Annotated in this window: 48 protein-coding genes, 1 tRNA gene, 4 pseudogenes and 1 riboswitch (1 of these 54 cut by a window edge); of the genes and pseudogenes, 29 read left to right on the plus strand and 24 right to left on the minus strand. The window is 67.7% G+C overall.

The genetic code is table 11. The annotated features are described in order from the left end of the window. Positions 1-21: 21 nt before the first annotated feature. Together GBO37_RS05630 and GBO37_RS05635 are read right to left on the minus strand one after the other, a co-directional pair. Positions 22-249, minus strand: a pseudogene (locus tag GBO37_RS05630) (TOBE domain-containing protein); the annotation flags it as partial. 217 nt (positions 250-466) lie between these two features. Then, positions 467-1207, minus strand: a complete 741-nt coding sequence (locus tag GBO37_RS05635; RefSeq protein ID WP_252927737.1) for a hypothetical protein — start codon at positions 1205-1207, stop codon at positions 467-469. 147 nt (positions 1208-1354) lie between these two features. After that, positions 1355-1444, plus strand: a riboswitch (glycine riboswitch). Positions 1445-1602: 158 nt separating this feature from the next. Between GBO37_RS05635 and gcvT the strand changes: the two genes are divergently transcribed. The 6 genes from gcvT (at position 1603) to GBO37_RS05665 (ending at position 8533) form a co-directional block, all read left to right on the plus strand. Further along, entirely contained in the window at positions 1603-2718 is a 1116-nt protein-coding gene (gcvT, locus tag GBO37_RS05640; protein WP_252927739.1) for a glycine cleavage system aminomethyltransferase GcvT, read from the plus strand. A gap of 11 nt (positions 2719-2729) precedes the next feature. Continuing rightward, positions 2730-3089 carry a glycine cleavage system protein GcvH gene (gene gcvH / locus GBO37_RS05645; RefSeq protein ID WP_084693814.1) on the plus strand — a complete coding sequence of 120 codons (360 nt, stop codon included), beginning with the start codon at positions 2730-2732 and terminating at the stop codon, positions 3087-3089. 97 nt (positions 3090-3186) lie between these two features. Beyond that, positions 3187-6021: an aminomethyl-transferring glycine dehydrogenase gene (gene gcvP / locus GBO37_RS05650; protein ID WP_252927740.1), complete on the plus strand. Its 2835-nt coding sequence runs from the start codon at positions 3187-3189 to the stop codon at positions 6019-6021. A 133-nt stretch (positions 6022-6154) separates the two neighbouring features. Further along, positions 6155-6514 (plus strand): hypothetical protein, encoded by a 360-nt coding sequence (locus tag GBO37_RS05655; protein ID WP_139599172.1) that lies wholly within the window; start codon positions 6155-6157, stop codon positions 6512-6514. Between the two features lie 5 nt (positions 6515-6519). Continuing rightward, positions 6520-8397, plus strand: a complete 1878-nt coding sequence (locus tag GBO37_RS05660; RefSeq protein WP_252927743.1) for a pyrroloquinoline quinone-dependent dehydrogenase — start codon at positions 6520-6522, stop codon at positions 8395-8397. Between the two features lie 60 nt (positions 8398-8457). After that, positions 8458-8533 (plus strand) — tRNA-Ala (locus GBO37_RS05665). A gap of 16 nt (positions 8534-8549) precedes the next feature. On the opposite strand, the gene GBO37_RS05670 is transcribed toward GBO37_RS05665, so the two are convergent. The 12 genes and pseudogenes from GBO37_RS05670 to GBO37_RS05725 all read right to left on the minus strand — a co-directional run bounded on the left by GBO37_RS05670 (position 8550) and on the right by GBO37_RS05725 (position 22440). Continuing rightward, entirely contained in the window at positions 8550-9779 is a 1230-nt protein-coding gene (locus GBO37_RS05670) for a calcium-binding protein (RefSeq protein ID WP_252927745.1), read from the minus strand. Between the two features lie 148 nt (positions 9780-9927). Continuing rightward, positions 9928-10845: an N-acetyl-gamma-glutamyl-phosphate reductase gene (argC, locus tag GBO37_RS05675; protein ID WP_252927746.1), complete on the minus strand. Its 918-nt coding sequence runs from the start codon at positions 10843-10845 to the stop codon at positions 9928-9930. 69 nt (positions 10846-10914) lie between these two features. Next, positions 10915-11244: a DUF779 domain-containing protein gene (locus tag GBO37_RS05680; protein ID WP_045982321.1), complete on the minus strand. Its 330-nt coding sequence runs from the start codon at positions 11242-11244 to the stop codon at positions 10915-10917. After that, positions 11241-12296 (minus strand): DNA topoisomerase IB, encoded by a 1056-nt coding sequence (locus GBO37_RS05685; RefSeq protein WP_252927747.1) that lies wholly within the window; start codon positions 12294-12296, stop codon positions 11241-11243. Before GBO37_RS05685 ends, GBO37_RS05680 begins: the two co-directional genes overlap by 4 nt. 82 nt (positions 12297-12378) lie before the next feature. Further along, positions 12379-13905 (minus strand): aldehyde dehydrogenase, encoded by a 1527-nt coding sequence (adh, locus tag GBO37_RS05690; protein WP_046000587.1) that lies wholly within the window; start codon positions 13903-13905, stop codon positions 12379-12381. A gap of 117 nt (positions 13906-14022) precedes the next feature. Beyond that, positions 14023-14893 (minus strand): annotated as a pseudogene (locus GBO37_RS05695) (GAF domain-containing protein). A 77-nt stretch (positions 14894-14970) separates the two neighbouring features. Further along, a complete protein-coding gene (locus GBO37_RS05700; protein WP_252927748.1) occupies positions 14971-16194 on the minus strand; it encodes an ABC transporter ATP-binding protein in 1224 nt (407 codons plus the stop codon). Positions 16195-16210: 16 nt separating this feature from the next. Beyond that, the gene (locus GBO37_RS05705; protein WP_052715245.1) at positions 16211-17752 is read right to left on the minus strand and encodes an alpha-amylase family glycosyl hydrolase; all 1542 of its coding nucleotides are present in this window, start codon (positions 17750-17752) and stop codon (positions 16211-16213) included. Further along, on the minus strand, positions 17749-18882 hold the full coding sequence (locus tag GBO37_RS05710; protein ID WP_045982319.1) for a carbohydrate ABC transporter permease: 1134 nt from the start codon (positions 18880-18882) through the stop codon (positions 17749-17751). Before GBO37_RS05710 ends, GBO37_RS05705 begins: the two co-directional genes overlap by 4 nt. Continuing rightward, the gene (locus GBO37_RS05715) at positions 18882-19877 is read right to left on the minus strand and encodes a carbohydrate ABC transporter permease (RefSeq protein WP_252927749.1); all 996 of its coding nucleotides are present in this window, start codon (positions 19875-19877) and stop codon (positions 18882-18884) included. The genes GBO37_RS05710 and GBO37_RS05715 overlap by 1 nt, the downstream gene beginning before the upstream one ends. 61 nt (positions 19878-19938) lie before the next feature. Continuing rightward, complete coding sequence (locus GBO37_RS05720; protein ID WP_046000584.1) at positions 19939-21294, minus strand: ABC transporter substrate-binding protein; 1356 nt, start codon at positions 21292-21294, stop codon at positions 19939-19941. An 87-nt stretch (positions 21295-21381) separates the two neighbouring features. Further along, entirely contained in the window at positions 21382-22440 is a 1059-nt protein-coding gene (locus GBO37_RS05725; RefSeq protein WP_252927750.1) for a quinoprotein relay system zinc metallohydrolase 2, read from the minus strand. Positions 22441-22587: 147 nt separating this feature from the next. Between GBO37_RS05725 and pqqA the strand changes: the two genes are divergently transcribed. From pqqA to GBO37_RS05780, 11 genes and pseudogenes are all read left to right on the plus strand, one after another. Continuing rightward, entirely contained in the window at positions 22588-22680 is a 93-nt protein-coding gene (pqqA, locus tag GBO37_RS05730; RefSeq protein WP_042250260.1) for a pyrroloquinoline quinone precursor peptide PqqA, read from the plus strand. 78 nt (positions 22681-22758) lie between these two features. Then, positions 22759-23634, plus strand: a pseudogene (gene pqqB / locus GBO37_RS05735) (pyrroloquinoline quinone biosynthesis protein PqqB); the annotation flags it as partial. Positions 23635-23687: 53 nt separating this feature from the next. Further along, positions 23688-24389 (plus strand): pyrroloquinoline-quinone synthase PqqC, encoded by a 702-nt coding sequence (gene pqqC, locus GBO37_RS05740; protein ID WP_252927796.1) that lies wholly within the window; start codon positions 23688-23690, stop codon positions 24387-24389. Then, positions 24386-24679, plus strand: a complete 294-nt coding sequence (gene pqqD / locus GBO37_RS05745) for a pyrroloquinoline quinone biosynthesis peptide chaperone PqqD (protein WP_045982313.1) — start codon at positions 24386-24388, stop codon at positions 24677-24679. The genes pqqC and pqqD overlap by 4 nt, the downstream gene beginning before the upstream one ends. Next, a complete protein-coding gene (pqqE, locus tag GBO37_RS05750; protein ID WP_252927751.1) occupies positions 24676-25812 on the plus strand; it encodes a pyrroloquinoline quinone biosynthesis protein PqqE in 1137 nt (378 codons plus the stop codon). The genes pqqD and pqqE overlap by 4 nt, the downstream gene beginning before the upstream one ends. A 4-nt stretch (positions 25813-25816) precedes the next feature. Next, on the plus strand, positions 25817-26611 hold the full coding sequence (locus tag GBO37_RS05755; RefSeq protein WP_252927752.1) for a quinoprotein dehydrogenase-associated SoxYZ-like carrier: 795 nt from the start codon (positions 25817-25819) through the stop codon (positions 26609-26611). A gap of 120 nt (positions 26612-26731) precedes the next feature. Beyond that, the gene (locus GBO37_RS05760) at positions 26732-27439 is read left to right on the plus strand and encodes a response regulator transcription factor (protein WP_046000578.1); all 708 of its coding nucleotides are present in this window, start codon (positions 26732-26734) and stop codon (positions 27437-27439) included. Continuing rightward, on the plus strand, positions 27439-28590 hold the full coding sequence (locus GBO37_RS05765; RefSeq protein WP_139599181.1) for an FIST N-terminal domain-containing protein: 1152 nt from the start codon (positions 27439-27441) through the stop codon (positions 28588-28590). Before GBO37_RS05760 ends, GBO37_RS05765 begins: the two co-directional genes overlap by 1 nt. Next, positions 28577-29899 (plus strand): hybrid sensor histidine kinase/response regulator, encoded by a 1323-nt coding sequence (locus GBO37_RS05770; RefSeq protein ID WP_252927753.1) that lies wholly within the window; start codon positions 28577-28579, stop codon positions 29897-29899. The genes GBO37_RS05765 and GBO37_RS05770 overlap by 14 nt, the downstream gene beginning before the upstream one ends. Before the next feature lie 85 nt (positions 29900-29984). Further along, positions 29985-30590 carry a hypothetical protein gene (locus tag GBO37_RS05775; RefSeq protein ID WP_252927755.1) on the plus strand — a complete coding sequence of 202 codons (606 nt, stop codon included), beginning with the start codon at positions 29985-29987 and terminating at the stop codon, positions 30588-30590. Further along, positions 30587-30928, plus strand: a complete 342-nt coding sequence (locus GBO37_RS05780) for a hypothetical protein (RefSeq protein ID WP_127897576.1) — start codon at positions 30587-30589, stop codon at positions 30926-30928. The genes GBO37_RS05775 and GBO37_RS05780 overlap by 4 nt, the downstream gene beginning before the upstream one ends. A gap of 10 nt (positions 30929-30938) precedes the next feature. Here GBO37_RS05780 and ubiB read toward each other — a convergent pair whose 3' ends face one another. Both ubiB and ubiE read right to left on the minus strand, forming a co-directional pair. After that, positions 30939-32471 (minus strand): 2-polyprenylphenol 6-hydroxylase, encoded by a 1533-nt coding sequence (gene ubiB, locus GBO37_RS05785; protein ID WP_217845143.1) that lies wholly within the window; start codon positions 32469-32471, stop codon positions 30939-30941. Between the two features lie 4 nt (positions 32472-32475). Next, positions 32476-33222 carry a bifunctional demethylmenaquinone methyltransferase/2-methoxy-6-polyprenyl-1,4-benzoquinol methylase UbiE gene (gene ubiE / locus GBO37_RS05790; RefSeq protein WP_252927756.1) on the minus strand — a complete coding sequence of 249 codons (747 nt, stop codon included), beginning with the start codon at positions 33220-33222 and terminating at the stop codon, positions 32476-32478. 75 nt (positions 33223-33297) lie between these two features. Between ubiE and mutM the strand changes: the two genes are divergently transcribed. The 9 genes and pseudogenes from mutM to GBO37_RS05835 all read left to right on the plus strand — a co-directional run bounded on the left by mutM (position 33298) and on the right by GBO37_RS05835 (position 43674). Beyond that, on the plus strand, positions 33298-34143 hold the full coding sequence (gene mutM / locus GBO37_RS05795) for a bifunctional DNA-formamidopyrimidine glycosylase/DNA-(apurinic or apyrimidinic site) lyase (RefSeq protein ID WP_252927758.1): 846 nt from the start codon (positions 33298-33300) through the stop codon (positions 34141-34143). Positions 34144-34212: 69 nt separating this feature from the next. After that, positions 34213-34989, plus strand: a complete 777-nt coding sequence (locus GBO37_RS05800; RefSeq protein ID WP_046000574.1) for an enoyl-CoA hydratase — start codon at positions 34213-34215, stop codon at positions 34987-34989. Between the two features lie 157 nt (positions 34990-35146). After that, positions 35147-35416 carry a 30S ribosomal protein S20 gene (gene rpsT / locus GBO37_RS05805; RefSeq protein WP_045982305.1) on the plus strand — a complete coding sequence of 90 codons (270 nt, stop codon included), beginning with the start codon at positions 35147-35149 and terminating at the stop codon, positions 35414-35416. Positions 35417-35959: 543 nt separating this feature from the next. Then, a pseudogene (gene dnaA, locus GBO37_RS05810) lies at positions 35960-37320 on the plus strand (chromosomal replication initiator protein DnaA). 84 nt (positions 37321-37404) lie between these two features. After that, the gene (gene dnaN / locus GBO37_RS05815) at positions 37405-38523 is read left to right on the plus strand and encodes a DNA polymerase III subunit beta (protein ID WP_127897571.1); all 1119 of its coding nucleotides are present in this window, start codon (positions 37405-37407) and stop codon (positions 38521-38523) included. Continuing rightward, positions 38520-39596 (plus strand): DNA replication/repair protein RecF, encoded by a 1077-nt coding sequence (gene recF, locus GBO37_RS05820; RefSeq protein ID WP_252927761.1) that lies wholly within the window; start codon positions 38520-38522, stop codon positions 39594-39596. The genes dnaN and recF overlap by 4 nt, the downstream gene beginning before the upstream one ends. Then, the gene (locus GBO37_RS05825) at positions 39593-40234 is read left to right on the plus strand and encodes a LysE family translocator (RefSeq protein ID WP_045982301.1); all 642 of its coding nucleotides are present in this window, start codon (positions 39593-39595) and stop codon (positions 40232-40234) included. The genes recF and GBO37_RS05825 overlap by 4 nt, the downstream gene beginning before the upstream one ends. 93 nt (positions 40235-40327) lie before the next feature. After that, on the plus strand, positions 40328-42763 hold the full coding sequence (gene gyrB, locus GBO37_RS05830) for a DNA topoisomerase (ATP-hydrolyzing) subunit B (protein ID WP_045982300.1): 2436 nt from the start codon (positions 40328-40330) through the stop codon (positions 42761-42763). 173 nt (positions 42764-42936) lie between these two features. After that, entirely contained in the window at positions 42937-43674 is a 738-nt protein-coding gene (locus GBO37_RS05835; protein ID WP_217845148.1) for an outer membrane protein, read from the plus strand. Between the two features lie 51 nt (positions 43675-43725). Here GBO37_RS05835 and pdeM read toward each other — a convergent pair whose 3' ends face one another. The 7 genes from pdeM to GBO37_RS05870 form a co-directional block, all read right to left on the minus strand. Continuing rightward, positions 43726-44382, minus strand: a complete 657-nt coding sequence (gene pdeM, locus GBO37_RS05840) for a ligase-associated DNA damage response endonuclease PdeM (protein ID WP_252927763.1) — start codon at positions 44380-44382, stop codon at positions 43726-43728. Further along, positions 44379-46754: a ligase-associated DNA damage response DEXH box helicase gene (locus tag GBO37_RS05845; RefSeq protein ID WP_252927765.1), complete on the minus strand. Its 2376-nt coding sequence runs from the start codon at positions 46752-46754 to the stop codon at positions 44379-44381. Before GBO37_RS05845 ends, pdeM begins: the two co-directional genes overlap by 4 nt. Continuing rightward, positions 46751-48301: a cisplatin damage response ATP-dependent DNA ligase gene (locus tag GBO37_RS05850; RefSeq protein WP_252927768.1), complete on the minus strand. Its 1551-nt coding sequence runs from the start codon at positions 48299-48301 to the stop codon at positions 46751-46753. Before GBO37_RS05850 ends, GBO37_RS05845 begins: the two co-directional genes overlap by 4 nt. Next, a complete protein-coding gene (locus GBO37_RS05855; protein ID WP_252927769.1) occupies positions 48298-49290 on the minus strand; it encodes a ligase-associated DNA damage response exonuclease in 993 nt (330 codons plus the stop codon). The genes GBO37_RS05850 and GBO37_RS05855 overlap by 4 nt, the downstream gene beginning before the upstream one ends. Before the next feature lie 59 nt (positions 49291-49349). Then, positions 49350-50240: a DMT family transporter gene (locus GBO37_RS05860; RefSeq protein WP_127897563.1), complete on the minus strand. Its 891-nt coding sequence runs from the start codon at positions 50238-50240 to the stop codon at positions 49350-49352. Between the two features lie 124 nt (positions 50241-50364). Continuing rightward, complete coding sequence (locus GBO37_RS05865; RefSeq protein ID WP_042246023.1) at positions 50365-50664, minus strand: HU family DNA-binding protein; 300 nt, start codon at positions 50662-50664, stop codon at positions 50365-50367. A gap of 147 nt (positions 50665-50811) precedes the next feature. Further along, on the minus strand, positions 50812-52296 hold the full coding sequence (locus GBO37_RS05870; RefSeq protein WP_045982293.1) for an AMP nucleosidase: 1485 nt from the start codon (positions 52294-52296) through the stop codon (positions 50812-50814). A gap of 94 nt (positions 52297-52390) precedes the next feature. On the opposite strand from GBO37_RS05870, the gene GBO37_RS05875 reads away from it, so the two are divergent. The 3 genes from GBO37_RS05875 to GBO37_RS05885 are packed head-to-tail and all read left to right on the plus strand — an operon-like array spanning position 52391 to position 55482. Beyond that, the gene (locus GBO37_RS05875) at positions 52391-53242 is read left to right on the plus strand and encodes an SDR family oxidoreductase (RefSeq protein ID WP_252927772.1); all 852 of its coding nucleotides are present in this window, start codon (positions 52391-52393) and stop codon (positions 53240-53242) included. 49 nt (positions 53243-53291) lie between these two features. After that, a complete protein-coding gene (locus tag GBO37_RS05880; RefSeq protein WP_252927773.1) occupies positions 53292-54515 on the plus strand; it encodes a UbiH/UbiF/VisC/COQ6 family ubiquinone biosynthesis hydroxylase in 1224 nt (407 codons plus the stop codon). A 55-nt stretch (positions 54516-54570) separates the two neighbouring features. After that, positions 54571-55482, plus strand: coding sequence for a glutaminase (locus GBO37_RS05885; RefSeq protein WP_045982290.1), 912 nt, complete (start codon positions 54571-54573; stop codon positions 55480-55482). A gap of 4 nt (positions 55483-55486) precedes the next feature. On the opposite strand, the gene GBO37_RS05890 is transcribed toward GBO37_RS05885, so the two are convergent. Then, positions 55487-56644, minus strand: partial view of a UdgX family uracil-DNA binding protein gene (locus GBO37_RS05890; protein ID WP_252927775.1) — the 3' portion only. 264 nt of this gene lie beyond the right edge of the window; only the last 1158 of its 1422 coding nucleotides appear in the window; its start codon lies off the right edge, out of view; the stop codon is at positions 55487-55489.

Here is a 56644-nt window from a genome sequence, read left to right on the forward strand (position 1 = left end):
CCGCCGCGCCACGGGCCAGGACTAGCGGCGCGGAAAGACGAAGACCCGGTCGCGGCGCAGCATCAGCCACATCGGCGTCCCCGCAGGCGGCAGGAACACCCCCGGCACCGTCGCGTTCAGCGCGATGCCGCCCGCATCGGTCGCGAACTCGACCAGCGATTCACGACCCAGATAGCGGGCCCGCGTGACCCGCGCCAGCGCGGCGCTGCCGTTTTCGGCGGTGGGGGCGGGGCCCTGTCCGGCGCGGTCCTGCCATGCGGGGTCGTCGACCGCGGGTGCGCCTGGAAAGCCGTCATTGCCGATGCGGTGCAGCCAGGGCGCGGGCCACAGGAACACGTTGCGCGCCCCCGTGCGGCGCAGGCTGGCGATCAGCGGTCCGTCGGCGGGATCGTCCGGTCCGCTGCCCGCGAAGGTCGCGGGGCGCATGTCCAGCCAGTACCGCCCCCGATCGCTCAGCGCGGCGATGTCATTGGCCACCGCCGCCGCGCGCAGAAGGCCGGGGCGCTGTGCGGCCAGATAGAACCGCCCGTCCGGCCCGCGATGCAGCGGCAGGTCGGCCCCGTCGGCCGTGCGCAGGCGGCCCTGATCCATGTCCAGGCACAGCGCCTGCGCATGGGGCGGGCGGTCGACCGTACCCTTTTGCCGCACCCGGCAGGGCGGGCAAATGCGGCAGGTCGTACCAGGGCGACAGGGCGCGGCGGTAATCCTCGGGGGCGGCCTGGTCGATGTCGATGTCGATGAAGGTGGGACGGCCCGCGAAATGCGCCCGCACGGCGGACAGGTGGTCAGCCCAGTCCCGCGCCCAGATGTCGCCCAGATCGCCCAGGGAAACGCCCAGATTGGCCGCGATGCTGCGGGCATAGGCGCCGCCCCGGTGCAGATAGCGGCTGGCGATCCAGTCCTCGACCCGGCGGGTGTTCAGCAGGAAGATCGAACCGGGATAGTGACGATCCACCAGGGCGAAGTCGCGGAATCCCTCGATCACCGGCATGTTCAGGAAGCGCACCGATTCCATGTCGGTGAAGGCCGTGACGCTGTCCGCCCATCGCGCCAGCGGCCGGGTACCGGTCAGCCTGGCATAAGCGATGTCATCGGCCAGCGCGCCTTCCAGCCAGTGTGCAGCCGGGATGCGGTTCAGGTCGAACAGACGCGCGATGAAGGTCGTGCCGCATTTGTTGAAGCCGATCTGGAAGAACTTGGGCGGCATGGGCGACCTGTCCGGGGGCAAGCCGCGACGATGCGCATGGGGGCGGGGCCTGTCAACGTCTGCCCGGCCCTTGGGCGGAAAGCGCCGCTTTGACGCACGGCTGCGACAAAGGTCTTGCCTTGCCGCAAGGGGGCGGCTAGCACCGAGGGCAGGAATTCGGGAGACACCGGCGCTGCGCCGGGGCCGAAGGAGAAGCCGCCCCGGCAAGCTCTCAGGCAAAAGGACCGTCTTCCCCAAGAACTCTGGAGAGTGGCCGAGAGGCCCGCCGAAGGGATAACGATCTCAGGCGCCCAAGTCCCGACAGGGGCACCGGCACGGACAGAGGGGGCATCGACGCACGGGGGCATTCCCCGTCCAACCGATGCCGGCTGCCCGGCAGACACGCAGGAGGCCAGATGGCCGAGACGAGCCGCCGGACCGGTCTTTACGACCTTCATGTCGAACAGGGTGCCCGCATGGTGCCCTTTGCGGGCTGGGACATGCCCGTGCAGTACCCGATGGGGGTGATGGCCGAACATCTGCACACGCGCGCGCAGGCCGGGCTGTTCGACGTCAGCCACATGGGACAGGTGCTGGTCACCCCTGATGATGGCGACATGGCCACCGCCGCCGCGGCGCTGGAGACGCTGGTCCCCGCAGATGTCGCGGGCCTGGCGCCCGGGCGGCAGCGTTACGGCCTGTTCACCAACGATGCGGGCGGGGTCCTGGATGACCTGATGTTCGCCAACCGGGGCGATCATTACCTGCTGGTCGTGAATGCGGCCTGTGCGGAACAGGACATCGCGCATCTGCGCGGTCTGGCGGGCGTGACGGTGACGCCGGTGACGGATCGCGGGCTGGTGGCGCTGCAGGGGCCGCAGGCGGAGGCGGCGCTGGCCCGGCTGGTGCCGGGGGTCGCGGCGATGCGGTTCATGGACAGCACCGCGCTGGACTGGGATGGGGCGACGCTTTGGGTGTCGCGGTCGGGCTATACCGGAGAGGACGGGTTCGAGATCTCGGTGCCCGAGGCCCGGCTGGAGGATTTCGCGCGGGCGCTGCTGGCAGAGCCCGAGGTGGCGCCCATCGGTCTGGGGGCGCGCGACAGCCTGCGGCTGGAGGCGGGAATGCCGCTTTACGGGCATGACATGGATCAGGGCGTGACGCCGGCGCAGGCGGCGCTTGGCTGGTCGATCCCCAAGGTGCGTCGCAGCGGTGGCGCGCGGGCGGGCGGGTTTCCCGGCGCCGACGCGGTGCTGGCCGAACTGGGATCGCCCGCCGTCACCCGCCGCGGGCTGCGCCCCGAGGGCCGCGCACCGATCCGCGAGGGGGTCGCGCTGTTCGCCGATGACGGGACGCCCATCGGGACGGTCGGTTCGGGCGGCTTCGGGCCGTCTGTGGGCGGCCCGATCGCCATGGCCCGCATTCCCGCCGACATCCCCGAGGGCGCCACGATCCAGGCGGAGCTGCGCGGCAAGCGCGTGCCCCTGACGGTCTGCGCCCTGCCCTTCGTCACCCCATCCTATAAACGTTGAAGGACCTGATCATGCTGAAATACACCGAAGACCACGAATGGCTGCGCGCCGAGGGCGACGAGATCGTCGTGGGCATCACCAAGCATGCCAGCGAACAGCTGGGCGACGTGGTGTTCATCGAGCTGCCCGAGGAGGGGCGCGAGGTGTCCGCCGGCGACGAGATCGTGGTGATCGAGAGCGTCAAGGCCGCGTCCGACATCACGGCCCCGGTGGCGGGCACGATCACCGCGGTGAACGAGGCGCTGTCGGACAGCCCCGGCGACGTGAACGGCGATCCGATGGCCGCCTGGTTCTTCCGGATCAAGCCCACGGATGCTGGTGCGTTGGACGGGTTCATGGACGAGGCCGCCTACAAGGCGCTGGTCGACTGAAGATCGACCGCCGGCCGGGGGTTTCACCCCCGGACCCCCAGGGTATTTGAACAAAGAAGAAGGGCCGCCGCCGCGCGTGCCCGGCAAGGAGGCCAGGATGAGCCGCTGGACGCCCACCGACTATAACCCCGACGATTTCGCGAACCGCCGGCATATCGGCCCGTCCCCGGTCGAGATGGCCGAGATGCTGAAGGCGGTCGGGGCCGACAGCCTGGACCAGCTGATCGAACAGACCGTGCCCGCGGCGATCCGCCAGTCGGATGCGCTGGACTGGCCGGCGCTGTCCGAGGCCGGGCTGCTGGCACGCATGCGTGAGGTGGCGGACAAGAACCGGGTGATGACCAGCCTGATCGGCCAAGGTTATTACGGCACCGTCACGCCCCCCGCGATCCAGCGCAACATCCTGGAGAACCCGGCCTGGTACACGGCCTATACCCCCTATCAGCCCGAGATCGCGCAGGGGCGGCTGGAGGCGCTGCTGAACTTCCAGACCATGGTCGCGGATCTGACCGGGCTGCCGGTGGCGAACGCATCGCTGCTGGACGAGGCGACCGCGGCGGCCGAGGCGATGGCCATGGCGCGGCGGCAGTCGAAGTCCAAGGCCGACGCGTTCTTTGTCGCCCATGACCTGCACCCGCAGACCATTGCAGTGATCGAGACGCGGGCGGCGCCTTTGGGCATTCGCATCATCAAGGGCTCGGTTGACGATCTGGTGGCGGATCAGGTCTTTGCCGCGGTGTTCCAGTATCCCGGCACCTATGGCCATGTCCGCGACCTGACCCCCGAGATCGAGGCGCTGCATGCCGCGAGCGCGCTTGCCATCGTCGCGACCGACCTTCTGGCGCTGTGCGTGCTGAAGGAGCCGGGCGCGATGGGCGCCGACATCGCCGTCGGATCGTCGCAGCGCTTTGGCGTGCCGATGGGCTATGGCGGGCCGCATGCGGCCTTCATGTCCTGCCGCGACGCGCTGAAGCGGGCGATGCCGGGGCGCATCGTCGGCGTCAGCATCGACAGTTCGGGCAACCAGGCGCTGCGCCTGTCGCTGCAGACGCGCGAGCAGCATATCCGCCGCGAGAAGGCCACCAGCAACGTCTGCACCGCGCAGGCGCTGCTGGCGGTGATGGCGGGATTCTATGCGGTGTTCCACGGGCCGGTGGGCCTGCGTGCCATCGCGCAGCGGGTGCATCTGCACGCGGTTACGGTGGCCGATGCCCTGCGTGCTGCGGGGGCCGAGGTCGCGCCGGAGGCGTTCTTTGACACGATCACCGTCAAGGTGGGCGTGGGCCAGCAGGGCATCATGGCCGCCGCGCGTCATCGCGGCATCAACCTGCGCAAGGTGGGCCGCGACCGCGTGGGCATCAGCGTGGACGAGACGACCGATGCGGGCGTGATCGTTCGCCTGCTGGACGCGTTCGGGATCACCGATGCGGCACCAGCGGCGACCGCACCCGCGATCCCCGAAGCGCTGCTGCGCGAGAGCGAGTACCTGACCCATCCGGTCTTCCACATGAACCGCGCCGAGTCCGAGATGATGCGCTATATGCGCCGTCTGTCGGACCGGGACCTGGCGCTGGACCGGGCGATGATCCCGCTTGGCAGCTGCACCATGAAGCTGAACGCCGCGGCCGAGATGATGCCGATCACCTGGCCGGAATTCGGTGCGCTGCATCCCTTTGCGCCTGCCGATCAGGCGGCGGGGTATCATGAGGCGATCGCGGACCTGACCCAGAAGCTGTGCGTGATCACCGGCTACGACGCCTTCTCCATGCAGCCGAACAGCGGCGCGCAGGGGGAGTATGCCGGTCTGCTGACCATCCAGGCCTATCACAAGGCGCGGGGCGAGGAGCGTGACATCTGCCTGATCCCGGTGTCCGCGCATGGTACGAACCCGGCATCGGCGCAGATGTGCGGGATGCAGGTCGTGGTGGTGAAATCGGCCCCGAACGGCGACATCGACCTGGAGGACTTCGCCGACAAGGCGGCCAAGGCAGGCGACCGGCTGGCGGCGGTGATGATCACCTATCCCAGCACCCATGGCGTCTTCGAGGACACCGTGCGGCAGGTCTGCGACATCACGCATGAGCATGGCGGTCAGGTCTATATCGACGGCGCAAACATGAATGCGCTGGTCGGCCTGGTGAAACCCGGAGAGATCGGCGGCGATGTCAGCCACCTGAACCTGCACAAGACCTTTGCCATCCCGCATGGCGGCGGCGGCCCCGGCATGGGGCCGATCGGGGTCAAGTCGCATCTGGCGCCCTTCCTGCCCGGCAATCCGCAGGGCGGCGAAGGCGCGGTCAGTGCGGCGCCCTATGGATCGGCGTCGATCCTGCTGATCAGCTGGGCCTATTGCCTGATGATGGGCGGCGAAGGCCTGACCCAAGCCACCCGCGTGGCGATCCTGAACGCGAACTATATCGCGGCGCGGCTGGCCGGGGCCTATCCGATCCTATTCATGGGCAATCGTGGCCGGGTGGCGCATGAATGCATCATCGACACGCGGCCCTTTGCCGAACATGGCGTAACGGTGGACGACATCGCCAAGCGCCTGATCGACAACGGTTTCCACGCCCCCACGATGAGCTGGCCGGTCAGCGGCACGCTGATGGTCGAGCCGACCGAGAGCGAGACCAAGGCCGAGATCGACCGTTTCATCACCGCGCTGCTGGCCATCCGCGACGAGATCACCGACGTGGCCGAGGGTCGCATTGCCGCGGATCAAAGCCCGCTGCGCCACGCGCCGCATACGGTCGAGGATCTGGTCCGCGATTGGGACCGCCCCTATTCGCGCGAACAGGGCTGTTTCCCGGCAGGTGCGTTCCGCGTGGACAAGTACTGGCCGCCGGTCGGGCGTGTGGACAACGCCCATGGCGACCGCAACCTGATCTGCACCTGCCCGCCGCTGGAAGCCTATGCCGAGGCTGCCGAATAGGCGATGCCAGCCCCCAGGGCCCGAAATCCGGGCCCTGGGGGGAACCCTGCCCCGCCCCGGGCATTGCCCTTGCATGTCACGATCTGACACGGCCCCGTGATCGCGCCGGTCAGACACCATGCCAGAGGTCCCGATGCCCGACACCCTGCCCCCCGCCCACCGCGCCCGAGAGGAGCTGGTCGCCAATCTGATGGCGGTCCCTGCCGTGATCGGCCTGGTCTTGGCCGTCCTGGCCTTTTTCCAGCGCGGATCGGGCATCACCGGAACCGCCGGCGCCGGGCTGGCCATCCTTGGCATGGTCGCGCTGAGCATTGCCGCGCTGCTGGTCGGGCGTCTGTCGCCGGGCCGGTTCCGCACCTTCGTCGCGGTGATGATCCTGATCGGGGGGCTGCTGACGCTGATTTGCGCGTGGTTCCTGATGCAGGGCTGGCTGATGCTGGCCATCGCGCTGACGCTGGCCCTGTGGCTGATCTTCATCCTGGTCGCGAGGTAACCGCCATGATCCGCATCCTTCCCGCCCTGATCCTGCTGGCCCCCGCCGCCCATGCGCAACAGACCGAATGGACCGGTTTCCACGGAAACAGCATGGCGCAAAAATACAGCGCCTCTTCCCAGATCACCCCCGAGAACGTCGGCGATCTTGAAATGGCATGGGAGATCCACACCGGAGATGTCTCCGACGGGTCGGGCGACATTCCGGGCACGGTCTGGTCGGCGACGCCGATTCTGGCCAACGACCTGCTGTATGTCGGCACGCCCTTCTATCGCATCCTGGCCGTTCATCCCGACACCGGAGAGATCGCCTGGACGTATGAGCCCGACGACACCACGCTGGAGCCCCTGTCCCAGCCCGAACTGAAGAACCGCGGCGTGACCTATTGGGAGGGAGAGGGCGACGGACCCTGCGCGCGGCGGGTCTATATCGGCACGATGGACGCCGAACTGCATGCGGTGGATGCCGATACCGGGGAACTGTGCGCCGATTTCGGCGAGGGCGGCATCTTGGACGTGAACCAATGGAACAAGCCCGACGCAAACTTTCCGCTGTCGCAGCTACAGCCGCCCACCGTCTTTCGCGACAAGCTGCTGCTGGGTTGGGCGGGCAAGGACTGGCACGACGCAGCGAACCCCCTGGGGTCGGTCTTTGCCGTCGACGCGCGCACCGGCGAACTGGACTGGACCTTCCATTCGATCCCCGAGGATTACGACGGCGTGACCGGCACCTCGAACGTCTGGACCGCCATGTCGGTCGACGAGGAGAACGGTCTGGCCTTCCTGCCCGTCTCCAGCCCCAGTGCGGATTTCTATGGCGGGACGCGCACCGACCCGATCCCCCTGGCGACCTCGGTCACCGCGGTGAATGGCGACACCGGAGAGGTCGTGTGGTCGCGCCAGTTGGTGAACCACGACATCTGGGATTACGATACCGTTGCGGCACCAACCCTTGTGGATATCCCCGGTGAGGGGGGCAGCACCCCCGCCTTGGTCCAACCGACCAAGATGGGCTATGCCTTCGTTCTGAATCGCTTGACCGGAGAGCCGATCTTTCCGATCGAGGACACCCCCGTCCCCGCGACGGATGTCGAGGGAGAGGTCTCGTCCCCGACGCAGCCCATTCCGACCCTGCCGAAATCGCCGATCGGCGATGACTGGGGCGGCGTGTTCGGCTTGGCCGACATCGCGTCCTTCGGCTATTGCTCGCGCAAGTTCGATGAGCTGCGCTATGAGGGCCGTTACACCCCGCCCAGCCTGGAAGGGACGCTGGCTTATCCGGCCACCGCGGGCGGCTTTCAGTGGGGCGGCGGGGCGGTCGATCCGGAAAGCGGCATCCTTTATATCAACAGCTCTCGCGTGGCGCAGATCTATCAACTGATCGAGCGCGAGGATTACGACACCATGACCAGCGGCGGCAGCGAGGCCGAGGGCGGCCTGTTCCCGATGACCGGCACGCCCTACGGTTTCAGCCTGACCAACTTCCTGAACCCGATCGGCATGCCCTGCTGGAAGCCGCCCTATGGTCTGATGTCCGCCATCGACCTGAAATCGGGTGAAACGCTGTGGGAGCGTCCCTTCGGACAGACACAGCAATGGGGCTTCTACATGCCGGAAAGCTGGGGTTCGCCCACCATCGGCGGGCCGGTCGTGACGGCGTCCGGGCTGATCTTCATCGGCGCGTCGATGGACGCCCGGGTCCGCGCGCTGGACGCCGCCACCGGCGACGTGTTGTGGAAGGCCCAGGTCGACGCCCCGGCCGTGTCGATCCCCGCGGTCTATGATTATGACGGCCAGCAATACGTGGTCTTTGCCGTCGGTGGCAATTCCATCATCAAGCCGCAGGTGGCCGATCAGCTGATCGCGTTCACCCTGCCCAAGTGATGAACAGGGCGGCGCGGCCCACTTGACAAACCGCGCCGCCCACGCGATCAAAACAGCGTTGGGGTCGTAGCTCAGTTGGTAGAGCGCGTCGTTCGCAATGACGAGGTCAGGGGTTCGATTCCCCTCGGCTCCACCATATCCGGATCATCCGTCTACAGAATGAAATCCGCCTCGGTCAGCGACAGCTGGCCTGACAGGCGGATCATCCCGTCCACGCGGCCATCTCCGTTCGCATCCATCATCACACGCGTCACGTTGGTCTGCGGGACATACTGCACCATCAATTGTGCACCCTGCCCGGGCTCGAAGCTGTCGGTCATGTGGAACGCCTGGTTTCCGGGGGTCCGCCAGTCCGCATCGATGCCGGACAGGTCGATCCGATCGCTGCCGCGCCGAAAATCAAGGATCAGGTCGGTCTGGGCGCCTTGGCTGTCGGCCATCGACCCGAAGACGAACGTATCCGCCCCGACGCCCCCGGTCAGCAGATCCGCCCCCTGTCCGCCGATCAGGGTGTCGTTGCCCGCTCCGCCCGCCAGCCGATCCGTGTCCTGCCCGCCATGCAGACGATCATTGCCGAACCCGCCCTCCAGCGTGTCGTTGCCCGCGCGCCCTTCCAGCCGATCATTGCCCGCGTTGCCACGCATCAGGTTGCCCTGCGCGTTGCCCAGCAGCACGTCATGACCGGCGCCGCCTTCGGCATTCTCGACTCCGCGGATGATGTCCAGGCCATGGCGGGTGTCCTGCCGCCCGGTCACCGCCAGGTCGATGCGGCCACCCGTGGCGCCCTGCAGGACGACCGTATCGACGCCCGAACCGCCGTCGATCACGTCATTGCCCGCATCCATCAGCACCCGGTCCAGGCCGGCGCCGCCATACAGCGCGTCATGGCCGATCCCGCCGCCAAGGATGTCGTTGCCGCCATCGCCGTACAGCGTGTCGTCGCCCGCCATCCCGAAGGCCCGGTCGTCTTCGAAGCTTAGGCTGAAGACGTCGTTGCCAGACAGCATCCGTTCGATGATCCGCTGATCATCGACACGCGAGAATGTCATGGACGCGTTGTAGATATCCGCCAGCGGCACCCTCAGCTGGTCGATCTGCCATTGATCGTAGTAATTTCCGCCGATATTGGCGGCCCCGCCGATCAGAGTAACGGTTCCACCAGTGATGTTCCCACCCGTCACACGAAAGCCGCTGCCGCCGAAAATCGTCGCAAAATCGTAGCCGCCGCTGTAATAATCCACCAGCAGGACATCCTCGAACTGCTGTCCGTCATAATTGAAATAAAGATTGTCAAAGAATTCGGCATTGAACGCATCGTAATACAACACGCTGAGATCAAAGTTCGTGATGTCGAAACCGGAATACGCCTGCACGCGCGCCATCGTTAACCCCTTGCAAAATAACCATGAAAATCGGCTCTGTCCCGTTCATGTGCGGGGACAGAATGGCATTCATTAACGACGTCGCACGATAGGCGTCAAAACCTATAGCGCAACGTCATTAACGTTTCGGCAAGAATGGCGTAGCGCGTCAGAGGCTGGTGCCCTCGGGCAGGCCCAGCATGATGTTCATGTTCTGGACCGCGGCGCCCGATGCGCCCTTGCCCAGGTTGTCCAGCACCGCGACGATCGTGGCGCATCCGGTCTCATCGTCGCCATGCACGCTGATGCGCAGTACGTTGCTGCCGTTCAGCGCAGTCGGGTCGATGCGGGCGCCGATCTGGTCGGCGGGCACGACCTGCACGAAGGCCTCGTTCGCGTAATGATCGGCCAGCGCCTGGTGCAGGGCCGCGACGCTGCGGTCGTCATCCAGCTGCAGCTGCAGCTGGACCGCCATGCCTTGGGCAAAGTTCCCGACCGAAGGCGCGAAGACCGGCTGCAGCAGCAGGCCGCCATGGGTCATGATCTCGGGGATGTGCTTGTGGCGCTGGTCCAGGCCATAGATGAAATGCACGGGCGCGGTGCCCGCCTCGAAATCCGCGACCATTGCCTTGCCGCCGCCGGTATAGCCGCTGATGGCGTTGATCGACAGCGCCTCGGTCTCGTCGATCAGGCCGGCGGCGACCAGCGGGGCCACGATGGCGATCGCGCCGGTCGAATAGCAGCCCGGATTGCTGACCAGCCGCGCGGCGGCGATGCGCTCGCGCATTTCGGGGGCCAGTTCGGGAAAGCCGAAGACCCAGTCCGGATCGATCCGGTGCGCGGTCGAGGCGTCGATCAGGCGCACGTCCATGTCGGCCGTCAGGGTCACGGCCTCGCGCGCGGCGGCATCCGGCAGGCACAGGATCGCGACATCGGCCTGCGCAAAGCAGTCGGCGCGGGCCTGCGGGTCCTTGCGCATCGCGGGGTCCAGCTGAACCAGGCGGATGTCGTAGCGTCCCAGCAGGCGGTCGCGGATCTGCAGGCCGGTGGTGCCGGCCTCGCCATCGATGAAGACGCTGTGGGTCATGGGGCAAGCCTTTCGCAGGTGTCGCCCGTGTCTAGCGCAGCGCGGCCTTGGTCACAACGCTGCTTGGCGCTAGATGCTGCACATCTCTGACCGGGTCAGGAACCGCTTCTCGCGACCGTTGTCCAGACTGAACATGCCGCCCCGCCCCGGCACCACGTCGATGATCAGGTCGGTATGGGCCCAGGCCTCGGCCTGGCTGGCCGAGATGTAGAAGGGCGCGCCGCCGATCTCTCCCAGCTGCACGTCGCGTTCGCCCACGCGGAAATCGCCTTGGGGATAGCACATCGGCGACGAACCGTCGCAGCAGCCGCCTGACTGGTGGAACAGGACCGGGCCGTGATCGGCCACGATCTCGGCGATCAGTTCCAGCGCGGCGGGGGTGGCGGTGACGGTGCTCATGTATTCAGCCTCTTCTTGAGGAACCGCAGGACCTGCGTCTCTTCGGGGCGCAGGTCGGTCTGGGTCAGGGTGTCGTCGATCGTGTCGGCCAGCTCCAACCGCAACTCGTCGGCCAGATAGGCGTCGATGATCTGGGGGTGCACATAGCACTGGCGGCAGATGGTGGGCGTGTTGCCAAGCCGCGCGGCAACCGATTCGATGGCGTCGCGCACGTTGCGCTTGGCGGCTGCTTCGCTGTCGGCCTTCTCGTATTCGGCCAATGCCAGGGCGGCCAGGACCGTGCCGGTCCAGGTTCGGAAATCCTTGGCGGTGACCTGCCGCCCGGTGATCTGGCGCAGATAGTCGTTCACCTCGGTCGAGGTGACCTGGCGGCGGGTTCCGTCGTCATCGACATACTGGAACAGGTGCTGGCCGGGGATCTCCTGCACGGCACGGATGATGCGGGCAATGCGGCGGTCGCGCAGGCCTAGGTTCCATTCCTTGCCCGACTTGCCCTTGAACTTGAAGCGGACCTGATTGCCGTCCAGCGTGACATGCCGCATCCGCAGCGTGGTCAGCCCGTGCGACTTGTTCTCGCGCGCATAGCGGGTGTTGCCCACGCGGATCATGGTGTTCTCCAGCAGGAACACGATGGTCGCCAGCACCTTTTCCACCGGCAGGCCGCGGCGCGACATGTCGGCATCGACCTGCGCGCGCAGCTGCGGCAGGCCGCGCGCGAAATCCAGCATGCGGTCATACTTGCTGCTGTCGCGCAGCTCGCGGAATTCGGGGTGATACCGGTACTGCTTGCGGCCCTTGGCGTCGCGTCCGGTCGCCTGGATGTGGCCGCGCGGATCGGGGCAGATCCAGACGTCGACATAGGCGGGCGGAATGGCCAGCGACGCCAGCCGCTTGCGTTCCGCCTTGTCGGTGATGGTGCGCCCGTCCGGTCCCTTGTACGAAAACCCCTTGCCCGACCGCTGGCGCGTGATGCCCGGCATGTCGTCGTTCACATAGGTCAGGCCCGCGCTGATCGCGGCGTCCTCGGGGTCGATGATACTGTCCTTGGGCATGGCGCGCTCCGCAGGTGGCGTGTGGCCCAACGCCGCAGGATCGGTGCGGGTTGCGGGCGACCCGAAGGCCGCCCGCAAGGTCTTAGAAGAAGCCCAGCTTCTTGGGGCTGTAGCTGACCAGCATGTTCTTGGTCTGCTGATAGTGGTCCAGCATCATGCGGTGGTTTTCACGCCCGATGCCCGACTGCTTGTAGCCGCCGAAGGCCGCGTGGGCCGGATAGGCGTGATAGCAGTTGGTCCAGACCCGGCCCGCCTGGATCGCGCGACCGAAGCGGTAGCAGGTGTTCGCATCCCGCGACCACAGGCCCGCGCCCAGACCGTACAGCGTGTCATTGGCGATCGACAGCGCCTCGTCCTGGTCCTTGAAGGTGGTCACGGACACGACCGGGCCGAAGATCTCCTCCTGGAAGACCCGCATCTTGTTGTGGCCCTTGAACACCGTCGGCTTGATGTAGAACCCGCCCGACAGCTCTCCGCCGTGATCCGCGGCCTCGCCGCCGATCAGCACCTCGGCGCCTTCCTTGCGACCAATGTCGAAGTAGGAGAGGATCTTCTCCTTCTGCTCGCTCGAGGCCTGCGCGCCGATCATCGTCGCGCTGTCGCGCGGGTCGCCCTGCACGATGGCCTCGACGCGCTTCAGCGCGCGTTCCATGAACTGATCATAAATCTTCTCGTGGATCAGGGCGCGCGACGGGCAGGTGCAGACCTCGCCCTGGTTCAGCGCGAACATCACGAAACCCTCGATCGCCTTGTCGAAGAAGTCGTCGTCCTCGCGGCAGACATCCTCCATGAAGATGTTGGGCGACTTGCCACCCAGTTCCAGCGTGACCGGGATCAGGTTCTCGGACGCGTACTGCATGATCAGGCGGCCGGTGGTGGTTTCCCCGGTGAAGGCGATCTTGGAGATGCGCGGGTTCGACGCCAGCGGCTTGCCCGCCTCAAGGCCGAAACCGTTGACGATGTTCAGGACGCCCGGCGGCAGGATGTCTGCGATCAGTTCGGCAAAGACCATGATCGTGGCCGGGGTCTGTTCCGCGGGTTTCAGCACCACGCAGTTGCCGGCGGCCAGCGCGGGCGCCAGCTTCCAACAGGCCATCAGCAGCGGAAAGTTCCACGGGATGATCTGGCCCACCACGCCCAGGGGCTCGTGGAAGTGGTACGCGATCGTGTCGTTGTCGATTTCAGAAATGCCGCCCTCCTGCGCGCGCAGGACGCCCGCGAAGTAGCGGAAATGGTCGATGGCCAGCGGCAGGTCGGCGGCCATCGTCTCGCGGATGGGCTTGCCGTTGTCCCAGGTCTCGGCGGTGGCCAGCAGCTCCAGGTTCGCCTCCATCCGGTCGGCGATCTTCAGCAGCGCGTTGGACCGATCGGTGGTCGAGGTGCGGCCCCAAGCCCCCTTGGCCTTGTGCGCCGCGTCCAGCGCGGCCTCGATGTCGTCGGCATTGGACCGGGCGATCTCGCCGATCTCGGCCCCGGTGATGGGCGTGGTGTTGGTGAAGTAGCGGCCCGACTTGGGCGCCGTCCATTCGCCACCGATGAAGTTGTCATAGCGGCGGGCAAAGGGCATCACGCCCACGCCCTTGAATTCGTGCGTCTGGTCGTTCGGCATCGGTTCCTCCTCTTCGGGATGTCAGCCCCCGGATCTCCCGGTCCGGGTATGCGCAAATCGTCGGACAGCGCGTGATTCGTCGCAACCGCCGATCCACGCCGCAGCGCAGAAGCTGTCTCACATGTGAGACAGTCCCCCGTGATTTTCACCAAGCCCAAGGCGCGCCATGCGCCGGTACATCGTCGCCCGCCCGATCCCAAGCGCGCGCGCGGCCGCCGACACGTTGCCCTGCGCCCGGGCCAGGGCGCGCATCACCGCGGCGCGTTCGGCCCGGTCGAACCCGGTCAGGTCGTCCTGGCGGCCCAGCAGGTCGGCCGCCGGGCGCGGGCGGATCGCACCCTCGCGCTCCAGCCCCAGCACGCGGCGGGCGGCGCGGGTGGCGCCGATGGCCAGGTCATCCTTGTCCGGTCTGCGCCACCTGCGCCGAGATCAGCCGGTTGTAGCGTTCGGTCTGGTCCGCCCGCGCCGAACTGACGTCCAGCGCGGCCAGCAGCCGACCGTCCGGTCCCCAGATCGGCGCGTCCATGCATGACATCGCGGTGTTCAGGGTACGGAAATGTTCGTCGCGGTGGATGGTGACCTGCCGGCCCTCGGCCAGGCAGGTGCCGATGCCGTTGGTGCCCTGCGCGGCCTCGGACCAGTCGGCGCCCTGCCACAGGCCCCAGTCGCGGAACTGTTGGGCGTCGGCATCCGATACCCGCTGGTCCAGCACGATGCCATGCGCATCGGTCAGCAGCACGTTGCAGCCCGACAGGCCGACCAGGTTGTACAGCTGGTCCAGCTGCGGTCCGGCGACGTTCAGGAAGGCCTGCATCGCCTGATGGCGGTCGGCCAGTTCGCTGTCGGACAGGCGATCCGGGCGGCGGCGGTCGGCGGGGTCCAGCCCGTGCTTCAGCATGGACCGCCGCCAGGATGCGGCCAGCGCCGAGGTGGCGCTGCGTGACTGCGACTGCGCGGCCACAAGCTCCGCGTGGTTGCGTTCGGTCATGGTCTCCCCCTCAGGATGGGGAAAGTATAGCACGGTTTGCGGGGCGCGATCTGCGACTTTGGTCGCGCCCCCGGGGCTCAGCGTACCGGACCCTCGGGGATGACCATCCCGTCCATCGCCTGCTCCGCACCGCGATCCGAATGTGCGGGCGTGCCGCCCATGCTGCCCGAGGGCGCGGCCATGCGCGGCTGATAGGGCGGCAGACGGTCGGCGCCGTCCCGGTACAGCAGCGACTGTCCCTTGTGGAACAGGTGCAGCGCATGGGGATCGGCGGTCAGCCGGACCCGCTTGCCCTTCAGGTCCGGGTGGATGCCCGGCAGCTTGGCGGTGATCGGCGCGGTCTCGGCCCCGGTGCCGAAGTACAGCAGCGTGACCTCCCCAAGGGCCTCGGTCAGATCGACGGTCCCCTCGAAGACCGGGGTGCCGTCGGTCTCGCGCATGTCCTCGGGGCGCACGCCCAGATTGACGGCCATGCCCTCGTCGCCGGCACGGGTCGGGATGGCGACCTGCGCCTCCAGCCCGCCGTCCAGCGCGACGGTGGTCATCGCGCCCACGGTCTTGACCCGGCCGGGCAGCAGGTTCATCGCCGGGCTGCCGATGAACTGGGCCACGAACTCGGTCATCGGGCGCTCGTACAGCTCCAGCGGCGCGCCGACCTGGGCGATGCCGCCGCCGGCCAGCACCACGATGCGGTCGGCCAGGGTCATCGCCTCGGTCTGGTCATGGGTGACATAGATCATCGTGCGGTCGGGCATCGAGGCTTTCAGCTGTGCGATCTCGATCCGGGTGGCGACGCGCAGGGCGGCGTCCAGGTTCGACAGCGGTTCGTCGAACAGATAGACCTTGGGGTCGCGCACGATGGCCCGCCCGATGGCCACGCGCTGACGCTGGCCGCCCGACAGCGCCTTGGGCAGGCGGTCCAGATAGGGCGTCAGCTGCAGCATCTTGCCGGCGCGGTCGGTCGCGGCCTGGATCTGCTCCTTGGACTGGCCCGCGATCTTCAGCGCGAAGGCCATGTTGTCGCGGACCGTCATGTGCGGGTAAAGCGCATAGGACTGGAACACCATCGCGATGCCGCGCTGGCTGGGCGGGATGTCGTTCATCACCTGCCCGCCGATCTTCAGCTCTCCCCCGGTGATCTGTTCCAAGCCCGCGATCATGCGCAAGAGCGTGGATTTCCCGCAGCCGGACGGCCCGACAAAGACGATGAACTCTCCCGAACGGATGTCCAGGTCGATGTCCCTCAGCACCTGCACGTCGCCATAGGACTTGGCGACGTCCGTCAGTTTCAGATCGGCCATTTGCGGTCTTCCTCCCCTACCCTTCGATGATCTGGACCTGCCACGGCATCAGCCCGCCCGCATCGTCGTCGGACAGGTTGGCGCGGATCAGCAGGGTCTGCTTGTCGTCACGGCGGCGGAAGGACAGCACCGGCCCCTCGGCCTTGATGTCTGTCATGTTTCCGCAGCGCAATGCGCTGTGCTTGCGGCGCAGGCCGACCGCCCAGCGATAATGGTGCAGCATGGACTGGGCGTCGGCCTCTTGGCTGACGACGGTGCGCTGCAGATGCGTGTGCGGCACCGGAAGCCAGGGCTGGCTGGTCGAGAAACCGCCGTTCACGCCCATGTCCCAGACCATCGGCGTCCGGCAACCGTCGCGGCCCTTGAACTCGGGCCAGAACTCTATGCCATAGGGATCGCGCAGATCCTCGAAGCGCAGCTCGGCCTCGGGCAGGCCCAGTTCCTCTCCCTGGTACAGGCAGACCGACCCGCGCAGGCACAACAGCACCGTCGCATAGGCCTTGGCCGCCTGGTCCGGCAGGTTCCAGCGCGTGACGTGGCGCACCACGTCATGGTTCGACATGGCCCAGCAGGGCCAGGCGTTGGGCGCGATGTCGTGCAGCTTGTCGAACACCTCGACCACGCGCGCGGCGGGCAGGTCGTCACCCGACAGGAAGTCGAAGACATAGGACATCTGCACCCGGCCCGGCACGCCGGTATATTCCTCCAGCAGTTCCAGCCCGCGCTCGCTGTCGCCGATCTCGCCCACGACAGCGGCGCCGTAAGGCACCAGCGCCTGGTGGAACCGTTCAAGGAAGGCCAGGTTCTCGGGCTGCGATTTGCTGAAGCGGTGGCTCTGGTGGTTGTAGGGGTTCACGGCGGGGGCCGTGTCCGACTTGCGCAGTTCCGGCGCCAGGGGCGGGTTGTCGCGCAGCTGGGCGTCGTGGAAATAGAAGTTGATCGTGTCCAGCCGGAAGCCGTCGACGCCCTTGTCCAGCCAGAACCGCGCCATCTCGATCAGGGCGTCCTGGACGGCGGGGTTGTGAAAGTTCAGGTCCGGCTGCGACGACAGGAAGTTGTGCAGGAAATACTGTTCGCGCCGCGCATCCCATTGCCACGCGCTGCCGCCGAAGATCGACAGCCAGTTGTTGGGCGGCGTGCCGTCCGGGCGCGGGTCCGACCAGACATACCAGTCCGATTTCGGGTTGTCGCGGCTGGCGCGGCTTTCCTTGAACCAGGGATGCTGGTCCGAGGTATGCGACATCACCAGGTCGATCATGACCTTCAGCCCCAGCTCATGCGCGCTTTGGACCAGCCAGTCGAAATCCTCCATCGTGCCGAAGATCGGGTCGATGCCGCAGTAATCGCTGACGTCGTAGCCGAAATCCTTCATCGGAGAGGTGAAGAACGGAGAGATCCAGACCGCATCGACCCCCAGGGACGCCACATAGGGCAGGCGCTGGGCGATGCCCGCCAGATCGCCCGTGCCGCTGCCGGTCGTGTCCTGAAAGCTGCGCGGGTAGATCTGATAGATGATCCCGCCCTTCCACCAATCCGTCGTCTGTTCAGTCAAGTTCATCCACCTTTCACGGAGCCGGCCAGCAATCCGCGGACCAGATATTTCTGCATGGCAAAGAACACCAGCAGCGGCACCGCTATCGAGATAAAGGCCGAAGTTGCAAGGATCTCCCATTCACCTCCGCGCGATCCCATCAGCTCTCGCAGCAGGCCCGTCATGACCAGCTGTTCGCGCGTGTTGCCCAGGAACACCGTGGCCACCAGCAGGTCGTTCCAGACCCACAGGAACTGGAAGATCGCGAAACTGGCCAGGGCCGGGAAGGACAGCGGCAGGATGATCCGGCGGAAGATCTGGAATTCGGTCGCGCCGTCGACGCGGGCGCTCTCGATGACCTCTCGTGGCAGGCCGACCATGTAATTTCGCAGCAGATAGACCGCCAGCGGCAGGCCGAACCCGGTATGGGCCAGCCAGATGCCCAGGTATCCCTTGCCGATGCCCAGTTCGTTGTGCAGCCGCAGCAATGGGATCAGCGCCACCTGCAGCGGCACGACCAGAAGCCCCACCACGCAGGCCGTCAGCAGGGCCCGGCCCGGAAACTGCATCCAGGCCAGCGCATAGGCCGCAAAGGCCGCGATCAGGATCGGGATGACGGTGGCGGGGATCGTCACCGTCATGGTGTTCATGAAGGCGCGCCCCAGCCCGCCCGCGGTCAGAACCCGGGAATAGTTGTCGGTCGTGAAGGCCGGCGGCGACAGGGTTGTGGTGAAGATCCGTTCACCCCGCCGCATCTCGAAGGGCTGGGCCGAGGTCATGCGATAGCTGCCGTCCTCGGCCACGGTCAGATCGATCCCCGGCTCCAGCTCGACGGTGTCGCCGGGGGCGTTGGCATCGGGCTGACGCGCGCTGGTGCCCCAGGCTGTCAACTCCTGCGTGCCCTCCAGGGCGCTGCCCTGGATCACATAGAGATCGCCCTCCTGCACCTGGTCCTCGGCCGTGCCCGAACGCACGAAACCGGTCTGTACCGACCCCGAGAACGACTGCCACCATCCCGAGGTCGAGATCTGGTCGCGGTCGCGGAACGACGACACGAACAGGCCCAGCGTCGGGATCGTCCACAGCAGCACCAGCAGGAAGGCCGCGATGTTGACCGCCCAGGCCAGCGACGACTTCTGTCCAGCCATCCCCTCCATCAGCGGACCTCCTTGCGTGCGTTGTAGATGTTCCAGACCATGATCGGGGTGACCAGGATCATCAGGACGATGGCGATGGCCGATCCGCGCCCGTAATCGGGCGTGCCGCGGAACATCCAGTCATACATCAGGTTCGCCAGCACCTGCGTGCCCCATTGCCCGTTGGTCATGACGAAGACGATGTCGAAGACCTTCAGCACGACGATGGTGATGGTGGTCCAGACCACCGCGATGGTGCCCATGATCTGCGGCACCTTGATCTTGAAGAACACCTGCAGGGGGGATGCGCCGTCCAGGATGGCGGCCTCGATCGTCTCCTCGGGGATGCCGCGCAGGGCGGCCGACAGGATGACCATCGCGAAGCCAGTCTGGATCCAGACCAGCACGATCATCAGCAGAAGGTTGTTCCACACCGGCAGGGTCAGCCAGATCTGCGGCTCTCCACCCAGCTGGGTCACGATCCAGTTCAGAAGGCCGATCTGCGTCTCGCCCGAGGCGCGGTATTCATAGATGAACTTCCAGATCACGCCCGCGCCGACAAAGCTGATGGCCATGGGCATGAAGATCAGCGACTTGCCGATGTTGCCCCATTTCAGCCGGTCGGTCAGCTGCGCGGCCAGCAGGCCGAACAGCGTGGACAGGGCAGGCACGACCAGCAGCCAGGCCATGTTGTTCAGCATGGATTCCCGGAACTTGCCGTCGTTCACCAGCCAGACATAGTTGTCCAGGCCGACGAACTGCGATCCGTTCGAATTGAACAGCGACCGCCAGAAGCTGTCCAGCACCGGATAGACCAGATAGGTCGTCAGGAACAGGATCGCGGGCCCCAGGAACAGCCAGGGGCGGATCTGGCTCGCCCGCCGGATGTTGTCGCCCGCCTGCGCCCCGCGCGGCGGATAGATGCGGTCCAGCAGCCAGTTCGACCCCCAGAACCAGGCCACGCAGCCAAAGACCCCGATCGCGATCGTGCTGACCGCCAACCACAGCAATTCCATTCCCGGTCTCCCCCCTGGATCATGGGGCGCGGCGGCGTCGCGGCCGCCGCGCCGGTCGTCGTCAGTTCAGCGAAGCCCAGCTGGCCTGGATCTTGTCCGCGACGTCCTGTGCCGAGGCGCCGCCGACGAAATCGATCATCCCGGTCCAGAACGCCCCCGCGCCGATCGCGCCGGGCATCAGGTCCGACCCGTCAAACCGGAAGACCGTCGCGTCCAGCAGGATCTGCCCCATGCGGCGGACGGTCGGATCGTCATAGGCCTCGACATTGGCGCCGGTATAGGGCGTGACGAAGCCCTGCTGCGCCATCCAGATCTCGTGCGCGACGGGGGTCTTCAGGAACTCGACGAAGGCCATCGCGGCGGGGTTGTCCGACAGGACCGCGAACATGGTGCCGCCGCCCAGGACGGGCTGGCCCAGGTCACCCGATGCGGGAGCGGGCATGTAGAAGAAGTCGGCATCCTCGCCCACGACCGTGCCCTCAGGGAAGAAGGTCGTGATGAAGCTGGCCTGACGGTGCAGGTAGCAGGCGGGCGGGCTGTCGAACAGGCCGGCGGGGCTTTCGCGGAAATCGGTCGCGCTGACCGATCCGACGCCGCCCGCGACGAAATCGGGGTTCTTGGCGAACCAACCGAACTCGTCGATCGCGGCCACGACCTTGGGGTCGTTGAACGGCATCGCGTTGGTCGTCCAGGCGTCGTAATCCTCGGGCGTGGCGGTGCGCAGCATCAGGTCCTCGACCCAGTCGGTCGCGGGCCAGCCGGTGGCGCCGCCCGATCCCAGGCCGATGCACCAGGGGGTCTCTCCCTCCTCGGCGATCTGCTCGGTCAAGGCCTTCAGGTCCTCGTAGGTCTCGGGGATCTCATAGCCGGCATCCTCGAAGTTCTCGGGGACGTACCAGACCAGCGACTTGACGTCGGCCTTGTAGGGGAAGGCGTACAGCGCCTCGGTCCCGTCGGGGCCCGCATAGGTGCCAAGCGCCGCCCAGCTTTCGCCCGCGGCATAGTTGTCGGTCAGCCATTGCGCCGTCTCCTCGCCCAGAGGGCGCAGGAAGCCCTTTTCGGCCAGGTCCGAGGCCAGGCCCGGCTGCGGAAAGACCGCGACATCGGGGGGCGATCCGGCCTCGCTGTCGATGACGATCTGCTGCTCGAAGCTGTCGGAACCGGAATAGTTCGCCTGCGCGCCGGTCGCCTCGTTGAAATAGGCGATGACCGATTGGAACAGCTCCTGGTCGCCGCCCAGCCAGGGGCCCAGGATGTTGAAGCTCTGCCCCTCAAGGTCGGAATGCGCGGCCTTGAACTCGTCCAGGCTGGCCCAGTTGATGCGGTCGTCGCTGCCCGGTTCGATCACCAGCTGCGCCTGCGCGCTGCCCGCGGTCAGCGCGATGATCGCGGCGGTCGTGTACAATGCGGTTTTCAAGTCTTCCTCCCTGAAAGTCCCCGGACCTGTTTCGCCCGGCTGTTAACGCGAACATTTGCCAGTTCTGGCGAACCTGTCAAACGCTTCTCATTCCCATTCCAGTTCCTTGTAGGCCGCGGTTGCGTTCCGCGCCACCGTCTCTGGATAGGAATTCCATGAATTCTGCATCGGCTGCAATGCATTGGCGATGGCGGGCACGGCCTGCGACAGCGGCAACCCGTCCTGAATGGCCCGGCGCGTCGCGGTCGCAAGCGCTTTCAATAATGCGGTCTGGGGTGCCGATGCGTCGGCCCATGATTCGCTGGCCGGCCCATGTCCCGGCACGATCAAGCCTGCGCCGCGCGCCGGGTCGCTGTCCAGCCATTCCAGCCATCCCAGCAGCGATCCGTCCACCACCGGCGTCAGGTCCCGGAACAGCAGATCGCCGGTGAACAGCGTGTTCGTCCTGCGGTCCAGCACGGTCAGGTCGCTGTCGGTATGGGCCGCGGGCCATGCCCGCAGCAGCAGGGACCGATCGCCCAGATCGATCTGGCGGCGGTCATCGACCAGGTCGTCGGGCATGACCACCTGCGTGCCGATCCAGTCCGGGGCCGGGTAAAGACCAACCAGCGCGTCAAGATACCCCGCCGCCCGCGCCTGAAGCGCCTGCGGCAGGGCGTGATGCGCGGTGATGCGGGCCCCGGCCTCGGACAGCACCTGCGCGCCCAGCACGTGGTCTGGATGCATGTGGGTCAGGATCAGGTGCCGCACCGGAAGGTCGGTGATCCTCCGGATCGCCACATAGAGGTCCTGCGCCTGCGCCCGCGACACCCCCGCATCGATCACCGCAACCGCATCGCGGCCGATGATCACCCCCAGGTTGGCGATGCGCCCGTCCGGGGTCTCCTCCATCTGGTGAGAATCGCCGAAATGGACATGAACGCCCGGCGCGACCTGCTGCAGATCCAGCGCCGGAAGATCGGCATTGGCGCGGCATTCCGGCGCACTGCCGGTCAGATCGGGCCGCGCGGCCAGCCACGCATCCGCGACCTGCGCGGCCTGCGTCCGACACCCCTGGGCCGTCGCCGAATCGCCCTGGGGCAGCAGAACCTGGCCACATTGATCGGCGGCCATCGCCAGACAGACGCCCAGAACCAGGTGAAACATCGTCCTTCCGTCCCCTTTTGCGGCCCGTCTTCACGAAATGGTCACGACCTTGCGACCTTTGTCGTGTTGATTCATCCTGTCTCTATACTAGATTTGAATCCAGTCGCCTTCTGTAGCGGCGCCACCGGCATGTAGGAGGAGCACAACATGGCCTGGACCAAACCTATCCTGACCGAGATCGCTTGCGGCATGGAAATCAACATGTACGCACCCGCCGAGGACGAGCCCGTCCTGTTCTGAGCCTGTACCGCAGGCAAGAATGCGGCCCCGTCCGAACTCGTTCGGGCGGGGCTTTCTTATCGTAAGGCACGACACCCGATGCGGATCATCATCCTTGGGGCGGCGGCGGGCGGTGGCCTGCCGCAATGGAACTGCGGCTGCGGCAATTGCGACGCGGCCCGCGCTGGACGTATTCCGTCGATGACCCAAAGCTCGATTGCGGTCAGTGCCGATGGGCGCGACTGGGCGATCCTGAACGCATCGCCCGACATCCGGGCGCAACTGGCAGCGACGCCCGCGCTGCATCCGTCCGGCCCGCGGACCATGCCGCTGCGGTCGGTCCTGGTCACGAATGGCGACATCGATCACGTGGCCGGGCTGCTGACGCTGCGCGAAAGCCAGCCCTTCGATCTGTTCGCGACGCAGGCGATCCATGATGCGCTGGCGGCGAACCCGATGATGGCTGCGGTGAACCCCGATTTTGTCCCACGCCGGACCGTCGCGCTGGACCAGACGATTTCGCTGACCCCTGGCCTGACCGCGACGCTGTTCGCCGTGCCGGGCAAGGTGCCACTGTATCAGGAGGGCGCCACGGTCGAGACGGGCCTGATCGGAGAGACCACCGTGGGCGTCGAGCTGCGCAGCGCGGACCGGCGCGCGTTCTACATCCCCGGATGCGCGGACATGCCCGACTGGCTGCGCGACCGCGTCGCGGGGGCGGATGCGCTGTTCTTCGACGGCACCCTTTGGGACGACGACGAGATGATCCGCATGGGCTTGGGCCGCAAGTCCGGCCGCCGCATGGGGCACATGGCGGTGACCGACACGATCCCCGCCCTGGCTGACACGCCGATTGGCCGGCGCATCTTCGTGCACATGAACAATTCGAACCCGCTGACCGACCCGGACAGCCCGCAGGCGGCCGAGGCCGCGGCACAGGGCTGGCAGGTCGCCCGCGACGGAATGGAGATAACGCTGKGAAGGACGTCCAAGCCACCGCCCAGTCCCATGAGGATTTCGAGGCCCGCCTGCGCGCCATCGGCGCGGCGCGCTATCACGACCGTCACCCGTTCCACGCCCGGCTGCATGGCGGCCAGTGCACCCCGGACGAGGTGCGGGCCTGGGTCATCAACCGCTGGATGTACCAGTCGCGCATCCCCATGAAGGACGCGGCCTTCATGAGCCGGGTCGAGGATCCCGACCTGCGCCGCGCCTGGCGCAAGCGGATCGAGGATCACGACGGCGGTCAGAGCGAGGGCGGCGGCATCCGCCGCTGGCTGGCTTTGGCGCAGGCGGTGGGGCTGGACCCGGACTATGTCGCATCGGGCGTGGGCATCATGCCGGCGACACGGTTCGCGGTCGAGGCCTATGTCCGCTTCGTGCGCGACATGCCGCTGCTGGACGCGGTGGCGGCCAGCCTGACCGAACTGTTCGCGCCCCGCATCCATGCGCAGCGGATCGAGGGTCTGCTGCAGCATTACGATTTCGCCGATGACAGCAGCCTGTCCTATTTCAAGAAACGCCTGACCGAGGCGCCCGAGGACGTCAAGTTCGGCCTGGACTATGTCCTGACCCATGCCGACACGCTGGAGAAGCAGGACGCCGCCGCCGCCGCGCTGACCTTCAAGACCGACGTGCTGTGGGCCCAACTGGACGCGCTGTGGCACGGGTATGTCGAGGGGCGCACGCCCCCCGGGGCGTGGCGGCCCGGAGAGGGGATGCGCGCATGACCGCATTGATCGGACCCGACGACATCCCCTATCTGCCGCGCGGCGTGCGGCTGCAGGGCGACCGCGTGCGCGGCATCCGCGTGCTGCAGGCCCCGGAACGCGCGATGCAGCTGGACCAGATCGGAGAGGCGATCCTGTCCGAACTGGACGGCGCCCGCAGCGTGGACCGGATCGTGCGCGATCTGGCCGCGCGCTATGACGCGCCGGTGGACCAGATCGGCGGCGACGTGCGCGATTTCCTGACCGGGCTGATCGAACGGCGCATGGTCTTTGTCAGGGACAGCGCATGAAGGACCAGCAGCACCAGCCCCGCGACCTGGACGGCAACCCCGTCACCCCTGGCCTGCCCATGGCGATGCTGGCCGAGGTCACGCACCGCTGCCCGCTGGCCTGTCCCTATTGCTCGAACCCCGTCGATCTGGTCCGAGCGTCGCGCGAGATAGGCGCCGACGACTGGGGCCGGGTGTTCCGCCAGGCTGCCGATCTGGGCGTGCTGCAGGTCCACATCTCGGGCGGTGAACCCGGTGCGCGGCGCGATCTGGCGCAGATCGTGGGCCATGCGCGCGACGCGGGGCTGTACGTGAACCTGATCACCTCTGGCATCGGCATCACCCGTGACCGGCTGATCGAACTGGACCGCGCGGGCGTCGATCATGTCCAGCTGTCGCTGCAGGGCATCCGCCCCGACATGGCCGACCGGATCAGCGGCCATCCGGGGTCCTGGGACAAGAAGATGGCCTTCAGCGACTGGGTCACCGAGATCGGCTTTCCGCTGACCATCAATGCCGTCGTCCACCGCCAGAACATGGACCGCCTGCCCGACATGATCGATCTGGCCGAACGTCTTGGCGCCCGGCGGATCGAGGTGGCGACCGTCCAGTTCCACGGATGGGCCGACCGCAACCGCGGCGCGCTGATGCCCACGCGCGAACAGGCCGAATTCGCGCGACAGGGGGTCAACGCCGCCCGCGTCCGGCTGCGCGGACGGATGGTCATCGATTACGTCCCCGCCGATCACCATGCGGTCTATCCCAAGGCCTGCATGGGGGGCTGGGGCTCGACCGGGCTGAACGTCGGCCCTGATGGGACCGTGCTGCCCTGTCATGCCGCCCAGACCATCGACTGGATGCGCTTCGAGAACGTGCAGGAGCGGTCGCTGTCCGACATCTGGCACCTGTCCGACAGCTTCAACGCCTTCCGGGGCACGGCGTGGATGCCGGAACCCTGCCGCGGCTGCGACCGCAAGTCGGTCGATTTCGGCGGCTGCCGCTGCCAGGCGATGGCGCTGGCCGGCGACGCGCGGGCCACGGACCCGGTCTGTTCGAAATCTCCGCTGCATGCAGGGGTCGTGGCACGCGCCGAGGAGGACGCCGCCGCCACGACCACCGAATTCGTCTATCGGAGGATGTCCAAGGGAGGATGAGGCAATGAGACTGTGGCTGACCCTGACGGCGGCGCTGCTGGCCGCGCCCGCGATGGCGCAGGACAACGCGCTGCAACCATCGCCCACCTGGGAGGATCTGCGCGGGGCGGTGATGGATTTGGACAGCGATCCGCCGCAGGACGCGACGGTGCTGGACCTGGACGCACCGACCCGCGCCCATGACGCTGCCATCGTGCCCATCCGGCTGACGCAGGCGGCCGACGCCCCCGCCATCGACGCCCTGACCCTGGTCATTGACGAGAACCCTGCACCCGTCGCCGCCGAATACGCCTTTGGTCCCGCGCTGATGCCCCTGGATTTCGAGGTGCGCGTCCGGGTCGACAGCTATTCCGACGTCCGCGCCATCGCGACCCAGGCCGACGGCACGCAGGTCATGGCCGGGCGCTTCGTCAAGGCCGCGGGCGGCTGTTCGGCGCCGGCAGGCAAGGACATGGCCGCGACCAAGGCGACCATGGGCCAGATGCGCTGGCGCAGCGAGGTTCAGGACGGAGAGGAAATCGGCACGCTGATGATCCGGCATCCGAACTTTTCGGGCCTTCAGCGCGACCAAGTGACGCTGCTGAACATCCCGGCCCATTTCATCGACCGCCTGGACGTGCGCCAGGGTGACGCACTGCTGTTCTCGATGGCGGCGGGGATCTCGGTCAGCGAGGATCCGGTGTTCCGCTTTCGCTATCAACCGGATGGCCAGCCGATCAACATCCGGGTCGAGGATACGGACGGCAATGTCTGGACCGAAAGCTTTCCGCCGGGCGAACGAACGGTCAACAAAAGCTAGATCGCCATCCGACTTTCGTCGCAGCATGGCGCTTGCTTTATGTGCACCCTGCCCTAGACTGCGGTCACGGCGGCACCCTTGAGGAGGGGTTGCAGCCGGCAGAACCCAGGGAGGAATGCCATGACAGCAGCCGCCATGCAGGCGCGTCCCGTGCCGTCAGCGCGACCCACCGCCGACCAGGTCCGCGAGATCCTGATCGTCGACGACCACCCGCTGATGTGCGATGCGCTGGCACTGACGCTGAAGATCAGCTTTGGCCTGAAGAATGTCCGCACTGCGCGCAGCCTTGGCGCCGCGGTGGAACAGATCCGCGTGCAGGGTGCGCCCGACGCCGTGATCCTTGACTTGAACCTGCCCGACGCGCGCGGCGCCGAGGGCATCGTGACCCTGCGCCGCCAGCTTCCGGGCGTGCCGATCACCATGATCTCGGCCGATCTGGAGGGGGCGATGATCTCGACCGCGATGGCGGCCGGGGCACAGGGCTATATCAGCAAGTCGCTGTCGCGCGAGGCGCTGGTCGACAGCCTGCGCCGCATGTGGGAGGGCGAGCACGTCACCCCCGAGGGATACCAACCCGATCAGGACAGCGCGGACGACGACGCGAAGGCCGAACTGGCGCGGCGCTTTTCGTCGCTGACGCCGCAGCAGATGAAGATCCTGCGGCTGATCTGCAAGGGCAAGGCCAACAAGGAGATCAGCTACGAGCTGTCGATCGCCGAGGCCACGGTCAAGACCCACATCACGGCGATCATGTCCAAGATCAACGCCCGCCGCCGCACGCAGGCCGTGCTGCTGGCAAACTCGATCCGGCTGTTCGAGGCCGGCTGATGAACACCGACCCGGCTGCGATGGAGGGCGCATCCGGGCCGGTCGCTGTGCAGGCCGACCGCGGCGGGACCGACATGGTCCCGACCCTGCTGGACGGCCTGCGCGGCACCAATCCCGCCTTGGTCCTGCTGTTCGGCGCGCAGGCGGACGACCTGGCCGCGCTGCAGTCCGGGCTCGCACCCCACCTGCCGCCCGATTGCGTGATCGCCGGATGCTCGTCCGCCGGAGAGATCGGGCCGCAGGGCTATGCCAGCGACAGCGTGGTGGCGATCGGGTTTCCCGCGCGCCATTTCCGCGCGGCGTCCTTGCTGCTGCCGGACCTTGCCGCGCTGCCGGTGTCGGAATGGATGGCGCAGCTGCGCCAGATGGCGCGCGATTTCGGCCCCGACCCGGCGCGGCACCTGTTCGGCCTTCTGCTGACCGATGGCCTGGCCGGACAGGAGGACGCGCTGGTCGCCACGCTGGACGCGGCCCTGCCCTCGGTCCCGGTGCTGGGGGGGTCGGCTGGCGACGGTCTGGATTTCCGCCGCACCTCGCTCCTTGCGCAGGGCGCCGTGCGGTCGGGCGTCGCGGTCTTCCTGCTGGTCGAGACCGACCTGACCATCCGCGAGGTCACGTTCGCCCATTTCAGCCCCACCCCCACCCGCGCGGTGGTCACCGCCGCCATTCCCGAAAAACGCCGCATCCTGGAGCTGAACGCCGAACCCGCGGCCCAGGAATATGCCCGCCTGACCGGGTTGCGCCGAGCCGACCTGACGCCCAGCGAATTTGCCCGCCACCCCCTGCTGCTGCGCATGGGCGGGCGCCATCACGTGCGCGCCATCAGCGCCATCACAGACGACGACGGCCTGTCGCTAATGTCGTCCATCGACACCGGCACAGTCCTGACCCTCGGCCGGTCCGAGGATCTGATCCAGGGGTTTTCCGACCTGCTGGAGGCGCTGCCCACGCCGCCGCTGATGGTACTGGCCTTCGACTGCATCCTGCGCCGGCTGGCGCTGGAACGCGCGGGGCTGACCGACCGCATGTCGGACCTGTACCGCCGTCACCGCGTCGCGGGGTTCAACACCTATGGCGAACAGCACAGCGGCATGCATGTGAACCAGACATTCGTGGGCCTGGCCTTCATGAGGTCCGATGATGTTGCGTGACGACGATCCGCCCGACCGGCAGATCGCCAAGCTGACCCGTATCAACGCCGTCCTGATCGACCGGATCGACCGGCTGGAAGAATCGCGCGGGTCCGCATGGTCGATGTTCCAGGCCGCCGTCGCGCTGGAGCAGGAGGTGCTGGCCCGCACGCGTGACCTGGAACGCGCGATGGCCGACCTGTCGCAAAGAAACCGCGAACTGGCCGTAGCTCGCGCCCTGGCCGAGGAGGCGAACCGGTCCAAGACCCGTTTCCTGCGCGCGGCCAGCCACGACCTGCTGCAGCCCCTGTCGGCGGCGCGCCTGTTCCTGTCGGCGCTGACCGACACGCCGATGGACCCGCACCAGACCGAACTGACCGACCGGCTTGGCAGCGCCTTCGAATCGGTCGAACAGCTGATGCATGCGGTGCTGGACATCTCGCGGCTGGACAGCCAGCGGATCGAGTTCAACCGGCAGCCCGTGCCGCTGGACGACCTGTTCCGCAGGCTGGCCGCCGAATTCGCGCCCGTGGCGCAGGCCAAGGGGTTGCGACTGCGGTTCATGCCCACGACCGCGGTCGTGGACAGCGACCCGATCTTCCTGCGCCGCATCGCGCAGAACCTGGTGTCGAACGCGATCAAGTACACCCATCGCGGCGGCGTCGCGGTGGGTGCGCGGCGCAAGGGGGCGATGTGCTGGCTGTCGGTCTATGACACCGGGATGGGCATTCCCGCCGTGGACCGCAACCGCATCTTCGACGAATTCCAGCGCCTGACCCATGACAGCGCGACGCCCGGCATGGGGCTGGGCCTGTCCATCGTGCGCCGGGCCTGCGCCAAGCTGGGCCATCCGATCAGCCTGTCGTCCGAGGCGATGCGCGGCACGGTGTTCCGCGTCGGCCTGCCCCTGGTGCAGGCGCTGTCGGACACACCGCGCCTTGCCGTCGCGCCGCTGCCCGCGCTGCGCGGCCGCGTGGCCCTGGTGGTCGAGAACGACCCCGAGATGCGCCGCGCCTATCAGGTGATCCTGCGCGACCGGCTTGGCATGGTGCCCCGCATCGCCGGCGACACGGCCGAGGCGCTGGCCACGATGGGGGACGAACCCCCCGACGTGATCCTGGCCGATTACCACCTGGAGAACGGCGACACCGGGTTTGCCGCGATCGAGGCGCTGCGCGCCGCATCCGACCGGCCCGTGCCCGCGGTGATGGTGACGGCGCATCGCGATCCGGCGATTTCGCGGCGCTGCGCCGCCATGGGCATCCACCTGCTGGAAAAGCCCGTCAGTCCGCCAGACCTGGCCGAGATTCTGGGGCGTCTTCTGGCCTAAGACCAAGGGGGGATGCGGCCGCCGCCGGGGCTTGCGCCGCCGCCCGTCCCGCGCCCATCATGCCCCAACGTTTGGGAGGACGACCATGACCCGCGCCTTTGCACTTGCCCTGATGCTGGGGCTTGCCCCCCTGCCCCTGATCGCGGCCGAGGCCGGCGACGCGGTCTTTGCCGAACGGGGCCCTTGGGATCTGGGCGACAGGACGCTGGAATGGCAGATGACCGTCACGGGCCCGATGGCCGAGGGGTTCCGCCCAACCGAGGACGGCCGCATCACCCTGTCCCAGGACATCGACCCCAGCGATCAGCAGCCGATCCTGGAACTGACCCAGAAGGCCGGGCCGATCGACCGCACGATCGGGCCGTTCCCGATCTCTTCGGGTGATCCGGTCCTGACCTTCTTTCTGGAACAGACGACCCGCGACATGGCCGCGCTGACCGGAGGCAGCCCTTTCTATATCCGCAACCGCATGAAGGAGGCGCTGTTCCGGGGCGGAGAGGTCACGACCACCGACGGCGGCATCACGGCCAGCTTTCAGCCCTTCATCGCGGACAAGAATGCAGAACGCATGCACGGCTTCCAGACTCTGACGTTGACCTTCGTGATGGCTGCGCCGGACGAGCCCATCCGCGAGCTGCGCGCCGAAACCGATGCCGCGGCGGGTTATCGCAACAAACTGGTGCTGCAATGATCCGCGCGGGCGCCTGTGCACTGGCGCTGGCCCTGACGGCGGCCCCGGCATCGGCGCAGGCAGTGAACGATTATCCGACCAATGCGCGGGTCGAATACGCCTTTGCCTGCATGGCGACCAACGGGCAGACGCGCGACATGCTGGACCGCTGTTCCTGCGCGATCGACCGCATCGCCGAGGTGCTGCCCTATGCCGATTACGTCGGCGCGGAAACCATCCTGCGGATGCGCCAGACCACCGGAGAGCGGTCCGGCATGTTCCGCGGCATGGCCGCCCTGACCGAGACCGTGGCCACCCTGCGCCGCGCCGAGGCCGAGGCCGAGATCATCTGTTTCTGACCGCCGCGCTCTACAGCGACAGGCCGATCCCCGCGCCCGCCGCCAGCGCCAGGATCGCGACCAGCAGCAGCGTCCCGGAACTGCGCGGCTGGATCAGGGTCAGGCGCGCCTCCTCGGGGTGGGCGCGTTCCCATAGGGCCTGCTCGATCATCCGTGGCAGCAGCGGGCCGTACCGGCCCACGGTCTGCGCGATATGGGTCAGGTCGCTGATCGCGGCCTTGGGGCCGACGCTGGCCTTGATGTAATCGGACACCACCGGCTTGGCCGCGTCCCAGATGTTCAGCTGCGGGTCCAGCGACCGGGCCACGCCCTCGACGACGACCATGGTGCGTTGCAGCAGGATCAGCTCTGTCCGCGTGGGCATGCCGAAGCGTTCCGTCACCTCGAACAGATAGGACAGCAGGTTGCCCATGCTGATGCGGCTGGCATCGGCACCGAAGATCGGCTCGCCCACGGCACGCAGGGCGCGGGCAAAGGCGGCCTCGTCGCGGTCGCGGGGGACGTATCCGGCCTCGAAATGCACGCGCGCGACCAAGCGGTAATCGCGCTGGATGAACCCGTACAGGATCTGGGCATAGACCCGGCGGGTGTATTCGTCGATCTCTCCCATGATGCCGAAGTCATAGGCGATGATGTCGCCGTTCGCCGCCACCTTGAGGTTGCCGTGATGCATGTCGGCATGGAAGAACCCGTCGCGCAGCGCATGCGACAGGAACAGCTGGATCACCCGGCGCGCCAGTTCGGTCGTGTCGTGACCTGCGGCGATCAGCGCGTCGCGGTCGCCCATCGGCAGCCCCTCGGCCCAGTCGGCGGTCAGCACGCGACGCGACGACAGCGCCCAATGCGGCATGGGGATCTGAAAGCCCGCGTCCCGCGCCGTGTTTTCCGCGAATTCCGACGCGGCCGCAGCCTCAAGGCGCAGGTCCTGTTCGCCGGTGACCGTCTGTTCGAAGTGGCGCACCACGTCGCGCGGCCGCAGGCGGCGGGTGCCGGGGGACAGAAGCTGGATCAGGCGGGCGCCGAAATGGAACGCGTCGATGTCGCGCTTGAACGCGGCCCCGATGCCGGGGCGCACGACCTTGACCGCGACCTCGCGCCCCGTCTCGCGGACGCGGGCGCGGTGGACCTGTGCGATCGAGGCGGCGGCGACGGGTTCGGAAAATTCGCTGAACAGCTGGTCGACCGGGGCGCGCAGCTCGGCCTCGATGGCCTTCTTGGCCAGGTCGGTGGGAAAGGGCGGCAGGCGGTCCTGCAGCATGCGCAGCTGCCCGGCCATTTCCGGGCCCACGACATCGGCGCGCGTCGACAGGATCTGCCCGAACTTGATGTAGGCCGGCCCCAGCGCGGTGATCGCCCGGGTGATGGGCGGCAGGGTCGGATCGCCCTTGTAGCCCAGCCAGCGGAAGGGCCAGCCCATGACCCGCGCGGCCAGGCGCAGGCGGATCGGCGCATCGACCGCGTCCAGGACGGCGGCCATCGCACCCGTCCGTTCGAAGGTCGCACCTGTCCTGATCAGACGCAAGATGTTGTGGGGACCGCGCATATGCCTACAATTTCCAGCCGGAATGCAGGGCGGCGATGCCCATCGACAGATTGCGCCACTGCACCCTGTCAAAGCCCGCGTCACGGATCAGGGCGGCAAAGCTGTCCTGATCGGGAAACTTGCGGATCGATTCGACCAGGTATTGATAGCTGTCGCGATCACCCGTCACTACTTGCCCCATCGCCGGGATCACGTTGAAGCTGTAGCGGTCATAGGCCCATTGCATCGCCGGCACCGGGATCTGGCTGAACTCAAGCACCATCAGCCGGCCGCCGGGCTTCAGCACGCGGTACGCCTCGGCCAGCGCATCGGGAATACGCGTCACGTTGCGGATGCCAAAGCTGATCGTGTAGCGGTCGAAGCTGTTGTCGGCAAAGGGCAGCGCCATCGCGTCGCCCGTGACCCAGGCCAGCCGGTCCGCCTTGTCGACGGCATCGGCGCGCTTGCGCCCCTCGACCAGCATGGATTCGGTCATGTCGCAGACGGTGACCCGCGCGCCCGGCGCCCGGTCCAGGAACCGGAACGCCACGTCGCCCGTGCCGCCCGCCACGTCCAGCAGGTGCTGTCCGTCGCGCGGCGCCAGCCAGTCCATCATCGCGGTCTTCCAGACGCGGTGGATGCCCACGCTCATTAGGTCGTTCATCACGTCGTATTTCGACGCGACCGAGGAGAAGACCTGATGGACCATGCCGGCCTTCTGATCCTCGTCCACGGTCTGAAAGCCGAAATGGGTCTGCCTGTTGTCCGTCATGCGCTTGCCGTTTGCCTGTTCCATTGCCAGATAGGTCCGGCGTGCCGCGCGCACAATGCGACGAAAGGAACCCGATTGCCAGAACTGCCGGAAGTCGAGACCGTTCGCCGCGGCCTGCTGCCCCATCTGGAAGGCGCGCGCATCGCCCGCGCCCAGATCAACCGCCCGGACCTGCGCTGGCCCCTGCCGGTGGACCTGATGCAGGTGCTGACGGGCGCCACCGTCACCGCGCTGCGGCGGCGGTCGAAATACCTGCTGGCCGACCTGGAAGGGCGCGGCACGGTCCTGTGGCACCTAGGCATGTCCGGCCGCATGCTGGTCGAAGGTGCGGGCCTGGCGGGGTTCCACCGCGATCCGGGCATCCATGCGCGCCACGACCATGTCGTGCTGATCACGGATGCGGGCACGACCGTCACCTTCAACGACGCGCGACGGTTCGGCATGGTCGACCTGATCCGCGAGGGCGCGTCCCATCCCCTGCTGGACCATCTGGGCCCGGAACCCTTCGACCCGGTCTTCACGCCCGCCTATCTGCAGGCTGCCTTTGCCGGTCGGCGGCTGCCAGTGAAACAAGCGCTGCTGGATCAGCGCATCGTCGCGGGCCTGGGCAACATCTATGTCAGCGAATCGCTGTGGCGCGCAGGCATCGATCCGCGCCGGGCGGCGGGACGGATCGGGGCCGCACGCATCGCGGCGCTGGTGGGCCATGTCCGCGACGTGCTGACCGACGCGATCGCCGCGGGCGGTTCCAGCCTGCGCGATCACCGGCAGGCCAGCGGAGAGCTGGGCTATTTCCAGCACAGCTTCCGCGTCTATGACCGGGCGGGCCAGCCCTGCCTGCGGGACGGATGCGGCGGCACCATCGCGCGGATCGTGCAATCGGGGCGGTCGTCCTTCTACTGTCCCGCCTGCCAGAGGTGAACGATTGGACGACTGCGCGGGCCTCTGCTAGGACGGGGGCCACGCAATCTGCCAACGAGGTCCAAGCCTATGGCTTATGAAACCATCATCGTGGAGATCGAGGACGAGGTCGCCCTGATCCGGCTGAACCGCCCCGAGGCGCTGAACGCGCTGAACGCCACGCTTCTGGACGAGCTGTCGGCCGCGCTGTCGGATGCCGACCGCAACGACAAGGTCCGCTGCATCGTCCTGACCGGCAGCGAAAAAGCCTTTGCCGCCGGCGCCGACATCAAGGAGATGTCGACCAAGACTTTCGTCGAGGTCTACGAATCCGACCTGTTCGGCGCCCAGATCGAGGCGATCACCCGGGTCCGCAAGCCCATCATCGCCGCCGTCAGCGGATACGCCCTGGGCGGCGGATGCGAACTGGCGATGGTCTGCGACTTCATCATCTGCGCCGAGAACGCCAAGTTCGGCCAGCCCGAGATCAACCTGGGCGTCGTCGCGGGCATCGGCGGCACGCAGCGCCTGACGCGGTTCGTGGGCAAGTCCAAGGCCATGGACATGAACCTGACCGGCCGCTTCATGGACGCCGCAGAGGCCGAGCGGTCCGGTCTGGTCAGCCGCGTCGTGCCCACCCCCAAGCTGATTCCCGAGGCGATGGCCGCCGCGCGCAAGATCGCCGAAAAGTCCCAGATCGCCACCAAGACCGTCAAGGAGGCCGTGAACCGCGCCTATGAGACGACGCTGCGCGAGGGTCTGCTGTTCGAGCGCCGGTCCTTCCATGCGCTGTTCGCGACCGAGGACCAGAAGGAGGGCATGGCCGCCTTCCTGGAAAAGCGCGAGGCGCAGTTCCGCGACAGATAAGGGTTTTCTTTTCGGCAAGGCTGGCCTATACGCCCCGACTTACATGCGTGTGGGCCCGCTTTGGCAAGAATCATGTCCGTCCCGAACGGGGACGGCGCCATGGGGCTTTTGCACGTTCGAAATTTAGACATGCAACTGACCCGATAGGAAGACACCCATGGCTAACACGCCCCAGTCCAAGAAACGCGCCCGCCAGATCGAACGTCGCACCGACGTCAACAAGGCCCGCCGTTCGCGCATCCGCACCTATATCCGCAAGGTCGAAGAGGCCATCGCCTCGGGCAATGCCGATGCGGCCGCGCTGGCGCTGAAGACCGCGCAGCCCGAACTGATGCGCGGCGTGACCAAGGGCGTCGTGCACAAGAACACCGCGTCGCGCAAGATCTCGCGCCTGGCGGCCCGCGTGAAGGCGCTGTCGGCCAACTGATCCACAGGCCTGACGGGGCCCTGAGACACGCGTTCCACGCCCTTCGGGGCACCGGAATACAGCATCGGGTGCAGGCGAAAGCCCTGCGCCCGATTTGCGTTTCTGCACCTGCGACATTTTGAAAAATCGAACGAATTCAAGCAATTCAGAAAATTGTTAATCGAGTCAAAGGCATCGCAGATTCGCTTGGACCAAGTTGCTGTCAAGCGCAGAGTTCGGTTGCAGCTATCCACAAGCTGGGGCTAGTTTCCTCCTTGCGATTCACGTCGCTTGGGGACGGGCCGGGCCCTGTGGACAGATCTTCGGATCCGTCCGGGACGACGGCCGGGCCGCGAAGAACACCTCTTCCGCCTTCGGGTTCCCGACATCCGGCTGCCACCGGGTGTCCGGGGACCTGTGTCCAGGACCGAAAACGGGCTGATGCCCCTTGATCGACCGCGTTCGCGGTCGCGGGGGCAGCGTTTTTGCGTGCCACCCGGATGACGTGAATTCTGTCCCGTCGGATCAACCGGCGGGGATTGGGGACAGATGGGAAACGGGACGATGATGGACAAGATCTGGGGTCAGGCATGCGCCGAGCTGGAACAGAGCGTGGGGCCGAACAATTACAACCACTGGATCAAGCCGCTGCGCCTGATGGCGATCGACGACGGGGCCGCGCGATTCGTCAGCCCGACGCGCTTCATTTCTGACTGGGTCGGGCGTCACTTTGCCAAGGACATTATGCGGTGCTGACCCGCCATGGCGCCCCGGTCGAGCGTCTGCGCTTTGACGTGGGCAGCGCCGCGGCGCGCCCCTCGGCCCAAGCCGCCGCCCCCGCGGGCCAGCCGGCCGAGGCGCCGACCACCCGCGCCGCCCGCACCGATCTGGGCGCGCCGCTGGACAGCCGCTTCACCTTCGGGAACTTCATCGTCGGCAAGCCGAACGAGCTGGCCCATGCCGCCGCCCGCCGCGTGGCCGAGGGGGGCCCCGTGGGTTTCAACCCGCTGTTCCTCTATGGCGGCGTGGGCCTGGGCAAGACGCACCTCATGCACGCGATCGCGCATGACTATCAGGCGCGCCACCCGTCGGCGCAGGTCCTGTACCTGTCGGCCGAACAGTTCATGTACCGCTTCGTGCAGGCGCTGCGCGAAAGCTCGATCATGGACTTCAAGAGCATGTTCCGGAACGTGAACATGCTGATGGTCGACGACGTGCAGTTCATCGCCGGCAAGGACAGCACCCAGGAGGAGTTCTTCCACACCTTCAACGCGCTGGTCGATCAGGGCAAGCAGATCGTCATTTCCGCCGACCGCGCCCCGGCCGAGATCAAGGGCCTTGAGGAGCGCATCAAGTCGCGCCTGTCCTGCGGGCTGATCGTGGACCTGCACCCGACCACCTACGAGCTGCGCCTAGGCATCCTGCAGTCCAAGACGCAGGCCTTCCGCGCCCAGCAGCCCGACCTGGAGATCGGCGCGGGCGTGCTGGAGTTCCTGGCGCATCGCATCACCACCAACGTCCGCGTCCTGGAAGGCGCGCTGCAGCGCCTGTTCGCGCATGCAAGCCTGCTGCGTCGCGAGATCACGCTGGAGGTGGCGCAGGAATGCCTGGCCGACATCCTGCGGACCAACGACCGCAAGATCAACATCGACGACATCCAGCGCAAGGTGGCCGAGCATTACAACATCCGCCTGGCCGACATGATGGGTCCGAAACGCGCGCGCAACGTCGCCCGGCCCCGCCAGATCGCGATGTACCTGTCCAAGCAGCTGACCAGCCGGTCCCTGCCCGAGATCGGCCGCCGCTTCGGCGGACGCGACCACACCACGATCATGCACGGCGTGCGCAAGATCGAGGAGCTCTTGGTCGAGGACAGCGCCATGGTCGAGGACATCGCCGTGCTGAAGCGGATGCTGGAAGCCTGATCACGAAAATCTTGTGACTGCCCGCGCGGGCGGCTACACATCAGGTCCGGCAGGGGCCGCAGAGCCATGGGACAGGGGAAACTGATGAAATTCTCGATCGAGCGCGCCGTTCTGGTCAAGGCCGTGTCGCAGGCCCAGTCGGTCGTGGAACGCCGCAACACCATCCCGATCCTGGCCAACGTGCTGATCGAGGCCACCCCCGAAGGCGTCAGCTTCCGGGCCACCGACCTGGACACCGAGGTCGTGGACCGGGCCGTGGCCCAGGTCGAACGCCCCGGCGCCACCACCGTCAGCGCCGTGATGCTGAACGAGATCGCGCGCAAGCTGCCCGACGGCGCCCTGGTCCAGCTGGCCAGCGACGACGCCTCGGGGCGGCTGTCGGTTCAGGCCGGGCGGTCGTCCTTCAGCCTGGCGACCCTGCCGCGGGCCGATTTCCCGGTCATGGCCAGCAGCGAATACAGCGCGAACTTCAAGGCGCCCGCATCGGTGCTGCGCCGGCTGTTCGACAAGTCGAAATTCGCGATCTCGACCGAGGAGACGCGGTACTATCTGAATGGCGTCTACATGCACGTGGCCCAGTCCGAGGACGGCCCCGTCCTGCGCTGCGTGGCGACCGACGGGCACCGCCTGGCCCGGATCGACGCGCCCCTGCCCGCGAACGCGGATGCGATGCCCGGCGTGATCGTGCCCCGCAAGACCGTCGGAGAGCTGCGCAAGCTTCTGGACGACGACGAGGCCGAGATCGCCGTGTCGGTCAGCGAGACCAAGGTCCGCTTTGCCACGCCCACGATCACGCTGACCTCCAAGGTCATCGATGGGACGTTCCCCGATTACAGCCGCGTGATCCCGCAGGGCAACGCCCGCAAGCTTGAGGTGGACGCCGCCGACTTTGCCCGCGCCGTCGACCGCGTGGCGACCGTCAGCAGCGAACGTTCGCGCGCGGTCAAACTGTCGCTGGACGCGGACCGGCTGGTCCTGTCGGTCAACGCCCCCGATGCCGGCGCCGCCGAGGAGGAGCTGATCGTGGCCTATGCCGACGAGCCGCTGGAGATCGGCTTCAACGCCAAGTACCTGCAGGAGATCGCGGGCCAGGTCGATCGCGACAATGCGGTGTTCCTGTTCAACGGCTCGGGCGACGCCGCCCTGATCCGCGAGGGCAGCGATCTCAGCGCGGTCTATGTCGTCATGCCGATGCGCGTGTGACACTGACGGCGCTGCGGCTGTCCCAGTTCCGGTCCTGGCCGCGGCTGGACCTGTCGCTGGACGCCCGCCCCATGGCGATCCACGGGCCGAACGGGTCCGGCAAGACGAACATCCTGGAAGCGCTGTCCATGCTGGCGCCGGGCCGCGGTTTGCGCGCTGTGGCCGCCCCCGATCAGGCGCGGATGGGCCCCGATGCGGGCTGGCGCCTCCGCGCCACGCTTGGCGATCACGCGGTCGAGACCGCGGCGCCTCCTGGCCAACCCCGCCATGTCATTCTGGACGACAAGCCCGTGACCCAGACCGCGCTGGCCCGGCTGGTGCGGGTCATCTGGCTGGTGCCCGCGATGGACCGGTTGTGGTCGGACGCACCCGAAGGGCGGCGGCGGTTCCTGGACCGGGTGACCCTGTCGCTGATGCCCGACCACGCGGACCTGGCGCTGGCCTATGACAAGGCCATGCGTGAACGCAACCGCCTGCTGCGCGATCAGATCGGCGATCCCGGCTGGTACCGCGCACTGGAGACGCAGATGGCCGAGGCCGGCGCTGGCCTGACCCGCAACCGTCAGGCGGCGCTGTCCGCCATCATGGCCGCGCAGGACGGCGGCACGGATTTTCCGGCCGCACGCCTGACCCTGCTGGCCCAAGACGGCTTTGCCGACGATGCCGATCCCGCCAGCATCGCCGCGCGCCTGGCCGCCACGCGCCACCGCGACATGGCCGCCGGGCGGACGCTGACCGGGGCGCATCGGGCCGATCTGGGCGCCAGCTGGGGGCCGCAGGACATGCCCGCCGCCCAATCCTCGACCGGAGAGCAGAAGGCATTGCTGCTGTCGCTGATCCTGGCCAATGCGCGGGCGCTGTCGGACCAGCCGGTCCTGCTGCTGCTGGACGAGGTCGCGGCGCATCTGGACGCCGACCGGCGCGCGGCCCTTTACGACCGCATCACCGACCTGCCCGCCCAGACCCTGCTGACCGGCACGGGGCCGGAACTGTTCGACGCCTTCGGCCCGCGCGCGCGCAGCCTGGCCGTGACCAAGACCGACGGCGCCTCAGCGGCATGCGAGGCCGCATGACGCTGAGCGTGCAGGCGATCTGGCTGTATGCGGGCGCGCTGGCGGCGATCTGGCTGACGCCCGGCCCGGTCTGGGTGGCGATCATGGCGCGGGGCCTGTCGTCCGGCTGGGCGGGGGTCTGGCCGCTGGCGCTTGGGGTGGCGATCGGGGACATGATCTGGCCTCTGATCGCCATCTTCGGTCTGACGCTGCTAGTGGGCGATCAGGCGGCCCTGCTGTCGGTCCTGCGCTGGATCGCGGTCGCGGTCTTTCTGGGCATGGGCATCGGGCTGCTGCGCCACGCCGGGCAGGCCGTGGACAGCGACAGCCGCCTGACCCGGCGTGGTGGGTGGGCGGGCTTCAGCGCGGGCCTGCTGGCCATCGCGGGCAACCCCAAGGCGGCGCTGTTCTATGTCGGCGTGCTGCCCGGTTTCTTCGACGTGGCGCGGCTGACCGGGCGCGATGTCGCGGTGATCGTGGGGATGTCGGGGGCCATTCCTTTCCTGCTGAACCTGGGCATGGGCGCCACGCTGGCCGCGCTGCGTGCCCGTCTGGCGACCCCCGCGGGGCTGCGGCGGATGAACTTGGCATCGGGCTGGCTGCTGATTTTCGTGGGGCTGGTGCTGGGTGCGGGCCAGATCTGGGCAGGCCGGGCATAAAACCCGCCGACGGGGCCGAAAAACCCAGCCAAAGCCGTGACTTTGCCCCTGCGAAGGCCTATATCAAGACATGACGAACAGAAAGCCCGACGCATGACCGACACCGCCGCCCAACCCGCTTTGTACGACGCCGATTCCATCAAGGTTCTCAAGGGTTTGGACGCCGTGCGAAAGCGTCCCGGCATGTATATCGGCGATACCGACGACGGGTCCGGCCTGCACCACATGGTCTATGAGGTCGTGGACAACGGCATCGACGAGGTCCTGGCCGGCCATGCCGACTTCGTGCAGGTCAAGATCCATGCCGACAGCAGCGTCAGCGTGCGCGACAACGGGCGCGGCATCCCGGTCGACATGCATGCCGGAGAGGGCGTCAGCGCGGCCGAGGTCATCATGACCCAGCTGCATGCGGGCGGAAAGTTCGACCAGAACAGCTACAAGGTGTCGGGCGGCCTGCACGGCGTGGGCGTGTCGGTCGTGAACGCCCTGTCCGACTGGCTGGAGCTGCGCATCTGGCGCAACGACAAGGAGCACTTCGTCCGGTTCGAGCGCGGCGACACCGTCAAGTCGCTGGTCGTGGTGGGCGATGCGCCGGGTGAAAGCGGGACCGAGGTGCGCTTCATGGCCTCGGCCAAGACCGTGCATCCGGACGGGACCTTCAGCAACCTGGACTATAGCTTCAAGACGCTGGAGAACCGCCTGCGCGAGCTGGCCTTCCTGAACAGCGGCGTGCGCATCATCCTGGAGGACGAGCGTCATGCCGAGGTCCAGAAGACCGAGCTGTTCTACGAGGGCGGCGTCAAGGAATTCGTGAAATACCTGGACCGGTCCAAGACCGCCGTCATGCCCGAGCCGATCTTCATCACCGGAGAGAAGGGCGGCATCGGCGTCGAGGTCGCGATGTGGTGGAACGACAGCTATCACGAGACCGTCCTGCCCTTCACCAACAACATCCCGCAGCGGGACGGCGGCACGCACATGGCCGGTTTCCGCGGCGCCCTGACCCGCGTGATCGGCAAATACGCGCAGGACAGCGGCATCGCGAAGAAGGAAAAGGTCGACTTCACCGGCGATGACGCGCGCGAGGGGTTGACCTGCGTGCTGTCTGTCAAGGTGCCCGATCCCAAATTCTCCAGCCAGACCAAGGACAAGCTTGTCTCCAGCGAGGTCCGTCCTGCGGTCGAGGGGCTGGTCGGCGAGAAGCTGGCAGAGTGGTTCGAGGAGAACCCGACCGAGGCCCGCCAGATCGTCGGCAAGATCATCGAGGCCGCCTTGGCCCGCGAGGCGGCGCGCAAGGCGCGCGAGCTGACGCGGCGCAAGACGGCAATGGATGTCGCCTCCCTGCCCGGCAAGCTGGCCGATTGCCAGGAGAAGGACCCGGCGCTGTCCGAGCTGTTCATCGTCGAGGGGGATTCGGCCGGCGGTTCGGCGAAACAGGGCCGCTCGCGCCAGAACCAGGCCGTCCTGCCGCTGCGCGGCAAGATACTGAACGTGGAACGCGCGCGGTTCGACCGGATGCTGGGCAGCGACCAGATCGGCACGCTGATCACCGCGCTTGGCACAGGAATCGGGCGCGACGAGTTCAGCCTGAAGAAGCTGCGCTACCACAAGATCGTCATCATGACGGACGCCGACGTCGACGGCGCGCATATCCGCACGCTGCTGCTGACCTTCTTCTTCCGCCAGATGCCGGAGCTGATCGAGGGCGGGCATCTCTATATCGCGCAGCCGCCGCTCTACAAGGTCGGGCGCGGCCGGTCCGAGGTCTATCTGAAGAACGAGGCCGCGCTGGAGGATTACCTGATCCAGCAGGGCGTCGAAGGGGCATCGCTGCGCCTGGCCTCGGGCGAGGAAATCACCGGCAACGACCTGGCCCGCGTGGTCGAGGAGGCGCGGGTGGCACGCCGCGTCCTGCGCGCCTATCCGACCCATTACCCGCCCCACATCACCGAACAGGCCGCGATCGCCGGGGCGCTGGTGCCGGGCCGCATCGACCAGGACGCCCAGGGCGTGGCCACCGACATCGCCGCCCGCCTGGACCAGATCGCCGAGGAGTACGAGCGCGGCTGGCAGGGACGCCCGACCCAGGATGCCGGCATCCGCCTGTCGCGCACCCTGCGCGGGGTCGAGGAGAACCGCACCCTGGACGGCCAGATGCTGCGCAGCGGCGAGAGCCGCAGGCTGGGCGAAATGACCCAGGCCCTGCAGGACATCTATGCCAAGCCCGCGCGCCTGATCCGCAAGGATCGCGACCAGCCGATCCATGGCCCCCTGGGCCTGCTGCAGGCAGTGTTCCTGGAGGGCGAGAAGGGCCTGTCCCTGCAGCGCTACAAGGGACTGGGAGAGATGAACCCCGAGCAGCTGTGGGAAACCACGCTGGACCCCGTCGCGCGCACCATGCTGCAGGTCCGCATCGAGGACGTGGCCGAGGCCGAGGACCTGTTCACCAAGCTGATGGGCGACGTCGTCGAACCGCGCCGCGAGTTCATCCAGCAGAACGCCCTGAACGTCGAGAACCTGGATACCTGAACGGCCCATGTTGCCCAAAGGTCACTGTCCATGCCCGTCACCGCGTGCAGGGACAGGGGCCAATGCGCGTTTTAATTGATCTTGGGCCGATTCTCTGCGCTGGATTGACCGGACATCATTTGCAGATCGGGCGCAGCCGGTGGGCGTGCCCCAGCTTTTCAGGAGTATCCCCCATGCGCCTCTTCGCTCTCTCCTCCGTCTCGGCCCTGGTCCTGGGGGCAGGCGCTGCCCTTGCCGGGGGCGTGGTGTCGCCCGTCGTCGACGTGGCACCGGTGACGGTGACACCCGTGGCGCCGATCGCCTCGGCATGGGGTGGCGCCTATGTGGGCGGGTCGCTCGGCTATATCTTCGACACCGAGGATCAGGTGGGTTTCTCCGAGGTCATCGACGGCGAGGATGTGGGCCTGATCGGCGGGCTGGGKGATGTCGGCATCTCCGGCGCAACCGCAGGCCTGCAGCTGGGCTATCGCTGGCAGCGCGGCAACTGGGTCTTCGGTCCTGAACTGGGCGTCGAGTTCGGCTCGGTCGACGAAAGCATCGACATCGGTGATCCGCTGCTGGGCCGCGTCGAGAGCGAGATGAAGAACATCGCCACCCTGGTCATCAAGACCGGCTATGCGGTCAACCCGCAGACGCTGGTCTATGGCACCCTGGGCGTCGCCCGCGGTGATTTCGACTATACGCTGAGCACGGGCGACTTCTCGCAGACGCGCGGCTTCACCGCGACGGGTGCCGCGGGCGGCTTGGGCGTGGAGCGCATGATCAACCCGCGCACGTCGATCTTCGCAGAATACCAGTACCGCGATTTCGGCAACGAGCGGGTGGAGTTCTCGGACGGGATCGACACCCTCTCGACCCGCGCCAGCATGACCATGAGCAGTGTCAAGATCGGCGCGAACTTCCGCTTCTGATCAGACCACTCAGGATGACGGGGGCCGGCCGCGATGCGTGCCGGCCCTTTTTCAGGCGCTGCGACGCATGCCCACCGGCACCGGCAGGGCACGCGCCCCGCAGGCGATTGCCAGCCCCTGCGGCACCAGCGCGGCCAGCGCCCTGTCCGTGACCTCCAGTCCGCCGGTATAGGCACCGAAGGCGGGCAGGATCAGGTGGTCGCGGCCGACCAGGAAACACCGCCGCCGCTGGCCCGCCAGCCGGATGCAGGGGTGGTAATGGCCCGACACGTCCGGCCCCTGACCCGCCTCGTGGCGCAGGATCAGGCCGTCATGCAGCTCCGCCGCGGTATTGCCGGGCAGGCGGGGACAGATCGCCCCGGGGTCGTGGTTGCCGCGGACCCAGATCCAGCGCCGGCCCTGGGCCATCGTGCGCAGCCGGTCGCAGACATCGTCGGGCAGCGCGCGCCCCGCCGCGTCGTCGTCGAACCCGTCCCCCAGGCTGACGACCACCGCAGGATCGGTCGCTGCGATCTCCGCCTGAAGACGGTCCAGCGTCTCCAGCGTCTCATAGGGGGGCAGCAGGGCACCCCCACGCCGCGCCATGCGTTCGGATTTGCCCAGATGCAGGTCGGCCACGATCAGCCAGCGCCGTTCAGGCCAGAACAGTGCGCCGCTGGCCCGCGCCTGCAGCGTCTGGCCGTCAAAGTCGAAAGGGTGGAACGTCACGAAAGCCCTGCCTCTGCCATCATTGCCGCCGCCTCGGCCTCGGCCATGCGCTCGCGGCCCTGTCCCGCGATGGGCACGCGGCCCAGTTCCAGCATCAGCGGCGCGGCCAGGGGCGACACACGCTCCAGCATGCGGTGGTCCAGGCGGTCGGTGCGGTCCAGCATTTCCTCGATCCGGCCGAAATCCACAAGCCCCCGGCTGGCCTCGGCCGCGGTGATGCGCAGCATCAGGTGGTCCGGGTCGTACTTGCGCAGCGTGTCGTAAAGGATGTCGCTGGAGAACGTCGCCTGCCGCCCCGACTTGCGCGCGCCGGGCAGGTTGCGCTGGATCAGCCCGGCGATGGTCGCCACGTTGCGAAAGCTGCGCTTCATCACCGCATTGCTGGCCAGCCAGTCGCCCAGACCCTCTCGCAGGCCGTCGCGGTCCAGCAAAGGCGCGGGATCGGTCACCGGGTCCAGCGACCAGATCAGCAGCGCGTAATCTGTGGCCAGGAAGCCCAGGGGGGCCAGCCCCGCCTCCTCCATCAGCCGCGTCATCAGCAGGCCCAGGGTCTGCAGCGCATTGCGGCCCGCAAAGCCATAGACCGCCAGATGCCAGCGACCCTGATGGGGAAACGCCTCGGTCAGCAGGGTGCCGGGACGCGGCAGGGTGCTGACCTGCGCCTGCAGCGCCAACCAGTCGCGGGTGTCGGCGGGCAGCCCCGCATGCGCCGCTGGATCGCCGATCAGCGCCAGCACCCGGTGCGACAGCTGCGTCGATGTCGCCAGCTTCATGCCCGAGAACGTGGCGATGCGGGGCTCCTTGGAGGGCTGTTTCGTAACCTCGACCACCATCTCGCGCAGGGTGTCATAGCGCACCGTCTGCCCGCCGATCAGGAAGGTGTCGCCCGGCGCCAGAGTCGCGGCAAAGCCCTCCTCGACCTCGCCCAAGGGGGCGCCGCCGCGTCCGCGAAAGCGGACCTTCAGCATCTCGGCCTCGACGATGGTGCCGATGTTCATGCGCAGGTTTCGCGCCGCGCGCGGGTCGCGCAGGCGCCACAGCCCATCGCGGTGCATCAGCCGCTGCCAGCGGTCATAGGCCCGCAGCGCATAGCCACCCGTGGCCGCGAACTCCAGGCAGGCGTCGAAATCGGCGCGGGTCAGGTCGCGATAGGGCCCGGCGGTGCGGACCTCCGCGAACAGCGCATCGGCGTCAAAAGGCCCCGCGCAGGCGGTCAGCAGGATATGCTGGCACAGCACGTCCAACGGCCCCGGCCCCCGATCATCGCCGTCCAGATCGCGTTCGCGCACGGCCTGCAGGGCGGCCACGCATTCGATCACCTCGAAGCGGTTTGCGGGCACGATCCGCGCCCGTGACGGCGCGTTATAGCGGTGGTTCGCCCGCCCGATCCTCTGGACCAGCCGCTTGACGTTGCGCGGCGCGCCGACCTGGATCACCAGATCGACCGCGCCCCAGTCGATGCCCAGATCCAGGCTGCCGGTCGCCACCACGGCGCGCAATTCGCCCGCGGCCATCGCGGCCTCGGTCCGGGCGCGGGCCTCGCGCGACAAGCTGCCGTGATGCAGGCCGATGGGCAGGTTCGCGTCATTCGCGGCCCAGAGCGCCTGAAAGAACAGCTCGGCTTGGGCGCGGGTGTTGATGAAGATGATCGTGGTCGTGGCCTGCGCCACGGCCTCCAGCACGTCCGGCACGGCGTAATGCCCGCCCGCGCCCGCCCAGGGCGGGGCCTTGGCGGTGGGCAGCATGGCGATGTCGGGGTCGGGGCCGGGATCGGCGTGGATCACGGTCGCGCCGCCCATGAAGCGGGCCAGCCGCGACGGGTCCTCGACCGTGGCGGAGAGGCCCGTGACCTGCAGGTCGGGCGCCAGCGCGCGCAGCCGCGACAGGGCCAGCATCAGCTGATCGCCACGCTTGTTCTCGGCCAGGGCATGCAGCTCGTCCAGCACCACCCGGCGCAGGCCCCCAAAGATCACGGGCGCCTGCTCATAGGACAGCATCAGGGCCAGCGATTCCGGCGTGGTCAGCAGGATGTCGGGCGGGTCCATGCGCTGGCGGGCGCGCTGGCTGGCGCGGGTGTCGCCGGTGCGGTCCTCGATGCGGATGTCCAGGCCCAGATCGGCGACCGGGCGCGACAGGTTGCGCGCGATATCTGCCGTCAGCGCCTTCAAAGGCGAGACGTACAGCGTGTGCATCCCCTTATGCGGCGCGGTCAGTTCGACCAGCGACGGCAGGAMCCCCGCCAGCGTCTTGCCGCCCCCGGTTGGCGCGATCAGCAGGCTGTCCTCCCTGGCCTCCAGCAGGGCCAGCTGATGCGGATGCGGCTGCCAGCCCTGCCGGGAGAACCAGTCCTGGAACGCGGGGGGCAGCGTCACGGGATCATGTCCTTCAGCGCCTGCAGCCGGTCGGCCTCGGCGGCGGGCTTGTCCCATCGGATGCGGCTGATGCGGGGAAAGCGCATCGCGACCCCGGACTTGTGGCGCGGAGAGGCGTTCAGCCCCTCGAACGCGACCTCCAGCACCAGCTTGGGCAAAACGGAGCGCACGGGGCCAAAGCGTTCGGTGGTGTTGTTCCGAACGAACCGGTCCAATTCTCGCAGCTCTTCATCGGTGAAGCCGAAATAGGCCTTGCCCACGGGCACCAGCGCCTCCCCGTCCCACAGGCCGAAGGTGAAATCGCTGTAGAAGCCCGACCGCTTGCCATGCCCGCGCTGCGCATAGAGCATCACCGCATCCACCACCATCGGGTCGCGTTTCCACTTGAACCAGGGCCCGCGCGGGCGGCCGCCGACGTAAGTACTGTCGCGGCGCTTGATCATCACGCCTTCGATCACGATCGAGGGCGGGTCGGCGCGCAGGGCCGCCAGATCGTCCCAGGTCTGGAAGGGTAGCAATGGCGACAGGTCGATCCGGTCGCTGCCGAAATCGGCGTCCTCCAGCACCGCGCGCCGCTCCTGATGCGGCAGGTCGCGCAGGTCGCGCCCTTTCCAGATCATCGCGTCATAGACCCGAAGGCCCGCGGGATGGCTGTCCAGCATCGCGCGCCCCACGACCTTGCGGCCCAACCGCTTTTGCAGATCCCCGAAGGGCGCCACGTTGGCGCCGCGCCGGACCAGCAGCTCGCCATCCAGCGCACCGTCGAAGTTCAGCGCCTCCAGCAGGTCGGGAAAGGCCGCGCCCACATCTTCTCCGGTCCGGGAGTAGAGACGCCGCGTGCCGCCGTCGTTGATCGCCTGAACGCGGATGCCGTCCCATTTCCATTCCGCCGTGTAATCGGCGGGATCGAAGGCGCGCAGTTGATCCAGATCGACCGGCGTGGAGAGCATCACCGGACGGAAGGGCGCACGGGCCGCGTGTTCGGGGCGCGCACCCCCCGCGATCCAGTCGAACAGCGGCTGATAGGGGGGCGTCAGGCCGTGCCAGATCTCCTCGATGTCCTTGACCTCGGGGTCGCCCATCTCGGCCAGGGCCATGCGCGCCATGCGGGCCGAGAGGCCCACGCGCATGTTGCCGGTGGCGAGCTTCAGGAAGGCCAGCCGCTGCGAGGGCCCCAGCCGGTCCAGCATCGCGCTGATCGCCGCAGGCAGCCCCGCGCGGCCCGTGTCGCGCAGAAGCGCCACGGCATCCCGCAGGGGCACGTCCTGATCCTGGTCGGTGTTCCACAGCAGCGCGATGGTCTCGGCCAGATCGCCCACGAAATCATAGGACATGGCGAACAGCTGTTCGTCCACCCGCCCCGCCATCAGCCCGCGCAACAGGCCCGGCGTCACCGCCCTGAGCTTCAGATCACCGGTCAGCGCGGCCAGCGCATATCCGCGGTCGGGGTCGGGCGTGGCCTCCAGGTAATGGCGCAGCAGGCGCAGCTTGGCGTTGCGCGCAGCGGTGAAGGCCAACCGTTCCAGCAGATGGGCAAAAGCCTTCATTCCGGCTCATCCTCGTATCCGATCAGGCGCAGCGGGCGGGACGCGATGCCCTGCAGCTCGCACCAGCGCATCAGCCCGTCCTCGGTCCCGTGGGTGATCCAGACCTCCTGGGGGGCCAGCTCAAGAATGGTCTGTGTGACCTGCGGCCAGTCGACATGGTCGCTGATGACCAAGGGCAGCTCCACCCCCCGCTGCCGCGCCCGCGCGCGCACCGTCATCCAGCCCGAGGCAAAGCCGATCACCGGGTCGCGGAACCGCTGGACCCAGGCACTAGCAAAGGCCGAGGGCGGCGCGATGACCAGCTGGGCATCGACCTGCTTTGCGGTGGCCGGGACCAGCGGGCCCAGGTCGATCCCTTGTTCCACGTGAAAATCGCAGAGTCGCTGCAGCGCGCCATGGATGGCGATGGGACCGTCGATCCCGGCCTGTCGGGCCAGCGCGATGACCCTCTGCGCCTTGCCCAGGGCATAGGCGCCGATCAAGTGCTGGCGTTCGGGAAACTCGGCGATGCTGGCGATCAGCTTGGTCATCTCGGTCAGCGGGTCGGGGTGGCGGAAGACCGGCAGGCCGAAGGTCGCCTCGGTCACGAAGATGTCGCAGGGCACCGGCTCATAGGGGGCGCAGACCGGGTTCGGGGCGMGGCAGTAGTCGCCGGACACGACGATCTTGGGGCCGCGGTCGGGCATCACGGCGATCTGGGCCGAGCCCAGGATATGGCCCGCGGGGTGAAAGCTGACCTGCACGTCGCCAATGCGGGCCACCCCTTGGGCGGCTTGGCGGGTGCCGGTGAAATCCTCGCCATAGCGGATCGCCATGATGTCCAGCGTCTGCTGCGTGGCCATGACGGCTCCATGACCCGCACGGGCGTGGTCGCCATGCCCGTGCGTGATCAGCGCGCGGGGCACCGGGCGGACCGGGTCGATGTAGAAATCGCCGGGCGGGCAATAGAGCCCGGCCTCGGTCGGGTGCAGGATCTGGTCGGGACGCATGGCACCATCATCGCAGGGGTTGGCGCGGGTTCAACGCCGCCGATGGCCGCAGGGGTCCGTCAGCTGGGCGGCGGGCGCTTGACCGGGGGCGCCTTGGACAGCTGCACCGCCAGGATGCCGGCCATGATGACCGCGACGCCGATCACGTCGCCCGCGCCCAGATCCTCGCCCAGGAACAGGGCGGCGGTGGCCACGCCGAAGAAGGGCGTCAGAAAGTGGAACGTCGCCGCGCGCACCGCGCCGATGCGCCCGACCAGCATGAACCACACCCAGGTCGCGACCAGCCCCGGCACGATCACCGTATAGAGGAACGCCACGACCAGGCGCGGTGTATAGGTGACGTCCCAGGTCTCGAACCAGGGCGCGATCAGGCCCAGGGTCACGGCGCCGACCAGCATCTGCAGGCCCACGATCATCATCACGTTGCCGCCCGAACTGGCGCCCCGCACCGTCAGGGTCGCCACCGCCAGCGCCAGCGCCGCGACGAAGCACATGACGATGCCGGTCAGGTCGCTGCCGCCCTGCAGGCGCGCGCCCATGATGATCGCCACACCAACCACGCCCAGGATCAGGCCGCCCACGCCCATCGGGCGCAGGCGCTCGCCCATCAGGCTCCAGCCCAGGGCGGCCACCATCAGCGGCATGGTCGCGGCGATGATCGAGGCCAGGCCCGCCTCGATCCACTGCATCGCGGTCCAGTTGAGGCCCAGGTACAGCGCGTTCTGGCACAGCCCCAGGATCAGCACGGCGCGCCACTGCGCCCGCGTCAAGGTGCGCCAGGTCTGCCCCATGGCCAGCGCGATCAGCACGCCGATCACGCCCGACAGCGCAAAGCGCAGGGCCAGCGCCATCAGCGGCGGCGCCTCGGTCACGATCATCCGGGTCGAGGTGAAGGCCGAGGCCCACATCACCGCGAAGGCCAGACCCATCAGCAACGCGCGAAGATCCATGGACCAGGCCTTTCTTGCAGGTGATGCAAAACGGCTAGCAGAGCACCGCCGTGGGGTGAAGACATAAAGAAAAGGGGCCGTGCCCGATGGCACGACCCCGATCCGTCATCGCAGCATCTGCGGATCAGCTGTTGACGCTGTCCTTCAGGGCCTTGGCAATGGTGACCTTGACCTGCTTGTCGGCCGGCTTGGTCATCATTTCCTGGGTCTGCGGGTTGCGGACCTGACGCTCGGGACGGGCGCGGCAGGCGATCTTGCCGATGCCCGGCAGGGTCACCGCGCCGCCGCCGGCGACTTCGCGGGTCACGATCGCCACGATCGCGTCCAGAGCGGCCGAAGCGGATTTCTTGTCCGAGCCCATTTCTTCGGCGATCGTCGCCACCAGTTGGGTCTTGGTCATCGGTTTTGCAGCAGCCGTAGCCATGGTCCGTCTCCTCTTGCCCTGTTGCACCGGGCCCACAAATTGCGCCTTTTGCGGCATATCGCCTGCTACACACGGTTTTGACGGGCAGATCAAGCCTTTTTCGCCCCGCGCGCGAAAACCCGCGTTTGCTGGTGTTTTGCCGCCGCGCTACAGGAACGCCGTCTCGCTGAAGGACCGCAGCTTGCGCGAATGGATGCGCTCCAGCGGCATGTCGCGCAGCTTCTCCATCGCGCGGATGCCGATCAGCAGATGGTTGGCGACCTGAGTGCGATAGAAGTCCGTCGCCATGCCCGGCAGCTTCAGCTCTCCGTGCAGCGGCTTGTCGCTGACGCAGAGCAGCGTGCCGTATGGGACGCGGAACCGGAACCCGTTCGCGGCGATCGTGGCGCTTTCCATGTCCAGCGCGACCGCGCGCGACAGCGACAGGCGGTGGACCGGGCCGGACTGGTCGCGCAGCTCCCAGTTGCGGTTGTCGATGGTGGCGACGGTGCCCGTGCGCATGATGCGCTTCAACTCGTACCCGTCCAGTTGGGTGACCTCGGCCACCGCCTCCTGCAGGGCGACCTGGACCTCGGCCAGGGCCGGGATCGGCACCCAGACGGGCAGGTCGTCGTCCAGCACGTGATCCTCGCGCAGATAGGCGTGGGCCAGGACGAAATCGCCCAGGGACTGGCTGTTCCTCAGGCCCGCGCAATGGCCCACCATCAGCCAGACATGCGGGCGCAGCACCGCGATGTGGTCAGTCGCGGTCTTGGCGTTGGACGGGCCGACGCCGATATTGACCAGCGTGATCCCCTGCCCGTTCGCGCGTTTCAGGTGATAGGTCGGCATCTGCGGCAGCTTGGACAGCGGCACGATCGTGTCGTGGCCGTCGGTGATCTGCTGGTTTCCTGGGGCGACGAAGGCGGTATAGCCGCTGTCCGGATCCGACAGGACGCGGCGGGCAAAGGCCTCGAACTCGTCGACATAGAACTGATAGTTGGTGAACAGGACGAAATTCTGGAAATGCTCGGGCGCGGTCGCCGTGTAATGGGCAAGGCGCGCCAGCGAATAATCCACACGCTGCGCGGTGAACGCCGCCAGGTGCTGGCTGCCGTCGGGCATGGCGCCGGCCACGCCGTTCACGATGTCGTCGTTCATGGTGTTGAGGTCCGGCACGTCAAAGACGTCGCGCAGGCTGAAATCCAGAACGCCCTCCTGCGGGACGGCCAGGTCGCTCTGGGCGGCGACCGCGAAATGGACCGGCATGGGCGTGTCCGACAGGCCGATGGTCACGGGTACCCCGTGATTCTTGATCAGCAGGCCAAGCTGCTCGGTCAGATAATGCTGGAACAGGTCGGGGCGCGTCACCGTGGCCGCATAGACGCCGGGCGCGACCACATGGCCGAAGGACAGGCGGCTGTCGATCTTGCCATGCGTCGGGACGATCAGCCGCACCTCGGGGTAGAAGGCGCGATAGCGCGCGACGGGGGACGTGCCTTCCAGGATGGCGGTGAAATGGCCCAGCAGAAAGCCGGTCGCCTGGTCGTACAGCGCACGCAGATGGGCCACGGCCGCGGCCGCGTCGGTAAAGTCGCGGGGCGCCGCGGCGTCGGGGGTCTGGACCGGCAGAAAGCGGGCGTCTGTCGTCATCGGATCTGTCCTTCTTGCTGCGCCGACCCTGCCAGCGCGGCAGGCGGCAGGCAAGCGTCTGGCGCAGCCACGCGCGCGCCGTTACGGTGCCGTCATGAAGATGCTCGTTTTCGGTCACGGCTACAGCGCCGGCTTCCTGACACCCCTGTTGACCGCCCGCGGCTGGCAGGTCACCGGCACCACCCGCGACGACCCTGACCGCGTCGCGGCCGCAGGCGCCGTGCCCCTGCTGTGGCCGGGGTCCGAGGATGCGCTGCGCACGGCCATCGCCCAGGCCGACGCGATCCTGGTCAGCACCGCGCCCGGACCGGCCGGCGACCCGGTTCTGGCCGCGTTCCGCGACGACCTGGCCCGCGCGCGGCCCCGCTGGCTGGGCTATCTGTCGACCACCGGCGTCTATGGCGACCGCGACGGGGGCTGGGTCGACGAGGATTCGGTTCTGGACGGATCGGGCCCGCGCGGCCAGGCCCGCATCGCCGCCGAAGGCGCATGGCAGGACATGGCGCGGGCGCATGACCTGCCGCTGCACATCTTTCGGCTGGCGGGGATCTATGGTCCCGGTCGCGGTCCGTTCCAGAAGGTCCGCGACGGCACCGCGCGGCGCATCATCAAACCCGGCCAGGTCTTCTCGCGCATCCATGTCGAGGATATCGCCCAGGTCCTGCTGGCCTCAATCGACGCGCCCGACCCGATCGGCATCTACAACGTCTGCGACGACGACCCGGCCCCGCCTCAGGACGTGATCGCCCATGCGGCGACCCTGCTGGACCTGCCCTTGCCGCCCGCGGTGCCCTTCGATCAGGCCGACATGACCCCGATGGCGCGGTCCTTCTATGGCGACAGCAAGCGGGTCCGGAACGACCGGATCAAGCACGACCTGGGCGTGACGCTGCACTATCCCGATTACCGGACCGGGCTGGCCGCCCTGCTGGCCCAGGGCGCGTGAGGCCGCGCGCCGCATTGCCTTTGCCCACGGCCCGTGCAAGCTGCGGGCCATGACACAGGATTTCGACATCGTGGTGGCCGGGGGCGGGCTGAACGGCCCGACCCTGGCGCTGGCGCTGGCCCAGGCCGGGCTGCGCGTGGCCGTGGTCGATCCGCGCCCCGCGCGCGCGCGGTCGGGGGCAGGTTTCGACGGGCGGGCCTATTCGCTGGCCATCGCCTCGGTCCGCGTGCTGCGGGCGCTTGGCCTGTGGGACCGGCTGGCCCCCGACGCCCAGCCCATCCACCAGATCAAGGCGTCCCAAGGCCGGCCCGGAGAGGGCGCGGGCCATTTCTTCCTGCATTTCGACAGCGCCGAACTGGGCGAAGGCCCGGTGGGCCACATGCTGGAGGACCGCTTCCTGCACGCCGCCCTGGTCGATGCGATGGAGGGCACGGTCACCACCCTGCCCGGCCTGTCCGTCACCGGCCAGGAAGCCGGCCCGGCGGGCGTCACTGCGATCCTGTCTGACGGGCAGCGGCTGACGGCCCGGCTGCTGATCGGTGCGGACGGGCGCGGATCGGGCGTGGCCACGCGCGCGGGCATCCGGCGCCAGGGCTGGGATTACGGCCAGACCGCGCTGGTCGCGGCCATCGACCATGCCCTGCCCCATCAGGGCATCGCGCATCAGTATTTCATGCCGACCGGGCCGCTGGCGATCCTGCCCCTGCCCGGCAACCGCAGCAACATCGTCTGGTCGGAAACCACCGCGAACGCCGCGGCCATCGCCGCCCTGGACGACGCCGCCTTCCTGGCGGTCCTGCGGCCGCGCTTTGGCGATTTCCTGGGCGATCTGTCGCTGGCGGGGCCGCGCTTCAGCTATCCGCTGTCGCTGTCCCTGGCCGAACGCTATGTCGCCGACCGCGTGGCGCTGGTGGGGGACGCGGCGCATGGGGTCCATCCCATCGCGGGCCAGGGCCTGAACCTGGGCCTGCGCGACGTCGCCGCCCTGGCCGAGGTGCTGGTCGATGCCGCCCGGCGCGGCGAGGATATCGGCAGCACGCTGGTGCTGGAGCGGTATCAGGCGTGGCGCAGACCGGATGCGACGACGCTGGCACTGGGCATGGACGGGGTGAACCGACTGTTCGCGACCGACAATCCGGCCGTGGCCGGGCTGCGCGGCGCGGGCATGGGCGTGGTCGATGCACTGCCGGGACTGCGGCGCGGCTTCATGCGGCAGGCGGCGGGGCTGTCCGTGTCGCCGATGCCGCGGATGCTGGCGGGTCAGGCGCTTTAACCTTCCCCGGGCGGCGGTTTCGCGCCATAGGCTCTGCGCAGCATCGGGGGACGCCATGACGCTTGAACGCTTTCTGCAGGACCTGGACCGCGACATCCGCAAGGCTGCCGATTGGGGCAAGGTCGCCGACTATATCCCCGAACTGGCCGGCGTCGCCCCCGATCAGTTCGGCATCGCCGTGGCCCTGGCGGACGGACAGGTGCTGACCGCCGGGCAGGCGGATCGGGGATTTTCCATCCAGTCGGTCAGCAAGGTGTTCGCGCTGGCCTGCGTGCTGGGCCGCATCGGCGAACAGTTGTGGCTGCGCGTGGGGCGCGAGCCGTCGGGCGACCGGTTCGATTCGATCCTGCTCTTGGAACAGGAGAAGGGCCGGCCCCGGAACCCGTTCATCAACGCGGGCGCCATCGTCGTGACCGACCAGCTGCTGACCGGACGCAGCCCCCAGCAGACCCTGGCCGAGATCCTGGGCTTCGTGCGCGCGGCGGCCGAGGATGACGACATCCACATCGACAAGGCCGTCGCCCGGTCCGAGGCGCGGACCGGCTACCGCAACGCGGCGCTGGCGCATTACCTGCGCAGCTTTGGCAATCTGCGCAATCCGCCGGACCATGTCATCGGCACCTATGTCCACCAATGCGCGATCGAGATGTCCTGCATCCAGCTGGCTCGCGCGGGCCGGGTGATCGCCGGGCTGGACTGCGCGCCGCCCCTGCTGGCCCCGGTGAAACAGCGGCGCATCAACGCGCTGATGATGACCTGCGGGCAATATGACGGGTCGGGCAATTTCGCCTTCCGCGTGGGCATGCCTGCGAAATCGGGCGTGGGGGGTGGGCTGCTGGTCATCGCGCCGGGCAAGGCGTCGATCGCGATCTGGTCGCCGGGTCTGGACGGATGGGGCAATTCGCAGATGGGCACGTTGGCCGCCGAACGGCTGGCCGAATTCACCGGCTGGTCGGTCTTCGGCTGACGCCTCAGGCCACCATCTGCACGGCCTGCGCCAGATCGGCGCGCAGTTCGGCCAAGGCCGCAGGCGCGCGGTCGGGCGGCAGGCGCAGGATCAGGCTGGGATGCCAGGTGATCAGGACGGGGCCGCCGTCGCGCGCCGGTTCGACCAGACCGCGGCGCGGCGTCAGCGGCTTGCGGTTGCCGGTCAGCGCGAAGGCCGCCGTCGCCCCCAAGGCCACGGTCAGGCGCGGCGCGACCATGCGGCGTTCCAGGTCCAGCCACCAACGACACTGATCGACATGGTCGCGGTCGGGCGTCTGGTGCAGGCGGCGCTTGCCGCGGGGGGTGAAACGGAAATGCTTGACCGCATTGGTCAGCCAAGCCCGGTCGGGGGCCAGCCCGGCCTCGGCCATGGTCCGGTGCAGAAGCTGGCCCGCGGGGCCGACGAAGGGCAGGCCCGCCAGATCCTCCTGATCGCCCGGCGCTTCGCCCACCAGCATCAGGCGGGCGGCAGGATCACCCTGCCCCCAGACGGTCTGGGTGGCCGCATGACACAGCTCGCACCGGGTGCAGCGGGCGGCCTGGGACGCGGCCTGTTCCAGCGTGTCGGGGATGCTGTCGTCGGGCTGCTGGCGCAGGCGGGCGGTGATCTTGGGCGCGAAGGCCGGCGCATCGGTCGCACCCGCGTCGCGCATGGCCTGAACCCGGCGCGGCGCATCGGCCAGCATGTCGGGGATCAGCCGGGTTTCGGGCAGGTTCTTCCAGTATTTCTTGGGCATCTCGGACCGCATTGCATCGGTCTTGATGCGCGCGGGGTTGAAGATGTTGGCGAAATAGGTCTGCCACAGGTCATGGCTTGCATCGTCGGGCAGATCGGGGCGCGGGGCCGGGTCGTCATAGGCGATGGTGTCGCCGTCGAACCGGGCAGTGCCTTCGGGCGTGGCGATCAGCCAGTCCATGTCGGCGAACCGCTTGGCAAAGAACGGCGTTCCGGCCTCTAGGATCGGGTGTTCGGGTTCGAACCACGCACCAAAGGCCCGGCGCGGCCCGTCCGAGGGCAGTTCGTGAAACCGGACAAAGGCGTGCATCTTGTGGATGTCGCGGCGCACCGATTTCGCCATGCGCGACAGGCGGTCCATCATTGGATCGGCGGGATTGGACAGAAAGCGCCGATCGCCCTGCGC

Origin of the sequence: Paracoccus sp. 08 (assembly GCF_024105395.1) — a bacterium.
In the GTDB taxonomy this organism is placed as follows: Bacteria; Pseudomonadota; Alphaproteobacteria; order Rhodobacterales; family Rhodobacteraceae; genus Paracoccus; species Paracoccus marcusii.

What these genes read in the sequence shown, in the direction of transcription:
- GBO37_RS05635 (WP_252927737.1), bottom strand. Translation starts at nt 1,207, where the DNA reads ATGCCGCCCAAGTTCTTCCAGATCGGCTTCAACAAATGCGGCACGACC.
- gcvT (WP_252927739.1), top strand. Translation starts at nt 1,603, where the DNA reads ATGGCCGAGACGAGCCGCCGGACCGGTCTTTACGACCTTCATGTCGAA.
- gcvH (WP_084693814.1), top strand. Translation starts at nt 2,730, where the DNA reads ATGCTGAAATACACCGAAGACCACGAATGGCTGCGCGCCGAGGGCGAC.
- gcvP (WP_252927740.1), top strand. Translation starts at nt 3,187, where the DNA reads ATGAGCCGCTGGACGCCCACCGACTATAACCCCGACGATTTCGCGAAC.
- GBO37_RS05655 (WP_139599172.1), top strand. Translation starts at nt 6,155, where the DNA reads ATGCCCGACACCCTGCCCCCCGCCCACCGCGCCCGAGAGGAGCTGGTC.
- GBO37_RS05660 (WP_252927743.1), top strand. Translation starts at nt 6,520, where the DNA reads ATGATCCGCATCCTTCCCGCCCTGATCCTGCTGGCCCCCGCCGCCCAT.
- GBO37_RS05670 (WP_252927745.1), bottom strand. Translation starts at nt 9,779, where the DNA reads ATGGCGCGCGTGCAGGCGTATTCCGGTTTCGACATCACGAACTTTGAT.
- argC (WP_252927746.1), bottom strand. Translation starts at nt 10,845, where the DNA reads ATGACCCACAGCGTCTTCATCGATGGCGAGGCCGGCACCACCGGCCTG.
- GBO37_RS05680 (WP_045982321.1), bottom strand. Translation starts at nt 11,244, where the DNA reads ATGAGCACCGTCACCGCCACCCCCGCCGCGCTGGAACTGATCGCCGAG.
- GBO37_RS05685 (WP_252927747.1), bottom strand. Translation starts at nt 12,296, where the DNA reads ATGCCCAAGGACAGTATCATCGACCCCGAGGACGCCGCGATCAGCGCG.
- adh (WP_046000587.1), bottom strand. Translation starts at nt 13,905, where the DNA reads ATGCCGAACGACCAGACGCACGAATTCAAGGGCGTGGGCGTGATGCCC.
- GBO37_RS05700 (WP_252927748.1), bottom strand. Translation starts at nt 16,194, where the DNA reads ATGGCCGATCTGAAACTGACGGACGTCGCCAAGTCCTATGGCGACGTG.
- GBO37_RS05705 (WP_052715245.1), bottom strand. Translation starts at nt 17,752, where the DNA reads ATGAACTTGACTGAACAGACGACGGATTGGTGGAAGGGCGGGATCATC.
- GBO37_RS05710 (WP_045982319.1), bottom strand. Translation starts at nt 18,882, where the DNA reads ATGGAGGGGATGGCTGGACAGAAGTCGTCGCTGGCCTGGGCGGTCAAC.
- GBO37_RS05715 (WP_252927749.1), bottom strand. Translation starts at nt 19,877, where the DNA reads ATGGAATTGCTGTGGTTGGCGGTCAGCACGATCGCGATCGGGGTCTTT.
- GBO37_RS05725 (WP_252927750.1), bottom strand. Translation starts at nt 22,440, where the DNA reads ATGTTTCACCTGGTTCTGGGCGTCTGTCTGGCGATGGCCGCCGATCAA.
- pqqA (WP_042250260.1), top strand. Translation starts at nt 22,588, where the DNA reads ATGGCCTGGACCAAACCTATCCTGACCGAGATCGCTTGCGGCATGGAA.
- pqqD (WP_045982313.1), top strand. Translation starts at nt 24,386, where the DNA reads ATGACCGCATTGATCGGACCCGACGACATCCCCTATCTGCCGCGCGGC.
- pqqE (WP_252927751.1), top strand. Translation starts at nt 24,676, where the DNA reads ATGAAGGACCAGCAGCACCAGCCCCGCGACCTGGACGGCAACCCCGTC.
- GBO37_RS05755 (WP_252927752.1), top strand. Translation starts at nt 25,817, where the DNA reads ATGAGACTGTGGCTGACCCTGACGGCGGCGCTGCTGGCCGCGCCCGCG.
- GBO37_RS05760 (WP_046000578.1), top strand. Translation starts at nt 26,732, where the DNA reads ATGACAGCAGCCGCCATGCAGGCGCGTCCCGTGCCGTCAGCGCGACCC.
- GBO37_RS05765 (WP_139599181.1), top strand. Translation starts at nt 27,439, where the DNA reads ATGAACACCGACCCGGCTGCGATGGAGGGCGCATCCGGGCCGGTCGCT.
- GBO37_RS05770 (WP_252927753.1), top strand. Translation starts at nt 28,577, where the DNA reads ATGATGTTGCGTGACGACGATCCGCCCGACCGGCAGATCGCCAAGCTG.
- GBO37_RS05775 (WP_252927755.1), top strand. Translation starts at nt 29,985, where the DNA reads ATGACCCGCGCCTTTGCACTTGCCCTGATGCTGGGGCTTGCCCCCCTG.
- GBO37_RS05780 (WP_127897576.1), top strand. Translation starts at nt 30,587, where the DNA reads ATGATCCGCGCGGGCGCCTGTGCACTGGCGCTGGCCCTGACGGCGGCC.
- ubiB (WP_217845143.1), bottom strand. Translation starts at nt 32,471, where the DNA reads ATGCGCGGTCCCCACAACATCTTGCGTCTGATCAGGACAGGTGCGACC.
- ubiE (WP_252927756.1), bottom strand. Translation starts at nt 33,222, where the DNA reads ATGACGGACAACAGGCAGACCCATTTCGGCTTTCAGACCGTGGACGAG.
- GBO37_RS05800 (WP_046000574.1), top strand. Translation starts at nt 34,213, where the DNA reads ATGGCTTATGAAACCATCATCGTGGAGATCGAGGACGAGGTCGCCCTG.
- rpsT (WP_045982305.1), top strand. Translation starts at nt 35,147, where the DNA reads ATGGCTAACACGCCCCAGTCCAAGAAACGCGCCCGCCAGATCGAACGT.
- dnaN (WP_127897571.1), top strand. Translation starts at nt 37,405, where the DNA reads ATGAAATTCTCGATCGAGCGCGCCGTTCTGGTCAAGGCCGTGTCGCAG.
- GBO37_RS05825 (WP_045982301.1), top strand. Translation starts at nt 39,593, where the DNA reads ATGACGCTGAGCGTGCAGGCGATCTGGCTGTATGCGGGCGCGCTGGCG.
- gyrB (WP_045982300.1), top strand. Translation starts at nt 40,328, where the DNA reads ATGACCGACACCGCCGCCCAACCCGCTTTGTACGACGCCGATTCCATC.
- GBO37_RS05850 (WP_252927768.1), bottom strand. Translation starts at nt 48,301, where the DNA reads ATGAAGGCTTTTGCCCATCTGCTGGAACGGTTGGCCTTCACCGCTGCG.
- GBO37_RS05860 (WP_127897563.1), bottom strand. Translation starts at nt 50,240, where the DNA reads ATGGATCTTCGCGCGTTGCTGATGGGTCTGGCCTTCGCGGTGATGTGG.
- GBO37_RS05865 (WP_042246023.1), bottom strand. Translation starts at nt 50,664, where the DNA reads ATGGCTACGGCTGCTGCAAAACCGATGACCAAGACCCAACTGGTGGCG.
- GBO37_RS05870 (WP_045982293.1), bottom strand. Translation starts at nt 52,296, where the DNA reads ATGACGACAGACGCCCGCTTTCTGCCGGTCCAGACCCCCGACGCCGCG.
- GBO37_RS05875 (WP_252927772.1), top strand. Translation starts at nt 52,391, where the DNA reads ATGAAGATGCTCGTTTTCGGTCACGGCTACAGCGCCGGCTTCCTGACA.
- GBO37_RS05880 (WP_252927773.1), top strand. Translation starts at nt 53,292, where the DNA reads ATGACACAGGATTTCGACATCGTGGTGGCCGGGGGCGGGCTGAACGGC.
- GBO37_RS05885 (WP_045982290.1), top strand. Translation starts at nt 54,571, where the DNA reads ATGACGCTTGAACGCTTTCTGCAGGACCTGGACCGCGACATCCGCAAG.